Source organism: Photorhabdus luminescens subsp. luminescens (genome assembly GCF_001083805.1).
Lineage (GTDB): Bacteria > Pseudomonadota > Gammaproteobacteria > Enterobacterales > Enterobacteriaceae > Photorhabdus > Photorhabdus luminescens.
On sequence record NZ_JXSK01000003.1, the window covers coordinates 1 to 57,671 of the forward strand.

Sequence of the window (57,671 nt, forward strand, 5' to 3'; positions counted from 1 at the left end):
GAACAATCTACTTACGATAAATTCAAAGTTGATAAAGTTGAATCAGCACGAGAAATTACTGTCAAAACAGATAGTAATACAAAAATAAAGGGTTGACATGATAGGCAAAGATAAAGAAGGAAACATTATCTGTGTTGAATGTAAAAGCTCATCAACTGCTCCATTAACAACAAATCAAAAGAAAGGTTTTCCTGAACTTGAAACCAAGGGGGGCACTGTCGTTGGAAAAGGAAAACCGGGTTTTGAAGAAGGGAGCAAAATACCGCCAACCAAGGTTGACATTATCAGGCCCACTTCTAAAGATTAAGTAAGGAGTTAATATGTCTATAGAAGATGTGAACAAAATAGATATGATAGGTATACCTAATGACAATGAAAACTTAGTTGTTCTGGGATTAACTGATCATTTATCGTGGAGTGGTTCGATAGAAGAACATTTACTAAAACTACAAGAAAAAATAAATAGTTATATTCGTTTTATTGAAAGCGGAGAGATATACGAAAGCTTTCCTGCTTCTTGTGGAAAAAGTGAAATATTAATAGAAGTTTATTTTAAGTATTATATCCCACATGAATGTGCTGATTTTTTGGAAAAGGTTGGGGAAATTCTTGCACCTGTTAATATTCAGTTAAGATATGAAGAAGGTGATATTGCTTAAAATAGATGTATTAACTATGTGATCTCAATGACTAAATTAGCGCAGAAGGCTTGCTCACTGCGCTAATTTCGATCTTTTTTAACTTTCCAGCTGCAAACTCAATCTTCCGTAACAACTTGAATAATCAATTGTCCCGTTCAACTCTCACCTGCACCGCCTGTCCGTGGCAAATCCCGCCTCTTCCAGCCAGTGCCTTGAGGTGCAAACTGGGGGCTGGCTGTAAATAGCGAGTGATGCCATGTGGCGGTCGGCATGACATCGGCTGATATAGCCGACTTTATAGCGGCGCTGGGCTTTCGAACTGTTTGAGTTTGCATTACAATCGCGTTCAGCCATAAATCAACTCCTACATAGTTGGTTATGTGGTCAGCGGCCATCATGAGGTGCGAACTCATGGTAGCCGCGTCATCTCAGCGCTTGGCGCTCTTCATAACAACTTTTTCCATCATTGACTTGGTGACAAAACTGTCAATCACCATAATCAACGCCTTCTGCTCCTCATCGGATAACGAATCAGCCTGTTGCCAGAGTTCATGCAATATGTGGTTACGTATCTTCACATCTTTGCTGGTCTCGCAGCGGCCAACCAGTTCATCGAGAGAAACCTGTAAAACATCAGCCAGCTTAATCAAGGACTCCAGTTGAGGGACGATGTGTCCCCGCTCCCAGCGGTTATACACTCTGGGTAGTACCTCAATCATCTCGGCAAGCCGTGATTGGGTTAATCCCCGAGCTTCTCTGAGCATCTTAAGCCGTTCAGAAAATACGGACATATCAATACCTGTTTGCAAAACACAAATGTCCGCCATTGTACCCCTTCCTTTTTAGCTGGCTGTTGTAAAGTCTCTTTTTGTGATTATTATATATCGCAAACATGTCTATTGACAAGGTTCAAAAGGAAAGACTTATGACCCGCACTCCCGATACCGATTTAGCCCGCTTAAAGCAGTCCGTCTCATTGCTGGGGCTGGCGCGTAAGCAGGGCCGTCCGATGAAAAACACGCGTGAGGATTATGTGCTGCGCTGCCGTTCCACAATGAGAAAACGCCTCAATGTCATCTCACCGGCAAAAACCTCTATCACTGCTTGCTGTGCGCCGCGGGTCGGTGCTGGACTGGTGATACAAACGGAAGGGGGACGCTGAAATTGCTATCCGCCGGCTGCGGAACTGGCGGTTACCGGACATGGACAATGCCGTGGTGGCGCTTCTTCTTTAGCCGCCCAGCCGGAATCACAGGCGCCCCCTGCCGCGCCCGAAACTGGCCGATCTGGACGATGACGGGCAGGCGCTGTTGCGCCAGGTGGATTGATTTATCATCAGAATTTACTGGCGTCACCGGAAGCGAAAGAATGGCTGGACGACGCGGACTCAATCATCCTGAACTGGTCAGTCACTTTAAGCTGGGGTACGCGGGCCATCACGGATCGGCGGTTCAGCGGGGTTATTGCCGTCCAAAGCAGTCAGGAAGGCAGCAACGCGTGACAAGCTATCGGGTCTGGGCGTGTGCGTACGACCACCCGGCAGGATCACTTCCGGGGCTGCGTCGTGGTGCCGGTGATCGGCTGGGCCGAATCGGCCAGTGTAGCCAGCCGCGGCGGGTGCTGCAACTGTATGGCCGCCGAACCCAGCCGATTACAAGGTGCTGAAAGACAGCCCGAAGCATCTGTACCTGCCGTCGCCACTGGCGGGGTCTGGAACGAGGAAGCGATGAAAGCGGCTTCGGAAATCATCCTGTGCGAAGCACTGATCGATGCGATGACCTTCTGGTGCGCCGGTTCCGCAACGTGATCGCCGCCTACGGCGTGAACGGTTTTAACCGCGATCACTCTCGACGCCTTGCAGTATCACGGCGTGAAACGGGTGCTGATTGCCTTTGACCGGGACGAGCCGGAGACCGTGGCGCGGCCAGTGTGGCGGCTGACTTACTGGAATCCGGCATTGAGGCGTGGCGGGTGCAGTTCCCGCCGGGCATGGATGTCAATGACTATGCCGTCAAAAGTGGCAACGCCGAACATGCGCTGGGGCTGGCCCTGCAACAGGCGGTCTGGTTGGGACAGGAACGGCACCAGGTGCAGTGTTCAGTCATGAGCGGCCCGTCTCGTCAGATATGACGGAAAAGCCTCACAATGCAGATGTGGCTAAACCGGCTGCCTTAGCCGCCCCACCAGAGCTGACTGTTGCCCCCGTGCCTTGTGAGCGCACGGCCTGCGGTGAACTGCTGATGAAAAGCGGGCCCCGGTCTGGCGGATACGGGGATGAAAAAATCGCCGGTGCCCGATGTGATGAAAGTCAATGTGCAGGTGCGGGATGAAACGTCCGGCCTGTTCCATGTGGATACACTGGACATGTATCACGCGCGGCATCGTCAGAACTACATCAGCACGGCGGCGCAAGAGCTGGAATGCGAGCTGTCGGTCATCAAACGCGAAGCCGGGCGGGTCTTGCTGATGCTGGAGCAGCAACAGGACGCGCAACAGCAGGCCGACGCCGAAGCCTCAGGGACAACCGCAGTCACGGTCAGCGCAGAAGATGAAGCCGCCGCGCTGGCGTTGCTGACATCGCCAAACCTGACAGAACAGATTATCAACGACATGGCCGCCTGTGGCGTGGTCGGCGAATCGACCAATCTGCTGACCGGGTATCTGGCGGCGGTCTCGCGCAAACTGGATAAACCGCTGGCCGTGTTAATCCAGAGCAGCAGCGCGGCGGGGAAATCCTCCCTGATGGACGCCGTGCTGAACCTGATGCCGGAAGAGGAGCGTATCCAGTACTCGCGATGACCGGACAGAGCCTGTACTATCTGGGGGAAACCAGCCTGCAACACAAGATACTGGCTATCGCCGAAGAGGAAGGCGTGCGGCAGGCGGCCTATGCCCTGAAACTGTTACAGTCCGACGGCGAGCTGAAAATCGCCAGCACCGGCAAAAACGAACAGAGCGGCGAACTGGTGACGCGGGAATACAAGGTGCAGGGACCGGTCATGCTGATGTTAACGACGACGGCCATTGATGTGGATGAAGAGCTGCTGAACCGCTGTCTGGTGCTGACGGTCAACGAATCGCGCGAGCAGACGCAGGCCATCCACGCGATGCAACGGCACCGTCAGACACTGGCAGGGTTGCTGGCTGACTCAGAGAAAGGTTATCTGACGCAGTTACACCAGAACGCCCAGCGCTTGTTAAGGCCGCTGAAAGTGGTCAATCCTTACGCCCATCAACTGACGTTCCTGTCAGACAAAACCCGGATGCGGCGCGACCATATGAAATACCTGACGCTGATACAGGCCATTGCCTTGCTGCGCCAGTATCAACGTGAAGTGAAGAAAACGACCCACCGCGGACAGGTCATCGAATATATCGAAATCACCCAAGACGACATTACCCTCGCCAACCGGCTGGCGCATGAGGTGCTGGGGCGCACGCTGGATGAAATGCCGCCGCAGACGCGTAAGCTGTTACTGCTGATACAAGAGATGGTGAACGCACAAGCGCAAATCCAGCACTGCCAGCCAAACGAAGTGCGCTTTACCCGGCGGGATATCCGCGCCTTTACCCACTGGAGCGACAGCCAGCTCAAGAACCACTGTCAACGGCTGACGGAAATGGAATACCTGTTGTTGCATGGCGGCAGCCGGGGACACCTGCTGCATTATGAACTGCTGTGGGACGGGGAAGACAACGGCGCAGCCCACCTGTGCGGCCTGCTGGATGTCGGAGAACCGGACTCAGAAACCGCCGGCAGTGAACGCAAGTCTGACCCGGAAGGTCGCAAGTCTTCCCCAAGTCCGGGCAAGTCTGGCCTGAGTCTGGGGAAGAAAAACCCGCATCAGCCCGGACAGCACAAGAGTCAGCGGGGGCACAAGTCCGGGCAGATGAAAACGCTATTATTAAGGAAAATAATCACAGAGACGCATTGCCCGTGCCCGACAGGGATAAAACATCGGAAGCCATCCCGACAGGTCATGAGAGCAAGTCTGACTTAAATGAACGCAAGTCTGCCTCAAGTCTGGGTCAAGTTAGGGTCAAGTCTGGGGTGAAAAAATCCCCATCAGGGCAGACAGAACAAGGGTTCAGCGTGCCACAAGTCGGGGTAACGGAAGACACAGTGATAAAAGGAAAAAAGAAAACGCGCCCCTTGTCTGCGCCCGCCACTCAATCTCAACCGGAGGTCAATCATGGCAAACCGTAAACCGCGCAAAGGAAGTCTCCTGACCGTCGATGACGTCTACCGTCAGCCGGTGGGTCCAGCGCATGACCCAAAAAGCCTGTATGCGCTGCTGCTGCGCTTTGTGGCGTGGCGGCAGGAGCGGAACTGGTCGGAGACGACATTGAAAGTGCAGACCCATCATACTTACCGCTTTATCCTGTGGGCCACCGAACGGGGCCTGTACTCTGCCGCTGATATCACGCGGCCAATACTGGAACGTTACCAGCGCTACCTGTACCAGTACCGCAAGACCAACGGGGAGCCGCTGAGTATCCGCACCCAGCGCACGCAGTTGCAGCCGTTGCAGGTGTGGTTCAAATGGCTGACGAAACAGAACCTGATACTGGCGAACCCGGCAGCGGACATTGAATTGCCGCGGGAAGAAAAACGGCTGCCAAAATATATCCTGAGCATTGATGAAATCGAGCATATCCTGTCGCTGCCTGACCCGCATACGTTGCAGGGCGCACGCGACCGGGCATTGATGGAACTGCTCTGGTCAACGGGGATACGGCGCAGTGAAGCGGCCCGGCTCGATATCTACAGCATTGACGGGGCACGCAAAACGGTGACCATCCGGCAGGGCAAGGGCAATAAAGACCGGGTATTGCCCCTCGGCGAACGGGCCTTAAGCTGGCTCCAGTTCTATCAGCAACAGGTTCGCCCGCAACTGCTGGTCACCCCGGACCTTCAATCGCTGTTCGTGGCGATGGACGGTCTGGACGGGTTGCAACCGAACGGTATCACCCATGCCGTGAGCGGCTATATCCGGGCCGCCGGCATTGAGAAAAAAGGCGCCTGCCACCTGTTCCGGCACGCGATGGCAACCCAGATGCTGGAGAACGGGGCGGACCTGCGCTGGATACAGGCGATGTTAGGCCATGCCAGCGTGGAATCCACCCAGGTGTATACGCAGGTCTCTATCCGGGCCTTGCAGGTGGTACATGCCAGCACCCACCCGGCGGAGCAAATGGCCGACGAAAAAGTCAGCGACGCCGATGAGGTGGGTTTACTGGCCGACCTGTACGCCGAAGCTGACACGCCGCCAGACAGCCCGACGCCGACTTGACACCCCGATATCCGCTGACTGTCCGCCCGCCCCCGTTAAGCTGGGCGGGTTCGGTGTGGGGGCAGACCGTGGCCGGACTGCCCGTTGGCATCGGCGCACGCGGGGGTAAATAGTCGTCAGGCGGCTTAACCTCTGGCGTCCCCGTAGAGCCGGTCCAGGCCGCCCAACGCCTATTCAACATAATGCGAGGGAATTATACGCACTGCGCCGATGAGCAAAGGTAACAACCTGAGCATCCATGAGCGGCTTAATGCGTATAATTGGCATTATGTCTGGCGCCCCCGCGGGTTGGCATTGGCGGGTGTGGCGCACAAGGCTGGCGCCTTCTGCTGTCAGCATCTGAGCCGGCCATCGGCAACTCAGCGTGCTTCTTTAGCTGCCGCGTTATCGTCCAGTCAACACCCCTGAAGGCAGGTCGGCCTGCGGCCTCCGCTAATTTACCGCCCCCCGCCCCAACCCTGCTTCACTGGCTGCGCGCGGCTCACACTGCGCTGCGCTCCGTTGCTCGTTCCCGTGCTCGCCATCGCCGCCCCGTGCAGCCCCCCGGGGGGCTTCCCTGAACAAAACCGTGTGGTCATGCAAGGCTATGCGCAACCCGAAGCCACAGTGCCTCAGAGCGTCGCAGGGGCGCCGCTTGCGGGCTCTATGCCGCCCGCGCCCGCAGAACGGTCACCCGCCGCCCAAGCAAGTTGGGCGACGTTCGCCCGTTGCCGAAAAAGGGACTCCCCTGACAAGGGCACGGCGGGAAAAACCGGCCTTCGGAGGCGAAAAGCGCGTCAGGGAGTTTTGGGTTCGGCGGTGAACGGACATGGGAAAAAACGGGTTGTAACTGACTGATGGCATTAGGAAAATCGCTGTTCGTCGGTGAGGTTCGCAATGGAATGCGTTGTTGTGGAGAATAACTTTTTGAGCGCTGACCAAATCGATGATTTTGCGGCCAGAGCCAAAGGGTGCGAGGCGCGTGGCGACTGCAATCAGATCGTGAAAGAAATGGAAGATTTGAGTCTGACGCAACGCAATGAGTTGATTGTGACCTGTGCTTCCGATCCTGCGGCTTGTAAAGAAAAATACGGTGAACTCCCCGCCAACAGTATGTTAGTACGTCAGGCGATTGATAAGGCACTGGGTGAAGATATTCCATGGAGCATGAAGAATGATCTGTCTGTTTTGCTGATGCAGCAAATGGATGAATCAGGGATTGTGACCAGTACGGAGTTTGCGCAGAAACTTGAGAAACAGTTCGGTCTGGATAAGCAGCGTGCGGAAATTTTGGCGGGTGCCGCATTAGGGGCTGTAACCGGTGGAATGAGCAACAGAGGGGGTAAGCCTGGTGCCGTCACCGAAGGAAAGAATGTTGTTATCGTAGACTCAGGTAAGAAGAGGGCTTGGAATAAGACGCTGAATAAACCTGAGCCGAATACGGTCTATCATGTTGATGGAAATAAAACATTCCAGACCGATTCACTTGGTCGCACTAGCCTTGCTGAAGGATCTCTGTCTTTGTCCAAGAATGATCGTAATACTTATCAACAGTGTAAAGCCGGTAAATGTGGTAATCCAGGAGATGAAGGTGGCCACTTAATCGCCAGTATATTTAATGGGCCTGGTGAAAAATTAAACCTTGTGCCAATGGATGGAAACCTGAATAAAGGTGCTTGGAAACAAATGGAAAATACTTGGGCTAGTGCTTTGAAGGAAGGTAAGCAAGTTGATGTTAAAGTTGAACCTGTTTATAAAGGTAATAACGTACGTCCCGAAAGTTTTAGCGTAACGTATTCCATTGATGGAGGTAGGCCAATAGTGAAAGATATTAGCAATATACCTGGAGGCGGGAAGAAATGAAGGAATTAGATACTCTTCATAATAAAATTGGTCAATTGCTTGTTGATGCTGGCCCAGAGGATGCACGGGAAATAATTGTGTGTGCTAGGTTATCTCCAGAAGGTGATACTTGCGAATATGAGTATGATTATACAGATAACAAAGGGCATCAAGACTGGTTTGTCCCTGATAAAAACGCTAGCTATGATCTTAGATTATTATTAGTAGAATTGAGGAAATACTACATAGAAAACCATCTCACTAATGGGCTTCCGGCATGGAATGGTTGTTTAGTTAAAGTGGATCTTGAAAAGATGAAGATCAATATAGAATTTAAATACGAAGACTAACCAGAAAGAGATCCCAGCCGAGGTGCTGGGATTTTTCCTTTAGTCGTCTACTGAATAATGATCTTATCAATACCTATTTCACACGAATGTACGCAGAGTAAACAGAAATACCAATCCCAAGCATGTAAACTGCCCCCCCGAAAGTTGGACACCCAACAAGTAAGGGGGAAGTTCTCCATGAAGAATTACAGAAAATATTCACTTAAGTTTAAGCGTAAAGTCATGCCGCATTACCACTGGCCTGAATATCCCCGCCAGCGCCAACTACGGCAAAAGTCGTGAAAGCGGCAATGGTGTTAGCCATAATGAAACTACGCTGGACGCAGGACAAACCGTCACCATCAATGCCGGCCGAGATGCCACGCTTAAGGGCGCTCAGGTCAGCGGCGAACAGATTACCGCCGACGTCAAACGCCACCTGACGCTCAGTAGCGAGCAGGACAGCAACCGCTACGATATGAAGCAACAAAATGTCAGTGCCGGCGTTAGTGCCACTATCGGTTCAGGTGGTTCATTGAACCTCAGCGCCAGCCGCGACAAAATCCACAGCAACTTTGACTCCGTACAGGAACAAACCGGACTGTTCGCCGGCCAAGGCGGCTATCAAGTGAAAGTGGGGGAACATACTCAGCTTGACGGCACAGTGATTGCCAGTACCGCAGACAAAGACAAAAACACCCTCGATACCGGTACTCTCGGCTTTGGCGATATAAAAAACAAAGCGGATTTTAAAACCGAACACCACAGCGTAAGTGTCAGCACCGGCGGTTCAGCAGGCGGCATGTTCCTCAGTAACATGGCGGCCAATACTCTGGGCGGCGCTAACCGGGAAGGCCATGCTCAAAGCACTACTCATGCCGCGGTCAGTGACGGCGCCCTGATTATCCGGGATAAAGACAACCAACAACAGGATATCACCACCCTGAGCCGGGATACTGACCATGCCAATAATGCTCTCAGTCCTATCTTTGACAAAGAGAAAGAGCAACAACGACTGAAACAGGCCCAACTGATTGGCGAAATCAGTGCGCAGGTGATTGATATCGCCAGCACCGAAGGAGCCATTATCGCCACCAAAGCCGCCCACGCCAAACTGGAGAATATCAGTGAACCGGACAGAAAAGCGGCCATCAAAGTACTGGAGGATAAAGGCGAAACCGACATCACCCCGAAACTCATTCAAGAGCAGATTTACAAAACCGCCTATAATCAGGCATTGAATGAATCTGGCTTTGGCACCGGTGGGAAATACCACACCGCTTTACAGGCTGCCACCGCGGCCATTCAGGGACTCGCAGGCGGCAATATTGGTCAGGCGCTGGCGGGCGGCGCTTCCCCTTACCTGGCTGGCGTGATTAAAGACCTGACCACCGACCCGAAAACTCATCAAGTGGATGTCGTAAGCAATACCCTGGCCCATGCGATTCTGGGGGCAGTGGCCGCGGAAGTCAGTGGTAACAACGCGCTGGCCGGCGCGGCAGGCGCGGCGGGCGGTGAACTGGCCGCCCGGGAACTGATGAAGCACATTCACGGAGAAAATGTTAAAGTCAGTGACTTAAGTGAAGAAGAAAAACAGACCATCAGCACCCTCTCCACTCTGGCAGCAGGTCTGGCAGGCGGTATTGCCGGTGACTCGACCGGCAGCGCCGTTACCGGGGCCCAGGCCGGGAAGAATGCGGTGGAGAATAATTTCTTGGGGGATATCTCACGCGGTGAGCTGGAGAAAAACCGGGAGGCGTTGCGCGAGGGCAAATACACGGAGAAACAGGTTCGTGAGTTGCTGGCGCTTGAAGCCCGTGACCAAATTAACGATGACCTGCTGAACCAGTACCGGAAAGATCCGTCTTCACTCACGCAAGAACAGCAGCATCTGTTCCAGCAAGAACTGCAACAGTATGCTTATGAAAATACACAACTGTACGGAGCAGAAACCGCGAAACAATTGGTCACTCAGTTATTAAAAGAAGGTGACTCTCCGCTTATTCCGGGCAAAGGCTTCCCGTACGCGGGTAGTACAGAGGAGAAGAATGCTTGGGCTGATCGGGAAAGGCAGAAAGCCTATGAGAAGAACGGAGTCATTGGTGCCTTGAACTGGACTCGAACACCAACGGGAGAAGAAAAACTGTTCAAAAAAGCCGATGGCCTAGCCAATACGTATGGCTACCACAAAGATAATGCATCTATCGGTGATTCAGCGATACAAGTGTTGCCAGGCGGTGTCGGCAATGCTATCCGGACTAGTACGGGTATGGCCGGGGCGTATGATATCGGCAAGGGCGTTCGTCAGGTTGAAGACGGCAATGGCTGGGAAGGTGCGGGCAATATCGTTCAGGGTGCCTTAATGGCCACGGGCAGTACGTGGGTTAGCAAGAACGTGAAGCCCCGTCTGGTCAATGCAAGTGGCGAAGTGAACGGGCCATTGCTGCAACAGGAAATAGCCAGTGGGAAGTTCAGCCCTAAAGGACTTGTCGAGGCTATAGATCCTACTGATGAAGCTATAAAGGCTAAAGCAGGTCAAGCATTATTAGACGTGATTAAAGGGTATAAGTCATCCACTCAGGCTGGCAAGCATGCAACTATGGTCGCTGCATATGATCCCGTAACTGGTAAAGTGGCTATAGGAGGAAGTAGTGGTAAAGTAACAGCAGAAATGCTTGACCCTAAGACAGTAGAATTTGTTGAAAAACGACTAGGGGTAAAAATAGGAGAATCCACAACTTTTTGTAACAATCTAGCCGGATCCTGTGCGGAAATTTTTAGTGCAGATCAACTAATACGGCAAGGTGTTGAGCCTTCTGCTATTAAATTTACTGACGCATTAAGGCCAAGGGAAGTTTGGAAAAGAAAAGGTTTAGTAAATGATAAAGTCATAATGGATCCTTGTCCAAACTGTAAAATCGTATTTCCCAAAGGAGAAAAATAATGAATATATTAGATGAAAATTGGACACCTGCATGGGGCACCATATTTACTTGGTTTGCAATGGATAATAAAGGCAAAATTGCGGTCATGGTTAATAATTGCTTAGGTAATTTGCCTAAAACGCTGTTGAAAATTAATGAAGTAGAGTCGTTGCTTGATAGACTTACGGAATATATGTGGGAAGAATCACAAGACTTTACTAATTATCCTAAAAATAAAAATGGCGATTTTTTATTGGATTTGTATTCATCATGGCGTAATCGCCGTAATCTATCTAAGCATGAATTGATAGAAGAAATTAATGATGATTTTGCTGAATCGGCTAATTATAGTGATGCTAATCTGGCAAAAAATAAGGGTTTTTTTGTTTATAATGGAATAGAAGGGTACAACCCAGGTGAAGATTACCCTGTAGGCTATGAAGGTGAAACGAAAATGGGAGACTATTTTCGGTATCTGGTGCCAACGGTGTATGCCTCAATTGATGATTTCCCTGAAGAGTTACGCAGAGGGATTGCAGTATCTGATACGGTTGATTTTACGGTTGATCGTTTACTGGATAATGATCTTATCAATACTTATTTCACCAGAATGTACTCAGAGTAAATAAAAATACAAATCCCAGCCTGATTGAGCTGCCCCCGAAAGTTGGACACCCAATAAGTAAGGGGAAGTTCTCCATAAAGAAGTACAGAAAAAATTCGTTTAAGTTTAAGCGTCAAGTCACTCCACATTACCACTGGCCTTAACCTCTCCGCCAACACCAACCACGGCAAAGGCCGTAAAAGTGGCAACAGCGTCAGCCATAACGAAATTACGCTGGATGCTACCCTAAATAAATCGGGAGAAAGGAATGAAAATAGAAAATATTCGTTATTTATTAGGTTGTTATTTCCATCAAGATTGGAACTGTGAGGCATCTACAGATGAGGGAATTATGAAGCTTTTTGTGGAAAAAGAACAGCCAGAGAAAGTTATGCTTTTAAAAAAGGAATTTGAAGAAATATTGAATAGTGGTGAAGAATTAACGGAGAGTTTTCTTTATGAAAATAATGGATATTATTCTCCATCAGCGGATGAATTAACTGTCTTACAATGGCTTAAAAAATTGAATGACGTTTTATAGTTAATACCTTTAAAATCCCCACAGTAAGGAAGAATCCAGCCTAAAAGCTGGACTCTTCCCCTTTATATCGCTAGCTTTTCTCAACGAGCCGAATAATCAACAACCTATACTCAATGCAGACCTACACTGGCTGCCCGGTAGCAAATCCCTCTTCTTGCAACCAGTTACCCTTCAGGTTCAAGCAGGGGTGTCGGCGTAGCGGCGGTCATACCAGCAGTGTGGTCGGCACGGTGTGCACTGATAAAGGTAAAACTGAATATTATTTATCTGTAAATGGTAAAGCGTGGTCTGGTACTTCACCTACAAATGTAAATATTGGTGGGGTTAATTATAAAGTGATTGTAAGCGATAGCAAAAGCGTCCCTAGTGCACAGAACTCAGATACACAAAGTAATTTCAATCATGCTGAGCAAAAATTGTTTAGCCATATTCAGGATGCTTATAAGGGCCAAAAAGCGAATGTAAATATCGCGGTACAAAATACCTCTCGAAACGAACCAGGCATGTGCACTGGTTGTGGGAATACAAGCCAAACTTTTGCCGAAATGAACAAAGAGTTCAATGTTAATATTTATCAAGGCTCGACAGGTACAAATCAATGATTAATGAAGAACTAATAAACTATCTGCACTCAGTTTACCCTGAGTTAAAAATCGATATCAGTTATATCAGAGGCTACTCTGTAGAAGAAATACAAAAAATGGAACGTCTTTATGACATTGAAATTAAAGATCAATTATATGACTTTCTAACTTGCATGGGACGTTGTAGTGGCGGGCTTTTTGGTGACGTTCCTCTAATTTTTTATCAAGAACAAGACACTGTTCGAGGTGATGTATTGTTTCAATCAGGTCAACGGGAAGAATTGTGTAAAATTCAACTTCATACCCTGTTAAGACAAAAACCGTTTTTTGTTTCAGTAGAAAGCTATACTCAATATTATTTCCTATTAACGGCGTCAGATAATCCTAATTTGATTTATCACTATGATGAAAATGAAGAAACTGTTGAGGTCACAAACTGGACGTTTAATGAGTACTTAAGGCGTGTTGTAGATGTAATCACACGTAACTATAAGGTTAAAACATCCTTTGATCAAAGTGGTGAGTTGATCATTATCTAATCTTTTGACGTAAATTTTATGTAGTAGATCCCGACAAATTGAACTGCCCCCGAAAGTTGAACACCCAACAAGTAGGGGAAAGTTCTGTATGAAGAATTACACTAAGCATTTGCTCACATTTTAATGTGGGCACCGCTTCATCAGACCTGATAGAACACAGCAAACAGACCAGTAAAGGCTTACTCTCCAAATCCTCCGTCGAAACCCATGATGAGGTGCATGAACGCCGGGCGCAGAGCACCACACTCAGCGGCGACCGCGTGACCGTACAAACCGGGAATGACCTGAATATCATCGGCAGTAACGTGGCAGGCACTCAGAATGTTAATCTGGCTGCCGGCAATCAGCTCACCATCACGACCGCGGATGAAGCCCGTCATGAAACTCACTTCAAACAAGAGAAAAAATCCGGTCTGATGGGCACAGGGGGTATCGGCTTCACCGTCGGCAAAGCCAGCCAAAAATCCACCACTGACATCGACAGTAACCTCAACAAAGGCAGCACAGTAGGCAGCAGCCAGGGCAGTGTGACATTCAGCGCCGGAAAACAGCTCAACATTCACGGCAGTGATGCAGTGGCGGGTCGCGATATGCAGCTTTCCGGTCAAAACATTAACATCACCAGCGCGGAAAACAGTCACACCGCCATCACCAAAACCGAACAGAAACAAAGCGGCCTGACCGTGGCTCTGTCCGGCACCGCAGGCGGGGCCCTGAATTCCGCTGTTCAAACGGTTCAAGCCGCCAACAATGAAAGTGACAGCCGTATCAAAGCTTTACAAGGCACTAAAGCCGCTCTTAGCGGGGTACAGGCTGTTCAGGCAGCCCGTCTGGCCAACGCCAAAGGCGGTGACGACAAAGCCAATAACAATCTGATAGGGGTTAACCTCTCCTACGGCAGCCAGTCCTCCCGGTCAGAACTGAAACAGCACCAGACCACTCAACAGGGCAGCAGCCTGATGACCGGGGATAATCTCACCCTCACCGCTGCCGGGACACCAGATCAGAACGGCGATATTCGCATTCAGGGCGGCCAGTTGCAGGCGGGTAAAGACCTGCAACTTAATGCCAGCCGGGATATCCAGCTCGCCTCCAGCCAGAACACCGAACAGACCACCGGTAAAAACAGCAGTCGCGGAGGGTCACTGGGCGTCGGTTTCACTGCCGGACCGGGGGGCACAGGTATCAACCTCTCCGCCAGCGCCAACTACGGTAAAGGCCGTGAAAGCGGTAATGGCGTAAGCCATAACGAAACCACCCTGGACGCAGGACAAACCGTCACCATCAATGCCGGCCGAGATGCCACGCTTAAGGGCGCTCAGGTCAGCGGCGAACAGATTACCGCCGACGTAAAACGCCACCTGACGCTCAGTAGCGAGCAGGACAGCAACCGCTACGATATGAAGCAACAAAATGTCAGTGCCGGCGTTAGTGCCACTATCGGTTCAGGTGGTTCATTGAACCTCAGCGCCAGCCGCGACAAAATCCACAGCAACTTTGACTCCGTACAGGAACAAACCGGACTGTTCGCCGGCCAAGGCGGCTATCAAGTGAAAGTGGGGGAACATACTCAGCTTGACGGCGCAGTGATTGCCAGTACCGCAGACAAAGACAAAAACACCCTCGATACCGGCACGCTCGGCTTTGACAACATTCAGAACAAAGCGGATTTTAAAACCGAACACCACAGCGTAAGTGTCAGCACCGGCGGTTCAGCAGGCGGCATGTTCCTCAGTAACATGGCCGCCAATACCCTGGGCGGCGCTAACCGGGAAGGCCATGCCCAAAGCACCACCCATGCCGCAGTCAGTGACGGCGCCCTGATTATCCGGGATAAAGACAACCAGCAACAGGATATCACCACCCTGAGCCGGGATACCGACCATGCTAACAATGCTCTCAGCCCTATCTTTGACAAAGAGAAAGAGCAGCAACGGCTGAAACAGGCCCAACTGATTGGCGAAATCAGTGCGCAGGTGATTGACATCGCCAGTACTGAAGGGGCCATTATCGCCACCAAAGCCGCCCACGCCAAACTGGAGAACATCAGTGACCCGGATAGAAAAGCGGCCATCAAGGCACTGGAGGATAAAGGTAAAACCGACATCACTCCAGAGCTCATTAAAGACCAGATTTACAAGACCGCCTATAATCAGGCATTGAATGAATCTGGCTTTGGCACCGGTGGGAAATACCACACCGCTTTACAGGCTGCCACCGCGGCCATTCAGGGACTCGCAGGCGGCAATATTGGTCAGGCGCTGGCGGGCGGCGCTTCCCCTTATCTGGCCGGGGTGATTAAAGACCTGACCACCGACCCGAAAACCCATCAAGTGGATGTCGTGAGCCATACCCTGGCTCACGCGATTCTGGGGGCAGTGGCCGCGGAAGTCAGTGGTAACAATGCGCTGGCCGGTGCGGCAGGCGCGGCGGGCGGTGAACTGGCCGCCCGGGAACTGATGAAGCATATCCACGGCGAAAATGTTAAAGTCAGTGACTTAAGTGAAGAGGAAAAACAGACCATCAGCACCCTCTCCACTCTGGCAGCGGGTCTGGCAGGCGGCATTACCGGTGACTCCACTGGCAGCGCCGTTACCGGCGCCCAGGCCGGCAAGAATGCGGTTGAGAATAATGCGCTGGCCTCGCGAAACCTGGGGGATTGCAGTACGCTGTCACCGGCAGCGTGCGGCAAGGCCAAAGAACTGAGTCAGCGGATTCTGGATAAAGGTCTGCCGTCAGTGGAGGACATGCGCGGTAAACTGGCATCGTGTCAGGATGACAGCTACCGTAAAGGGGTCTGGACGGAATACCGGCAGGCCAGTGATGCGACTATCAACACCCTGAAACAGATGGCGTTGAATGGCGAGTTGAGCCGTGAAGAACTGGCCTTTATCAACCATGAACTGGGTAAAGAACTGGCGGTGTCGGGCTATCGTGCCAATGATAAGCTAGGTCGTTCAGAGCAGAGCAGTTGGCTAAATGGTGGCGGTGGACCACTCTCCGGGTTCTTTAATACGGAATTGAGGCAAAAAGAGCTGGAGAGCGCCGGATTATCTAAAGCGGATGCGGCGCAGTATGTGAAGGAAGAGCAACGTAATATGATGTTGCTGGAGACTGCAACCGGGATTATTGGAGGAGCAGCCAGTAATAAGATACAGGCGAAGCCATCATCTGTACCGTCAAAAAATAATGTTGATAAAGGCGTCCTAGCGGAAGCTACACAAGTACAGCCTAACCAAACTGCTAATGTGGGAGCAAAAGGAAATAACTCATCTGCACATCAGCCAAATAATGCGGCAAAAAGTACAAAACAGTCGTCTGAAACTTATTTCCGAGTTGAGGGCGGAGGCAGTGGTACGCAAACGAGTCAAAACAGAATTAGCGTAAATCCTGATGGAAGTGTAACTATTAATTCAGGTTGTAGTGGGCAGTTATGTGTTAGTACTAAAGGAGCAAATCATGCTGCTTATTACCTTACAAATAGAAGACAAGATGGAACTGTAGTTGTTTTTGAAGTGGACGCGGCTCTTCACAAAAAAATAATGGATGCCGCTATTCCTCAAAGGCCAATTCCTGGGGTATCAAGAGACAAAAATGCGCCTAAAATAGTGGACCCGACAAAAGGCCAGCCAAGCGTAGCTCTCGAATTACCGAAGGTATGGGATAGGTTAATAGAGCAAAATTCATCAAAAGGTCGTGTGCTAACAAAAGAGGAATTTTTACGTGAATTTGGAAAATGATTATCAGGATCTACTTGAGGCCATTTTTAATGGTGAAAAGAATATAGCTATTTTTGTTTTAGATGGAAATCATTATTATGTTATTGATAATAAAGATAATTATTGTATTGATGTTAGACCTGAATATAAATCTTACATAGATAAAGGATGGATGAAAGAGACGCTTTATGATGAGTCTGTCAGGTCGTTTAGAAATGGTATTCCCATATTGACTAAGGAGAGTTTTAAAGACTACATAAACAAAAATAATGTTGCTGTTTACTCTGTTGATTGGATGAGATCATTCTTTATATCGGGCAAAGATAGTGTATTGCTTGTTAATTTTTATGATTATATTGAGCGATATTTATCCACCCTAACAGACGTAGTATCGTCTGAATGGGATAGTTGGCGAATGCGGCTACCTAGCTTTTATATTAATTTCGATAAAAAAATATATCGTCATACTGACTGGGATAGAAGCCATGAATCAACAGTACCATTTGATTGGAATGCTCAAGCTAATAGCGACTTTGGTCTGTTAGTACCAGATAAGGAACAGTATTGGCTTATTGATGGTATGAATTTTTGGAAGTTACAAATGTAGTTCAGAAATACCGCTCGTATAGCATCGAGCGGTATTAAACGCTTAGCAGGAATTTTCTTTTTAGTTGTCAGTCGTTCTCAACGAGCCGGATAATCAGCTGCCCCTGCTCAACGGTGATGTTAACCGCCTGCCCAGTGGTAAATCTGACTTCTTTCAGCTAGTTGCCCTTGAGATGCACACTGACAATGGCCCGGCGGGAAAAACTGGCGTTCAGGGGTGAAAAGTGCGTCTGGGGTTTTGGGTCGGGCGGCGAAGAAGCACCGGAAAAATCCGGTTATAACTGACTGAGTATACAGGGAAAATCGGCGTTCAGTGGTCAACTTCGCAATAGAATGCGTTGTTGTCGAGAATAACCTCCTAACCGTCAAAAAGAATGATGCGTTGATTAAAGCCCTTGACGACCAAAAAGCGGGCAAAAACCTGCTGGAAGCATCACAAAATATCGTCAGACTCACCAATGAAGACAAAGCCAGTAATGTAATTTTAGGCAAATATCGTGAAGGTAAATTAGACGAAAAAGGAAAACTGGAGCTGGCTACCTTACTCAACCAATATGGGGCTGAGTTACAGACAGAGTACGGTTTCTCAGGGAAAGAAGCTGCTGCCGCAATTCAGAATTTAATTAAAGGAGGTGCATTTGTCGCAACCGCCGCAAATGCGAAAGCCTATAACGAGGCACTAAGCTATCTGAAAACATACAGTGTACACTCAGGACAAGCTGCTATCGGAACAGATGCATTAATGGCATTACCCGGAATGCCAGGGACGCTTATTCGGGGAAGCCTTGTTGCCGGGGGTTCATATCAGGCGGGTACGGGTATTGGGCAGGTTATCGATGGTGAATATAGCCGTGGGGTAACAAATATGAGTCTGGGTTCACTGGCTATATTTGGAGGTGTTGCCGGTAATAAAGCCATAACCAAGCCGACAGAAGGGATCGTCTCACCAGATAAACTCACAATTCAGGAAAGCAGCAGGGTTTTGGATAAAAAAACTCATACATCCATTCCTAAGGTGACAGCAGAGTTAACTGATAAAGAAACCGGGAAAAAATTTACTGACACCAATCAGGGGAATAGACCTGATTATTATCTTGGGGATAAAAGTAGACCTACACTGATTAATGGTCGGATACAAGCCAAAATAGAGAAATATCCCGGTAAAAATCTTCCTAATAGAAATATGGCATCAGCACATGCAGAAGTTGGAACTATCCAACAAGCTTATGAAGACGGGATAACTATAGGTCGAGAGATGACATTGAGGGTATCAAAAGAACCTGTTTGTGGTTATTGCCGTGGTGACATTGCAGCAATGGCTGACAAAGCAGGACTGAAGTCACTTACAATATATGAAGAAAATACAGGAAAAACATTATATTGGACCCCTGGAATGAAATCGATTAAGGAAAAGAATTAAGAATGAATTTTTCTATCAGCTGGACCTTGAATGGAAAAGGAAATAATTATAAATCTCCCACATGGTCTCATATTAAACAAATCATACTAGATTTAAAGGACCAATCAGGAACTGTAACATTAGATGTCATCGACAATATAACTGGTGCTGAAATGCTACAGGTAAGAACGGAGGATGGGTATTATTTACTCACATTAGGTGAAATATTAGAAGATGAATACAATGTTCGTTCTTACTGGGACCCTGAAGAACTTGATCAACAAATTGACATCTTAGGAGATTATTGGTCAGCTCGCCAACTCACAAAAGATTTCGATTTTGTAGTGAAAGTATTCAAAGAGTTTTTTGATACAGGCAATGTGTCAAAAGAACTTCTAGATTAAGCAATCAACCCCGGCCATTGCAAAACCGGGGTTATTTTTACCATCAGCATTAATCCGGCAGGGTTCAGGCGCTGGCAGGCGGCGCTTCCCCTTACCTGGCCGGGGTGATTAAAGATTTGACCACCGACCCGAAAACTCATCAAGTGGATGTCGTAAGCAATACCCTGGCCCATGCGATTCTGGGGGCAGTGGCCGCGGAAGTCAGTGGTAACAACGCGCTGGCCGGCGCGGCAGGCGCGGCGGGCGGTGAACTGGCCGCCCGGGAACTGATGAAGCACATTCACGGAGAAAATGTTAAAGTCAGTGACTTAAGTGAAGAAGAAAAACAGACCATCAGCACCCTCTCCACTCTGGCAGCAGGTCTGGCAGGCGGTATTGCCGGTGACTCGACCGGCAGCGCCGTTACCGGTGCCCAGGCCGGGAAGAATGCGGTTGAGAATAATTTCCTGACGGCCAAAGATGTTTACGAACTGAAAGAAGAATTGCTGGCAGCAGAGAAGACTGGCACAGATAAGCAGGTAATTTACGACAAGTTTAAAGAGCGCAGCGAGAAAAACCGTCAGGAAGGTGTGGCGGATAGCTGTTCCCATAATCCGGGCTGTGTGGTGTCCGTTTGGGAAATGATGAACTCTGGATCGGACGCCGCCAGTGGCCTGAACCGAACTTCGTTCTTCTCCAGTCTCAGCAGTGAGGAGATGGCACAGTTAAACCGCTTTGTGCAGGCAGAGAATGCGGAAAGTGCTCAGGCGATTTACCAGTCGCTGCCGGATGTAGTAAAGAAAGCTGTTGAGGGAAAAGAGTTCGCCGAGCAGTTTGGTATAATGCCGAAAGTGGGTAGCAGTAGCGGGATAATTGGACTGGGGATTGCCGGGAAGAAGCCGAAGTCACAAGGTACCCCAGAATCTGCTACTAAACCGGGGAATCATTCAGATACGGAAACCGCGCAAACACCGCATAACCAGACTGATAATGCGAGAATAAAAGGAGCCAACTCACCTGTAAGCCAGCAGGCTAATACTAGAAATGGGGAGTCAAAAGTATCTAATGCCCAGCATGCAAAACATACAAATGAGACTTTTGAAATTAAGTCACTTCCTGATATGCACGGTAAAGAGCATATTACTGCCGTAAAAGGTGATGCCAGCATCCCTGTTAGTAAAATCGAGTCATGGCTGCGAGGTAAGGCTGCGGGAGATTGGGAAGGGCTTCACGCTCGCAAGAATTCTTTGATGGATGAGAGAAGGGATAACCAGAGAGCTTTTGCTAAAGATCCAGCTAAAAATGCTGAATTAGATAATATAAAAGATAATATTAAAAGAATGGAACGCTCTCGTGCTATGGCTGCTGATCTGCAAGCGATAGGAGTTCATGACACGAAAGAAAATAATGTACTAATAATGGATAAATTACTCGATTCAGCCAAATCAGTTACAGCCGAAAACCGTAGAAGTTCTATTGTATTAGAAGGTCGTAATGGCAATGGTCACTCTGTCCGTATAAATGCGGTATGGACGATTTTACCTGATGGTTCAAAACGCCTTTCAACTGTAACAACAGGAAAATTCAAGGAGTAATAATGATGGAAAAAAGTATTGCAGTACTGCGTGAACAGCTAGATAACTATATACAAAATGGCTATTTGGACATTAATTCCTTTGATAATCCTGATGATGAAGCTGCTGAGGCTCTTACTGAGTTATCGTGCACAGATAAGGCATTGTGTGAACAATACTGTAGGCTTATTTTAGAGTCATCTGAAATAGGTGATACTTACTTAGATTCGAGATGTCTTGCGCATTTATTTGACTTAAACAAAAAATATAGTCTCGAATATGTCCAAAAAAATGTTCTAAATATGTCAGCTCCAGTATTAGAGGCTACTATGGAAGGATTGGATATGTATAGTAAAACACCATTTAGAACACATTTCTCTACTGAACTAATTGTAAATATCAAGAAGCGTTATGATGAATTAGCTTCAGACGATGCAATTAAAGATATGCTAGATTACAGCTATGAATGGTTTGAAAGAATGTATTTAATCCCCGCAGGATTACCAAAAGATTAATCTTTGTATATATGCGACTATTAACTTAAAAATCCCAGCACAAGTGAACTGCCCCCAAAAGTTGGACATCCAACAAGTAGGGGGAAGTTCTCCACGAAGAAGTACAGGAAAAATTCGCTTAAGTTTAAGAGTAAAGTCATGCCACATCACCGCTGGCCTGAATATCCCCGCCAGCACCAAACGGCAAAGGCCGTGAAAGTGGCAACGGCGTCAGCCATAACGAAACTACGCTGGAAGCAGGACAAACTGTCACCCTCAACGCTGGCCGAGATGCCACACTCAAAGACGCTCAGGTCAGTAACGAACAGGCATAGCAGTGATCTCGCTGAAATTGTTGGCACCATCAGTAGATCACATAACGTTATGCCTGTCTCATTTTTTCTGAATCTTCCTCAGCGCACGGTGGCGGGGAGATTAAGTTTTATTTATTTTATGGAACGTATCAGTTCCTGAGTTTATTGATGCCCATTCGTCTTTAATATACTCAGGTCTACTGGTCATCATCCATAAGGTAGTAATTTTTTCTGGAAAGCTATTTTTGGCCGTTGTTGGCTCTGTTGTTACAATGAAAGGTGAATTTATATCAATTTGACCTACCCATGAAGTTATCGCAGCATATTCATCCCAATTGACAAGAAAGACAATGAGGTTTCCACATATAGTCCCTGTGATACTTCCTCTCGTTGAATCTCCCCCTGCGCTTACAGCGCTAATATATTCACCTGTAAAAAACGAGCTTTTATTTTGCTGTTTAATTTCTATTGTAGAACCAAGTTCGTTAGCCCATTTTCCTGATATGTCTGCATTATTACTATCTATGTTATCTAAGCCGATCATTCTCTTCGTAGCGACAGATTTTCTAATTATTTCTTCAAGTAACATAGGTCCTCTCCATTAAGTATGATTGAACTTTCTTGGTGTCTTAATGACAATGATAAGTATAATTCATATCTTTTATCTTTCGTGTTGTTTTGTTAAAGAAAATTAATTTGTTGATATATATGGATTTATAATCTAATGACACGCTGATAAATATATATTATGTAAGGTGATTTATTATAGAGATAATAGCGAAATGGTTTTGTTTAATAAGAAAATTATTTTCTTTCATGGTAAAAGTGAAACATTGAATTTTTTAGCAATTAGATATGTTTAACTACATTGAAAGTAATAAAACCCCATATGGTAATGGGGTTATGGGAAAAATAGATTATCTGATTAAATTACAGACTCTCTGCTTGGATACTAACGTGATTTCGCGAACGTCATCAATCTCTGGGAGGATTAGCAGGCATGGCACCGTGACTTTAGCATAGCCTCGGTGCCCGCCGCTGTAATCCTTCCGTTCTTTCGGAGAAAACTTTTTAATTTCCACCTAGTTTTCAATGTATATCTTAGCTATTTTCTCAAATAAAGAGCTTTTACTAACTTCCCTTAACTTTAATATATCGTTGGTAAAAGAACGTAGGAAAATAGATGTGATATTTTGTTCCATAGCATTTATCTGTTTACCCTCTTTATCGATAGTCAGAATATTGTAAATTAAGTTCTCTTTTGCAATCGTTTGATTAGGTGAATTACATGGTGATACGAAATACAATAAGTCATCTCCCCTCGGTTGAAGATAAATATGTTCATACTGACTATTCTGTTTAGGCGCTAAGTAATAGGGTAAAACTGTTTCAATCGGATTACATACTCTATTTACTAAACTTTCATCTTCCAAGGCATATTCAATATTATCTATTTTCTGATTACCGATGATTCTGGGAATTCTATTCGAGTTATATCGACTAAGACATATTTCCTCAACATTATCAAATAAATAAAAAGATTCATTATAAAGTTTTGGTATTTTTTTCATAAATTCGCATTTTTCTTCAAGGTCCGATTGACTCTCTACAAGTGAGTGCTTATTAATAAAAATCGTTTTATTATGAATATCAATATCAACTATTGATGCAAGTATTTTCTTACTTTTCTTAAACCCCTCTGGAATCCTAATATATACAAGCGTTATCTTTAAGTCTGGAAGGTCAATATTTTCAATTTTTTTCTCTTTGAAAACTTTCTCTTTTAGCCAAAGTTCACTCTTGATCTTTTGGATTTTTATAAGTATTTTGTCGCTTAATTTTTCCAATCCAGTTTTCTTATCGTTTTCCACAATATTATTATCTAAATCTATACCCTGAATAACCGTTTCATCTTGTGCTTTAAATCTATTAGATTTCAATTTCGTATAGTAATCCGCTTCAACATTATCTATTCCCTTTTCTCTCATAGGTTTAAATGCATCCCATGTCGTGTTTTTAATTTCACCTTCGACTAATATACTGGTTTTAGATCCATCATCCAATGAATTGAGAACCAAATAGTTTTTATTTTTATCCAATGCATTAAAATCTTTAGCAGAGGAATAAGTTAATTCTTTTAGTTCAAATATTTCCTTAATCTCTTTTTCCAAAAACATTTTAGATTTACTATCAGCAGAATGCTTTGGAATTCGAGCATCTATTAATACCATAGGATGTGATAAATTTTTATTAACAGTAATAAAGTCATGAAATATATAATCAGCTTTAAAATATCTTTCATTAAAAGAAATCTCTGCGTGATTTAATAGTTCTTTTATTTTTTGTATAATCAAGTTCTGAACATAATTTTTACTATTTCGATATCCTTTCATGAATCGCATAAATTTTTTCTTAGAGTATTCATTGGTATTAATATTATCTGTGATCTGAAAATTATTTTCTTTAGTTCTAAATAATAATTGAGTTTCTTCTGTATTGAATGAATCCACTTTTTTTTCAATTCTAAAAACCTTTCTATGTAAATTTATGACTAACTCTTTTTGATGAATGAAATGAAAACGCGGATAAAAAGTATCAATTATATTACCACGTTTTTCTGCTGATAAATAAATTCGTGAATTATAAAATACAGGTTCTATTTCATAATTCTCTTCAAGCTCTCTAAGAAAAATTCTTTTAATATGCAATCCCACAATCACAGAAAAAACATTACATAAAAAATTGCTATTTTCTTCAAATTTATCAATAAACCCTTTTATGTCATATTCCTGGTCGGAAAGATAAAAAAAGTGAACTGCTTTATTATGCCAAAAACTATCGTAAAACACTTTTTTTGATAGATTTAAATTTAGTTTTTTCCTTATGATTTTTTGTATTTCTTGATCTACTTTAGCATAGAAATCTTTGTCGCTCTCCCCCTCTTCTTTAACAAAGCTCTTTTGGCCGTGAGTAATATATAATCCACTACCATCATCTACTTCAAATAGCTTTTCTATATTACCCAAAATACTCCCTCTAATGTCTAAAATATTAGTTTTAGCTACAGGAGAAACGCTAGAACAATCCTTAGCAATATCAACTAATTTTATCATCATCAACCACCTTGCAATAAATTTAATATCTGTTTATTAATACGAACTTCTTTAACTAACTCACTTCCTGAACCTATACGAAAATCCTGATCATAATCTTGCTTTTTGTTTCCATACCCAAAGTATTCTTTAAATAAGTTAAGATAATAAATTTTACTATCTGGAGATACTTCTTGTTCAAGATTTAATGGGTTATTTTCCATACGAGTATTTAAATATACGAATTTAACCGATTCATATTTATTATCAATATAACTTAAAATAGTTCCAACTTTTCTTTGAGCATTATCATGTGTTTTTAAAGATTGGTATCTTTTATCTAAAGTAGATGACCAATTTTTTGTGTCAACACAAATTAAATGCTTATCCACTTCAATATAAAAGTCAAACAACTCATAGGCTTTTTTTCCTATTTTTTCACTCAATAATTCAGGTTCTATTGGTTGACAATTAGGTAATCTAGCCAGAAGTAGGGTAAATAAATACTCACCAATATTCCCTTTGAGCAATGGAATAAAAAAGGGATGTGGAAGGCAATCTTTAAACACATTCTTGTTTAGCATTGCAATTTCTTTTAAAAGATGTGTGACATACTCATCTTTTCTACCACTAACTCGATTACCAATACCTGAAAATATCCATTCTTTAGGATGATATATTGAATAACCATGCTCAATATCAGTTAACGTTACTATCCCATCTTCAAGATTTTTAATACTTAATTTCAACTGTGGAGTGGTAGATATATCAATATATAATGCATCAACCGCATCCATCATTGCCTGGTATTTTTGAACATGAGGGTTTGATTTCAGTTTTCTTACATAGTTTGATGGCGATATCAAACTTTCAATAGATCTAAGCTGTTCATTGAATATAATCGCTTCAACATTATCTTTCCTTGCAACTGAGAGCACCTCTGGAACAAAATCTTCAAAAAACTCTCTAAGTAAAGCCGAATTTCGAGCTATTTTTTTCTCAAATGATTCCCTCTCTTCACACGATTTAAAACTACACATCCTTCTTTCTTTTTCGCATAGCTGCATAAAATGATGATTTAGTAAAGACATACTCTCTAATATTGGACGATTTTTTTTAATCCGAGTAAATTGATTAAACAGAACTATTCCATCCTCTACAGCATTATCCGGGATGAATATCTCTGTGTTCATCTTCGTATCTTTACGCTCAACACGACCAATAGCTTGCATTAAATCTTTTAGTCTAGCAATCATATGCTCACGCATTAAGAACTGGTAATCTTCGCCACTTGATAAATTGACATCAAAATCCTTTAGAAATTTTTCTTCATCTGAATCAGAACATTGTTTCATTAACAGCAGATAGTTTTGCAACGAGTGAAGTGTCCTATCATTGGTTTTTTCATCCTTAATGATTGAACTCCAAAATGGCGCACTTGTTAATACTAAACGCTCAAAATCTTCCTCAAATAAATCCCCCTCTTCTCCCGGATAAGTAAGAAAATAATTTAACCCTGTACCGGCACTTTTATAAGAGGAGAGTAATACAACTTTCGTATTTTCATCCTTTATGTGGGTGAAGTCTCTAATATTACACTCTTTACGTAATTCCGCATCAAATAAAATTACGCGGATTTTAGATTTATTTGAAAAAGGAAAATACTCAAATATTTTCCATGAATCATGAATCTTTTTGATATTCTTAATCTTTATTTCTGAGCTGGAAAAATATCTTCTCAATTTACGCTGAAAACGATTACTCAATGCCAAACTCATCGTATGCTTACCTTGATAAGCCGCAAGGAGCATAGAACAAAGCTGACGTTCGAACTCTATTTTTTGGTAGTTATTTAAGCTATTTTTAAATTTTTTATCTAAACCGTAAAGCTCGTTCCTAAGAAAATCAAATTTTATTTTGAAACTCTCATCAAAATCTTTGCAAAAATCAAATAAAGGAAGATCTGAATTAAATACACCAAAGTCAATAGTTCTCAGTTCCGCTCGTTTATCCCGCAGAGAAGTCAATAAGGCAATATCAGTACCACTTCGCTCAATGATTTGGATATCTAAGTTATTTGGTTTACCAGAGCAAAATCGCCGTAAGAAATTACGATTATATTGCCCTGAATAGGTTTCAGCAAAACCTGTTGTCGCACTGAGACAAATTACGCTATTCCTTGTATTATAGAGACTACGGAGTAAAGCCACTTCGGGCTGCTCTTTAATAAGATCAAGAGTAAAATTTATATACGTGAGATTACTTAATGTCTCGTCTTGAAACTCTAACTCTTTCATCCGCTCTATGGTAAATACTGTTTTAGATTGAAAATATGTATAGAAGTAAGAAATCAACATTTCTTCCGACGCAGGATGATCAAACATTTGTTTCAGTTCATTCCTGATTTTTCCTGCCTTCTGGATAAACTTATACATCAAAAAGTTTTGGCTACTATCCCCCGCCTGCTTAAGTGATTTAGCAAATTGTGAGCGACTGGAAATCTTTGCAGCAGCAGCCAATACGACCATCGCAAGTTGATAAGTATCATGCAGAGAAGGGTTTTTATCTCGACTATCCGTAGAGTAATATAACTGACAACCACTCCCTCTATGTACAAATTCAATTTTCACCTTCTTGAGTGATTCTTCATTAAAAAAACGTTTGGGAGAAAAACTAAATACATTTCTTGTAATATTAATGACTTGTTCAATATCATCACTCTTAATTTGAACAAAATCGATATTGCCGGAAAAAAGTTTAAGTAAAGACTCCAAGTTTTGTTCAATAGTGCCTTCTAAAGATAGTTCACAATTCTTTTCCAAATACTCCTTGATATCATGAATAAATTCATTTTTCTCAGAGAGAAAAGGTAAATATGGCATCTTAGCAACATCAATATCTTTTACTTGTTGTAATAGACGGTAAGTTACCGCAAAAACATGAACAAGTTGTACTTTGTTATCAATTAAATTCACACTACGCGACATTGAAAAAACTTGATAAGCCTCATGTTCTTCATCAATCACTAATGTAAAACTGATATTGTGTTTTCTAAAATAGTTTTCGTCGTCGATCTTAAAAAACGCGGTCTTTAAATATTCAATTTGTTCTGCAATCGGGGATTCTAAAAAAGCACTTAATACACTGTCTGTGAGTTTCTTTTTCCCACCAATTAAGTAATCAAAAGGCATCGATTTTAAAATATATTTTCCTGCCTTATTTATCCGTGGCATTTTAATCGGTCTATCAAATTTGCTCGTTGTTGCCAGCAGAATACAAGGCGAAACCATCGCGGCTGCCATAGGTATACAATGAAAGATAATTTCTTTACGCAACTGCTCAATCTTGTTATCTGCTCGCATAATAGCAGGTAGATTAACTGCCAACTCTTGTCGGTTTAAAGCAGCCTCAGATAACTCATCAAGCGCCCTCGTTAAATTAGATTTATACTTTTTAAGCTGCTCTTCGTAATCCTGAATAAAATCAAATTCATCAACCTGCCGTTTTTGTCTTAAAATTTGACTTTCAATATTATCTATCATTCTAACAATAACAGCTAAATTATTGGCTTGCGATGCCAGAGGTGATTTTTTCGCTCTTTTTTCCCATGTTAAATAACGTTTTCTATTCTCAATAATTTCTCCGTTGCAATCTTCGACCCAGTTTGCAAAGTTCAAGTCTCTCAGATCTTCCTGACCATAAAGGCCAAGAAATTCAATACCTTTTTTCTTCGCCTTTTCAATCAGCTTCTTGTCAAAATCAATCTGTGCTTTCTGGGGAGTAATAAATAGAAAATTGGTAAAATCACTGTTTTTCACATTAATAGCAACTGATTCAATGTAACGGCTAAGTACGCCATAACTCTTACCAAAACCCGTTCCGTCATTTGAAAATACCAGTTTCGGACTATTATTTTGATATACGCTATAGAGTTCAGATAATCTAGCTCTCAATGTGTTAATTTCATCTTTAACCGGCTGTGGGGCCATCTTAGTCGCTAAATAATTAGCAAGGCCAAGTTGTTCTGACTTACGGCTTACGCTATATGGCTGATATTTTCCATCCAAAAGAATAATCAATTTTTGGCGATACAATTCTTGTATAATGTTTCTTTTCGATCGATTTAATTGCAAGGAAAAGTGAGCAACAACATCATTTACCAACCACCCCGCCTCAAAAAGCTGATTAACTTTTAAAAATACCTCCCTCTCTTCCTTTTTCAGCGCTTTATAAGATACACGCAATGTGAAATCATCTTTAGATGCTGTTTTGTCTCTCATCGGCAAAGCGACTTTGCGTGCCTTATCTCTACTCCTTTGATATAGAAATCCCATCTTTGCAAGCTCAAACATAATCGCAGTAGTTGTCGCTTTATCATGTTTAAGATCTTGTCTAATATCTTCCAAAATTCGAGCATGTTCATCAATAGCATTATCTAACTCTTTAAATAACTCCAATTTCTTATAAGCGATATCAAAAAGTTTTTCTTTTAAGGTTTCAGACCACCTCATTCATAAAATCTCTTTTGTTTTATTTTTGCACGATCAAACTCTACACAAAATGCATATGATTTGCCAGAGCAAAAACAGAGGACAGAAGAGAGAAGACAGAGAGCAGAAGAAAACAGGAGGATGTTATTTTAAAATCATAACAGAGTCTAAAAGTAAATAAGATGAAAATAGCCGTCATCTCGTTCATGGGATATTTTATAAACCGGAATACTTATTAGATTAATAACTAAGTTATCAATGTATAAATTGTCGATAAAAATCATAGTGCCTGTAATTTAAATGATTTTATTTACCTCACGCTTTAATAAATCAGGAAATCTAAACGTCTATACTTCTTCACATCTAAAATAAAACTAATATATTCCTTTTGGCTATATATGGTTGCTATTCATTCTTTCAAACAAATACATATACAGAGTTATCCTCCATAACTGTCTGAATACAACGGATTATCTGGATATGATATGACCACATCACGCTCTGTTCTCGATATGATTGGCAATACCCCGTTGCTGGAGTTAACGCATCTGAATACCGGTCCATGCCAATTATTTATTAAGCTGGAGAATCAAAATCCCGGCGGCTCTATTAAAGATCGCGTCGCTCTTTCTATGATTGAGCAGGCGGAAGAACAGGGATTACTTCAACCTGGCGGCACAATTATCGAAGCCACGGCTGGTAATACCGGCATCGGATTAGCTCTGGTCGCCGCCTTGAAAGGTTATAAATTGATTCTGGTCGTCCCAGATAAGATGAGCCGGGAGAAGGTGTTTCATCTACGTGCATTGGGTACCGATGTGCGTCTTACACGCTCGGATGTCAGTAAAGGTCATCCAGAGTATTATCAAGACTATGCCCTACGTCTGGCGCAGGAGATCCCCGGTGCTTTTTACATCGATCAGTTCAACAATCCGGCTAACTCCGCAGCGCACACGACCACTACCGGGCCGGAAATCTGGCAGCAAATGGACCACAATGTCGATGCAGTAGTGATTGGTGTTGGGTCCGGCGGTACGCTTGGCGGCTTGAGCCACTATTTCGCTCAAGTTTCGCCGGAAACTGAGTTTGTTCTGGCAGACCCAAATGGTTCTATCTTGGTGGACTATATCGAACGCGGCAAATATGGCGAAGCCGGGAGTTGGCAGGTGGAAGGCATCGGCGAAGATTTTGTCCCACCTCTGGGCGATTTTAGTCGGGTACACCACGCATACCGTGTCAGTGATGCAGAAGCTTTTTCCAGTGCCCGTGATCTGTTGCTAAAGGAAGGTGTGCTGGCAGGCTCTTCCAGCGGAACTTTGCTCGCCGCCGCATTGCGCTACTGCCGTGCGCAAACTACCCCCAAACGTGTGGTTACGCTAGCCTGTGACAGTGGAAATAAGTATCTGTCAAAAATGTTTAACGATTATTGGATGCTGGAACAGGGATTCCAATCGCGTGTGCCACAGCACGATCTCAGCGATTATATTACTTACCGTTATCAGGATGGCGCTACGGTTTTTATATCGCCGGAAGATACGTTAAAAACCGCACATACCCGCATGCGCTTGTATGAAATTTCGCAATTACCGGTGCTGAAAGGGGAGCAAGTGGTCGGCATTATTGATGAGTGGGATTTGATGCACACCGTGCAGGCTGATCCACGCAATTTTAGCCTACCCGCTAGTCACGCCATGACTCATCAGGTGAAAACGCTGGATAGAAACGCTTCTTTGCAACAATTGATGGCAACTTTCGATGCCGGACATGTGGCGCTGATCGTCGATAATGGCCGTTTTCTTGGGCTGGTAACTCGCACAGATGTGCTGAACGCATGGCGTCAGCAACTTAATTGATTTTTTAGGAATGACTTTATGATCAAGTTTGATACTAAAACTGTTCACGCTGGCTATACACCGGATCACACTGGCGCAATAATGCCGGCAATTTATGCAACATCGACTTACGCCCAATCAGCCCCCGGCCAGCATACTGGTTATGAATATTCCCGCAGCGGCAATCCGACACGTGATGCTCTGGAAAGCGCGATAGCCGAATTGGAAAACGGTAGCCGAGGTTACGCTTTTAGTTCAGGGCTGGCTGCCAGTTCTACGGTGCTGGAACTCTTAGATAAGGATAGCCATTTGGTGGCCGTTGATGATCTGTACGGCGGCACCTATCGGCTACTCGAAAGAGTACGTAGCCGCACCGCCGGTTTGCGTGTCACTTATGTGGAAGCCAATGACATTGCCGGCCTTGAAGCAGCCATTCGTCCCGACACAAAAATGATTTGGGTGGAGACGCCCACCAATCCTTTGCTGAAACTGGCCGATCTGGCGGCTATCGCACAAATAGCGCAACGGCACGGTATTATTAGTGTGGCAGATAACACTTTCGCTTCACCGTATCTCCAGCGCCCACTTGATCTGGGATTTGATATTGTTGTGCACTCCGCCACTAAGTATCTCAATGGTCATTCTGATGTGATCGCAGGGCTGGCAGTGGTCGGAAAAAATGCAGAACTGGCCGAAAAACTGGGTTTTCTGCAAAACTCTGTGGGTGGCGTGCTCGATCCCTTTAGTAGTTTTCTGGTGCTGCGTGGAATGCGGACACTTGCTCTGCGTATGCAGCGCCACATCGATAATGCAGAAAAAATCGCGCACTGGCTGGAACAACAGCCTCAGATCGAAACCGTCTTCTATCCCGGCCTCGCTTCCCATCCACAGCATGAACTGGCGAAACGTCAAATGAAGGGCTTTGGCGGTATGATTTCTGTTCACTTAAAAGGTGATGATGATTATGCCCGCCGGTTAATTCAAGAGCTAAAGCTATTTACACTGGCAGAAAGTCTGGGCGGGGTGGAGAGTCTGATCGGGCAACCATTTAGTATGACTCACGCTTCTATTCCATTAGAAAAACGTCTTGCTTCTGGGATCACACCACAGTTGGTACGTATTTCTGTGGGTATAGAGGATGCAGAGGATCTCATCGCTGATTTAGCTCAGGCGTTGGAAAAAGCCACTCAATAAAAGAGCAGTGCCAGCCAATTTTTTCAACCGGCTGGCATTTAAATAAAAAGCGGCTCTTTTTATACAATCAAAAACAAATGTAGAACCAGAGTTATTTATCGCCCAACAGAACAGATTCTAGGGCGATTTCAATCATTTCATTGAAAGTCGTCCGGCGTTCTTCTGCGATAACTTGTTCACCAGTACGAATATGATCAGAAACGGTACAGATAGTCAGCGCTTTCACGCCATATTCAGCAGCAACACTATAGATACCAGCCGCTTCCATTTCTACACCCAGAATACCGTATTTTTCCATCACATCGTACATTTGTTGATCAGGCGTATAAAATAGTTCAATAGAGAAGAGGTTGCCTACATGCGCATTAATGTTTTTTGCTTTAGCGGCATCAACAGCGTTACGGACCAGATCAAAATCAGCAATCGCCGCAAAATCGTGATCTTTAAAACGTATACGGTTAACTTTGGAATCAGTACATGCCCCCATGCCAATAACCACATCACGTAATTTAACATCGTGACGTATTGAACCACAGGAACCTACACGGATAAGGACTTTAACGCCGAAATCGGTGATCAGCTCTTTCGCATAGATAGAACAGGATGGGATACCCATACCATGCCCCATCACAGAAATCGGGCGGCCTTTATAAGTACCGGTAAACCCTAACATACCGCGTACATCGTTTACCTGCCGCACATTTTCCAGAAAAGTTTCAGCAATATATTTCGCACGTAATGGATCGCCAGGCATCAGAACAACGTCGGCAAAATCACCCATCTCAGCATTAATATGAGGCGTGGCCATAATTAAATTCCTTATTTTTTTATTTAATGGTTATTTTTGTAATATATGGCTGCCCAAAAGCAGCCAATAAGTAGGCTCAGAGCATTGATTCGCCATATTCCATTGGCGACAGTGCAAAATATTTAGCAACTGTCTGCCCAATATCAGCAAAAGTTTCACGATGCCCCAATGAACCAGGTTGTACTTTTGGTCCATAAATCAGCACCGGAATGTGCTCACGAGTATGGTCAGTACCAGACCACGTTGGATCACAACCGTGGTCGGCAGTCAGGATTAAAATGTCATCATCTTTCACCAGTTTCAACATTTCAGGCAGACGGCGGTCAAACAGTTCTAATGCCGCCGCATAACCCGGAACATCACGACGATGACCATAAGAAGAGTCAAAATCGACAAAGTTAGTGAATACGATGGTGTCGTCACCCGCTTTTTCCATTTCCACCAGCGTTGCATCAAACAGTGCATCAATGCCGGTCGCTTTTACTTTTTGCGTAATGCCGACATTCGCATAGATATCGGCAATTTTACCGATAGAAACGACTTCGCCATTTTTTTCATCGACCAATTTTTTCAGCATGGTAGGAGCAGGCGGTTCTACAGCTAAGTCATGGCGATTACCAGTACGCTGGAAATTACTCGCCTTGTCTCCAATAAATGGGCGCGCAATAACCCGACCAATGTTATAACCGCCATCAGTCAATTCTTCACGGGCGATTTCGCACAGCTCGTACAGACGATCTAAACCGAACGTCTCTTCGTGACAAGCAATCTGGAATACCGAGTCAGCAGAGGTGTAGAAAATTGGTTTACCCGTTTTCATATGCTCTTCACCCAATTTATCCAGAATAACTGTCCCCGAAGAGTGGCAGTTACCGAGATAACCTGGCAGATTTGCGCGTTCTACCAGTTTATCCAACAATGCCTGCGGAAAGCTGTTTTCTTCGTCTTTGAAGTAACCCCAATCAAACAGCACCGGGACACCGGCAATTTCCCAGTGACCTGACGGTGTATCTTTGCCGGAAGAGAGTTCACTGGCGTAAGCGTAAGCGCCAATAATGTCCGCGTCTTTATCCAAACCGACAGGGAAAGTTCCACAAGACTCCTCAGTCGCTTTACCCAAACCTAAGCGGCTTAAGTTCGGCAAATACAGAGGCCCTTTGCGACCGACATCAGCATCACCACGGGCACAGGCTTCCGCAATGTGCCCCAAGGTGTTAGATCCTTTATCACCAAATTTTTCGGCATCTTCACTGGCTCCAATGCCAAAAGAATCCAATACCATGATGAATGTACGTTTCATAATTTTCTCCTGCGTCAAATCACGCTAACAATGCGAAAATGCCACTATTATCTAATAATAAGTATGGTTATTATTCGCTAATTTGGCGATAAACCATCGGTGCGGCTGGTTTGGCTTCTGTACCCAGAACGATAGCTTTACGTACTGCCTTTGCCGCTTCCTGCCATTCATGCTCATTGTTAGCATGAATAATAGCTAAGGGTGTACCTACATTAACTTCTGAACCCAGAGCAACGATATTGCTCAGCCCCACACTATAATCAATGCGATCTGTTGCCTTACGGCGCCCTCCACCAAGGGAAACTACAGACATTCCTAGAGCACGGGTATCCATATGCGTAATAAATCCATGCTGTTCAGCCAATACGGGTTTGCTGAAAACAGCGGTTGGTAAGTAATTGTCATAACGCTCAACAAAATCCGTCGGACCTTGTTGTGCAGCAACCATGCGACCAAAGATTTCGGCTGCTTTACCGTTATCTAAGACAGACTGGAGTTTATTGCGTGCGTCTTTACAGTCGGTTGCCAAATGACCGGATACCAACATTTCAACACACAGTGCCATTGTCACTTCGAGTAAACGTGGATTACGATTTTCCCCCGTCAGAAATCGAACAGCTTCACGAACTTCAAGCGCATTACCCGCACTGGATGCCAGAACCTGATTCATATCCGTCAACAATGCGGTAGTTTTACAACCTGCCCCATTAGCCACGCTAACAATTGATTCCGCCAGTTGTTGTGACGCTTCATACGTTGACATAAACGCACCAGAGCCAACTTTGACATCCATTACCAATGCATCCAAGCCCTCAGCCAGTTTTTTGCCAAGGATAGAGGCGGTGATCAAAGGGATAGAATCCACCGTCGCGGTAATATCGCGGGTTGCATAGAAGCGTTTGTCTGCCGGCGCCAGCGAATGAGTCTGACCGATAATCGCCACGCCAACATCCTGAATAATGTCACGGAAACGTTGCTCATCAGGAAAAATATCAAATCCCGGAATCGCTTCCAGTTTGTCCAGCGTCCCCCCGGTATGGCCTAAACCACGGCCGGAAATCATCGGAACATAACCACCACAAGCCGCCACCATCGGGCCAAGCATCAGGGAAGTCACATCACCTACCCCGCCGGTTGAGTGTTTATCCACAATCGGGCCGTTCAGATTCAGGCTTTGCCAGTTCAATACTGTCCCGGAGTCGCGCATAGCCAACGTCAGGGCGACACGTTCTTCCATCACCATATCCTGGAAGTGGATAACCATCGCCAGTGCAGCAATTTGTCCTTCGGAAACGGTATTATCACGCACGCCATTGATGAAGAAGCGGATCTCTTCTTCACTCAATGGGTACCCATCACGTTTTTTACGGATAATTTCCTGTGCCAGAAACAAAGCATTCTCCTAATTGTGATTAAAATCGGGAAAAATTCAGCCGTTACGCACTGGCTAATGCAGCGCTCGATTCTCTAGTAATTGCTGCTTTGTTCTTGATTCTGATGGCCCAGAGTAGTTAGCAAACTGCCCAACAAGCTGGAAGCCCCAAAACGAAAATGACGGGCATCAGCCCAGTTGTCACCCATGATATGATCAGCTAGCGCCAGATATTGTGCGGCCTCTTCAGCGGTACGCACGCCGCCAGCGGGTTTGAAACCAACCGTTTCACCCGCTCCCATCTCATGAATCACCTTCATCATGATTTCAGCGCTTGTCAATGTCGCGTTAACCGGCACTTTACCCGTAGATGTTTTGATAAAATCAGCACCCGCGTTGATTGAAATTTCAGACGCCTTACGGATCAGAGATTCTTCTTTCAGCTCGCCGGTTTCGATAATGACTTTTAGCAACACTCCCGCTTCTGCGCAGGCGGCTTTACACGCTTTCACCATGTCAAAACCAACTTGTTCATTACCGGCCATCAATGCACGGTAGGGGAAAACCACATCGACCTCATCAGCGCCATAAGCGATAGCAGCACGAGTTTCAGCTAAAGCGATGTCAATATCGTCATTACCGTGTGGGAAGTTTGTCACTGTTGCAATGCGGATTTCAGGTGTGCCCTGTTCACGTAATACCTTACGCGCCAGAGGAATAAAACGAGGGTAGATGCAGATAGCCGCGGTATTACCCGCCAGGCTTTTCGCCTGATGACAAAGCGCCGTCACTTTTTCATCTGTATCATTATCATTGAGTGTCGTTAAATCCATCAAACTCAGCGCACGCTGCGCTGCTGCGGTTAAATCGGTCATAAAACTCTCCAACGTTATTATCGCGGCTCGCTTCTGCTAGAGCCACACTGCTGTTAAACGATTGTTTGTTGGCGAGCGGACTTGGTTCCCTGAAGATGTCGCAATAGTATGCCTACAGCGACGATTGAATTCCTTTTCACCGCACTATGCTCTCTCCGGCTTATGGTCCTTAATGCGAGCCTCGCCTTGATCCTTGAAATTCGGCATATCTTATATTTGAACATTTCAACGTTCAAAAAATTGTGCCAAAAATCACACTAATTACATGTAATTTGCAAGATAATAATTTCAAATGTGATTCTTATCACATAAAACTATATTTATCGTGGGATTTACCGGCAAATCCAACTTGCTTATCATCAAATAATACACGACAAAAAATATAACTCACGAATTAAGGATCAACCGGTAGGAAAACAGATTGCAGGCGGGATTATCCCACCTGCCTATTTCAACAACGTTACAGAGCCAGGAAGAAACCGGCGATAGTTGCACTCATTAAGTTAGATAGTGTGCCCGCCATAACGGCTTTCATCCCCAAACGAGCAACATCCCCACGACGGTTAGGCGCCATACCGCCCAGACCACCTAGCAGGATAGCGACGGAAGAAAGGTTAGCAAAACCGCACAATGCGAAGGAGATAATCGCTTTGGTGTGACCTGACAACACCTGCAAGCCCGCAGCCGCAACCTCATCATCCGGTTTCAAATACTCACCGAAATTCATAAAGGCAACAAATTCATTCACAACCAGTTTTTGACCGATGAAAGAACCCGCAACTGTTGCTTCATTCCACGGAACGCCAATCAGGTAAGCAATCGGCGCACAAACCCAGCCCAACATCAGTTCAAGAGAAAGTTGTGGATATTTGAACCAACCACCGATACCACCGAGAATACCATTTAACAATGCAATCAGGGCCACAAACGCCAATAACATTGCACCGACGTTCAACGCTAATTGCATACCAGAAGCGGCGCCAGACGCGGCTGCATCAATGATGTTAGCAGGACGATCCTCTGCCGCAACCAGTGACATTGCATCAACAGTATCAGACGTTTTTTCAGTTTCAGGCACCATCAATTTAGCGAACAACAGGCCGCCTGGCGCCGCCATAAAGGAAGCCGCGATCAGATATTCCAAAGGAACACCCATTGATGCATAGCCAGCCAGTACCGAACCCGCAACAGATGCCAAGCCGCCACACATGACCGCAAACAGTTCAGATTGGGTCATGGTAGCAATATAAGGGCGAACAACCAGCGGCGCCTCAGTTTGACCCACGAAAATATTCGCTGTCGCAGACAAAGATTCTGTACGTGAAGTGCCGAGAATTTTTTGCAGACCGCCACCCAATATTTTGATCACTAGCTGCATAACACCGATGTAGTACAACACAGCAATCAATGAAGAGAAGAAAACAATAATAGGCAGTACACGCAGGGCGAAAACAAATCCCCCGCCGCCAAACAGTTCAAACATTTTGGGGGAAACTAATCCACCAAAAATGAAATCCATTCCTTGTTGACCATACTGGATAACACTGGAAACTCCCTCAGACATACCCATTAATATTTTCTTACCTGCGGGAACATAAAGTACGAAAGCACCGATAGCGACCTGAATCAAAAAGGCCCCAAGGACAGTACGAAGTTTAATAGCACGATAATTACTGGAAAAGAGTACTGCGATCAAGATCAGCACTGCCATCCCGACCAGGCTCATAAGGAGTTGCATTGGAAGAATCCCTGTTCACTTAATAATAAATTAAATATGTCAGTTGAACGTAAATCGTTCACTGACGATGAGTCGGCGCTGATTATACTCAGTCATTGGAATGAACAAGCTATTGACATCACAAATATCTACAGAAAAAAGCAATAAAAAAATGATAAATGTGATGTAAATCACATAAAATTACAAAGATAATCTGCAATAGATAATCTAATCTTGGAATGGCAAAATAATCAACAATTAAGAAATAATTATCAGGTAAGCGCAATTAAAGTGTGGTGGTTATGATCCGCAGACAACCAATCTGCTATATATATTCACATCTATAGATAAGCAGCGAAGTAATGTTTCAAAGATAAATCTAAGTAAATAAGCTCATGTCTAAATTACGAGTCATTCCTCTATGGAGATAGCAATTTATTTTCAAATAACCATTAAACAATCGTGCAAGAATAATTAACTTAATAACATCCAACCTACAACGGTTAATAAATTCCCGTTAACGCCTTAGATACTAATATTTAGTTATTTTTCTACTGCATTTCAACTATACTAACAGATAACAGAAGACATATTACACCTTCAAGTAGGTGAAAATAATGAAAGCTAATATTTTAGAAGAACGTCTGAAAGAGTTTTTAAAACATCGACTCGTAAACTCTAATGATAACGCTCATGATATTGGGCATCTGATCCGTGTTGCAAATAACGCGAAAAGAATCATGGAGAAAGAAGGAGGTGATCCTTTAGTTATCATTGCCTCAAGTTATTTACATGACATCGTGTCATTACCAAAGAATCATCCAGAGAAAAAACAGTCCTCAAAACTTGCAGCACAGGAAGCCATCAGGATTCTGTCTACAGAATTTCCAGCATTCCCAAAAGAACTTTATAGTTCGGTAGAACACGCAATTCTAACCCATAGCTACAGTGCAAACTTAACTCCAGAAACCATAGAAGCCAAAATACTCCAGGATGCAGACCGATTGGATGCATTAGGCGCTATTGGACTCGCCAGAGTATTTTATATCGCGGGTATGCTCGGCCAAGGGCTTTTTCATCATGATGATCCCTTTGCACTTAATCGCCCTTTGGATGACAAATCCTATACAATCGATCACTTTCAGACAAAGCTACTTAAGCTCCCTGGAAAAATGAACACCACAGAGGGCAAGAAGCTCGCACAATCGAACGCCCAATATTTGATTGACTTTTTAAGCAAACTATCGAGCGAAATTAAAGGCGATGTGGATTAAATTTTTGATCAATATTTCTATCGCTCTTGTGGGAATAAGTTATCTACCATGAAATCGACAAAAACTTTAACTTTAGGTAGGACCCAGCGGTTAGACGGCCATAGAACACGGAAAGTACTCGACGTATCAGACCATTTATCCAATACGGTCAATAACGTACCGTCAGCTAATGCTTGCTTAACAGTAAAATCAGGCAAACAGGCGATGCCGTGGCCTTGAAGCGCCATGTAAAGTAGTGTTTCGATATGATTGCAGGTCATCTTTGCTTGAAGATGTATATCTACTCCAGATTCTCCTAAGCATAGCGGCCATTTCTCCAAAAGATTTGTCGTTGGAAACCGGTGCATTAAGCATGCATGATGGAGTAAGTCTTTCGGTTGTGATGGCTTACCATGTTGTGCAAAGTAACTGGGAGCGCCAACGTATAAAAAACGGCTAGATCCGATACGTTTGTTCATCAAGCGTGAATCATTGAGTTCTCCCGTTCGCACCACAGCATCAAACCCTTCATCAATGACATCAACGAGTCGATCACTAAAGTCCAAATCCAATTCTATTTGTGGATAACGCACAGTAAAGGCTGACAATACGGGTAGCATCAGGCTGCTGACTAGTGGCAGACTCACCCGCAAACGGCCTTGAGGCGCAGAGATAGAACTCAATAATTCGTTTTCTGCCGAGGTGATTTCGTCCAAGATACGTTTGCAACGTTCAAGGAATAGAGTGCCTTCCGACGTTAAACTGACGCTACGAGTGCTGCGTTGGAGCAGACGTACCCCCAATTTCTCTTCTAACCGGGAGATGCTTTTACTGATGGACGAAGGGGATAGCCCAAGTTGATTGGCTACGGCTGTGAAGCTACGAGCTTCGGCTACACGAATGAAAATCATGAATCTACTCAAACTATTCATCTGGGTTTCCTGGGCTTTTTTAGATCACAATTAATGACAAAATAGTCACTTCAGAAATGATTATAGGCCTATTTATCTGCCATTAGTGAATCTGTAGTATGAAATAAAATACATCTTGCTCTAGCTGCTATACAGCGACAAGCCACACGTACTCAGGGCAGAAAATCGAAATGGTGATGAAATCTCAAATAAATATAGGATCAAGCGCAAATAAAGCACCGCTGGTCTTGACTGCCTGTCTTACCGCCGCTGTTATTCCTTTGAGCATTGCAGGACCTGCGGTCGTGGTGCCTTCAATCAACAAAGCGCTTGGTGGAAGCGCAGTAGAACTCAGTTGGATAATTAATGCTTATATTCTTACTTACGGCAGTGCAACAATGGCTGCGGGTAGCTTAGCCGACACTCACGGACGCAAGAAACTCTGGCTATTCGGTTTATTTCTCTTTGCTGTTGTTACTGCGGCGATACCTTATATGCCGTCCGTTTTTTGGGTTGATATTTTACGGCTTATACAGGGATTGGGAGCAGCGGCGGCCTTTGCCGGTTCAATGGCAGCATTGACTCAAGAATTTGATGGTCATCAACGTACACGCATTTTCAGCCTGATTGGCACAACATTTGGGGCCGGAGCAGCTTTTGGTCCCTTTTTGGCAGGACTGCTAATTGACTCGTTAGGATGGCCTTGGGTTTTTTGGCTACCTGCTTTGGTGGCATTAGTTGCCAGTATATTGGTGAGTATTTATGCACGAGAAACGCGTGATCCCGACGCAGAAGGGCTAGATTGGCCCGGCGCAATAACATTTACCTCATCTTTAGCCGCTTTTACTTATGGAATCATTCTGGCGCCTGAAAAAGGATGGGGAGACAGTACGGTACTGGCGACACTGATATGTTCCATTATTATTTTCATCATATTTATTATTATTGAACGACAGCGTTCAAGACCTATGTTAGATCTCTCGTTATTTGCCAATGCGCGCTTTGTCGGTGTGCAACTTCTTGCTATCGCGCCAGCGTATGCTTACGTTGTCTTGCTCGTTATATTGCCGGCACGTTTTATTGGTGTCGAAGGGTACAGCGCATTTGAAGCAGGCCAAATGATGATCACCTTGTCCGCACCTTTACTAATAGTCCCCTTTATTGCCGGTCAATTAGCTCGCTGGATTAATGTCGGCGTTATTTCAGGTATGGGGCTTATCATCGCCGCTGGCGGCTTATTCTGGCTAGGTTATGGGATTTCCGGCGCGACAACGGCGGAAAGATTATGGCCAATGTTGGTTATCGGAATTGGGATTGGCCTGCCTTGGGGATTGATGGACGGTTTGGCGGTGAGTGTCGTTCCTAAAGAGCGAGCGGGTATGGCGACTGGAATTTTCAATGCTGTCCGTTTAGCAGGAGATGGGATCGCATTGGCGGTGGTAGGCGCTATTCTCTCTGCGCGTATATCTTCAGGTTTAAGTACATTAAGCGCTATTCCGGCTGATATTTTATCTGAAATATCCACACGGCTTGCAATGAGCGATCTAAGTAATGCGGTTGCCATTTTCCCTTCATTAGATCAATCATTGCTGCATAAAGTATACGAAGAAGCATTTCGATATCAATTCGTTGCACTTGCAGTAGCGGCAGCGATTACCGCAATGTTAGTGTTTATTTTATTGGGTAAAGTAAAATCTCACAGTGAAAGTAAATAGAAAAATAATTGATTTACAGTATACCCAATGGATTTCAAAATGCATCGCGACGGCAAAGGAACGAATTCCCGGGAGCATAGCTAACGATGTGACCGAAGTGAGTGCAGCCAACAAAGAGGCAACTTAAAAGAGGACGGATATAAATGGTTTTTCTATTCTCTGAGTATATTAATAAATGATCGCTTTTTTACAGAAGCGAATAATAATGAAACTAAAATAATTTATAATAATAACATTACTGAATATTCATTATTCTGTAATTTAAGAAATTTCTTTTATCATCAGGAGAAATGCCGACACTCTCTATTACCTTTGTAAACAGGGTGAAATTCCCCCGCACATTTCCTCACATTGGAAAAATAATAAAAAAACACTTTCAGGAGGATATTATCACACACCATTTTAATATTATTAAATAAAAAATTTAAAGTTTGGGTGTTTATCGACACAAGAAAAACCGAAGATATGACAACAACTTATTGTCATTCATTTAAAAATTACTATTTGAAGAAATTATCTTGTATTTCACAGGGGATTTTTAATATGAGCAAAAATATCGTTAGCGTACCCAAAGAGGCAGTTAGTATCGCATCTGGAAATTTTGAGACGTCTGAAATAATCGCTAAAAGAGCATCTATAAGATTAAACAGTCCAGGCAAAGAGTATAATTCTAAGCGTGAAGATTTAAATGGGCCAATAATTTGGTTTGACACTGCAAAATTGTCAGCCCAGAGGCCAGACGATAGTATTTTCATCAGGGTCATAAATTCTCTTTATAGTGGTATAGTTTTATATCCAGATAATATCTCAACTTTCATTAATGCAATACCCAAAAGAATGCAAATAGTTCTGAAAGTGAGAACCCATGAAGAACTTAATAAATTTAAAGAGAGCGAACATTTCGCTTTATTTAAACCTTCTAATACAAACTCAAATAAATGTATTTGTTCCAATGACATAGCCACTTTGAAGAAACTTAAAGCAGAGTCTATTGCGACTTGTTATGAAAGTTATGTTGATGATCAAGATAGTCTTCTTAAAACAATCAATGAAGGAATGGAATTCAATTTTCTTTGGATTCTTTTTCGTGATCCAACCAATATTCCTCTTGAGCTGGTCATTGCATCATTACAGTCTACCGGAACTATTTTATTAAAAGAAATTAGCGATCCTGATGATGTCGATGATGCAATCGTCTCTTATGGCGTTATGGAATATGGCGCGGAAGGCGTTATTTTCTCACCCAATAAACATGATGTCATGAGCGACTTTATCGATCGTTTATCATATAACAGAAAAGAATCACTGCAACTACAAGTCGGAATCATTACAGAAAGTCGTCCTGTCGGTATGGGATATCGGGCTTGTATTGATACATCCACGTTATTCAGCGAGAACGAAGGCATGCTGGTAGGTAGTACTTCTCAAGGCGCCCTGTTGTGCTGCCCGGAAGTATTCTTTTTGCCCTATATGGAACTGAGACCATTCCGTATTAATGCTGGCGCAATACACGCCTATGTATATAACTTTAATAACCGAACAGATTATATGAGTGAATTAAAAGCCGGCTCATCAGTCATGGCGGTCAACTCAAAGGGTGAAGTACGGCATATAACGGTTGGTCGCGTAAAAATAGAACAACGCCCTCTTCGGTTAATTGAAGCAGAATTTCCAGGGAATAAACGGGTGAATGTTTTGATGCAAGATGATTGGCATGTGAGAATTTTTTCTAGCGAAGCAAAACCTTTAAACATCTCTGAACTTAAACCTGGAGACAAGGTGCTTGGTTATATTACAGAGCCTGGTCGTCATGTTGGCATTAAAATTAATGAATCTATTATTGAAAAGTAGGTGATGATTATGGGATACATCGGAAGAAAATTAAGAGAAAGCAGATTGTTATTTCCCAAATCAAGCCGAGGATTAATAGTGCCGATTGATCACGGGTTAACTATGGGGCCAATCTCTGGTTTACAAAGTGTTTATGCAGTTGAATCGTGGATCAATAGCAACTATGTGAGCGCTGTTCTGGCCCATAAGGGGATATTGGAAAAACTCATTCTGCGTGGAATGTTGCGCCCATCGACAGGTATTATTCTTCATATGAGCGGCATGCCAACGATATCAGAATCACCGGATACTAAAATATTAGTGGCGAGCATAGAAGCTGCTCTTCAACTTGGTGTGGATGCTGTTTCTATACAGGTAAATTTCACTGAAACAAATTTCGAACATAATTTATCTATATTGGGATCTGTCACAGACATCGCGCATGAAGCGGGGCTTCCTGTACTCACAATGCTATATGACAAAGTTGTTTCCAAATCGTCAGAAATAAAGATGGAAAGGCTGCACCATCTTATAAGGATTGTCACTGAACTGGGATCTGATGCAATAAAAATAGGTTTCCCTGACTCTGAATCCGCTATTTCAGAAATCGTAGATCTTCATGGTTCTGATATTAAGATTTTCTTCGCCGGGGGAGAAAAAACGTCTGACGAAATACTGATTAATAATACCAAAGCCGCTATTTCGTCTGGAGCTTGCGGATTATGTGTTGGCAGAAATATTTTTCAAAATCTCAACCCACAATCCCTGCTTCACCATTTATATGAATGTATAAATTCAGAGTCAATATCTTTGGCTTAATAAAAGCCTGTATATCATAGATTTCACGCAGTTGAATATGACTAAAAGGGTTTATCATGGAACTCGTTATCAATACTCAAAACGAACCTAAAAAAGCAACAGGTTATTCTTTATCACCATTATGGGAAGACATTTTTTCTAAAGATGTATTGGAAGAAATTAATACCAATGTATTTTTGGCGGCTTGCCGTTCTGGAAAAGCCAACCAGAATTTACTAAGAAAATTCATGATCCAGCACCAGTACTATTCACAATATTTCACCAGATATCTGTGTTCGTTGATGGGAAACTTAGTTGATCAAAATGATTTTACGCTTCTTTCTCATAATTTGCTGGAAGAGCTAACAGGAACTGATGCTGCAAAGATATCTCACGTAGAATTATATAAAAAGGCGATGGCGGCAATTAATGCGGTTCCTAAAAGTCACCCGATTCTTAGCAGCACTCAGCAATTGATTAACACTATGTTTGACCATTGCCGGAGTAATAATTCTTTAAAGGGACTCGCTGCGCTGTGCCTGGGTGCTGAGGCGATCGTGCCTTTAATTTATGGCCCAATTTTAGATGCATTGCGAGCAATGAAAGCGCCTGATGACGCATTGCATTTCTTCAAAATCCATGTTGAGGAGGATGAAGAGCATGCCATAGTGATGAGGAAAATTATTGATCGCATGATTGAAGGAAATCCTCGCGGAAAAGCAGAAGTTATGGCTTTTGGTGAAGAAGTAATACGTGTTCGGATGGCGATGCTAAATGAGATATATCAAAGTAGTATCGGGATAGCTCCAAACGTAACGACTCTTTTATCTGAACGTGATTTAGTCTGTTTGCGTAATGATAACATGTTAGGTAGCGGTAATTTTCTCGACCGCTGTTTATCGCTAAGTCGTACCCCGACTGTGGATTTTATTTTTACAGATACACCTATAACTATTGCCAGTCAACGTAATATCCAACAATTCAGCTTAGCTACCTTGGCAAATATTAGACGTGAGCTTGCGGGCTGGTATTTAGCTAATGGGATTAAAACCGGGGATGTGGTTGCTGTTTGTGTGCAAGATGGAATTAGTCCATTTCTGCATTACATTGCCATCACGAGTATTGGCGCAACAATTGCGTTAATTAATCCGGCGATGCCGTCGGATACCGGCATCGCTTACATCAAAGAGAACGGTTTTAATACACTCGTCACCGATGAATCTTCTTTTAATAATAATTCACTGATAAAGAGTTTACGGAATGCCGGTGATATATGTGAAATTCTCAATGTTTCAAATTTCAATACCGAGGTGGAATATAACTTGCCTTCCTGGTGGCCGTATATTCCGGTGGATACAACATTACTTATGTTGAGCCATACTTCTGGTACGACGGGCATACCCAAGGCAGTAAAATTTGAACATCGTCAATTCTTTATGGGAAAACGCGCCAGACTTGGGCGTTTTGTCGAATCACCAGATGAGCGTTTGCTGACCGTTTTGCCGCAGTCTCACTCCTCTGCTATTAGTCATCTTGAAACAGCGATATTGCACGGTCTCCCAACTTATGTACTCAGTAGCCAGGAGGGCGAACCGGTAAGGAAAGCGATAAAAGATTTTTCTCCTACAACGGTTGTTGCGTTTCCCAAAAGCTACGTTTCTTTACTGGAGCGCGAGGTATCGTATGCTGAATTCCCGTCAATACGGCGATGGTTTAGCATGGGTGATGCAGCCCATCAGAGTCACATTAGCCGTTTACTGGCGGGTTCGCCGGGCGCACGTTTTATCGATGCATTTGGAAGTTCAGAGCTTGGTATGGCTCTGTTTCAAAGTGTATCCACGGCAGATCGAATTGCACCATCTCGTTCAATTGGGCGTCCCGTTGATATCGTTACAGCCAAAATATTGGACATGACTTCTGGTGATGAAGTGTCGCCAGGACTTGTTGGAGCGCTCGCTGTCTGTTCACCAACAATTACTTCTGGCTATTGGAAGCAGAACCAAAAAACCGCCGATGCATGGCGAAATGGGTATTTCTTGACCGGAGATGTCGGATATTGCAAAGACAATGTTTTTTATCAAATTGATCGTGTGGTTGATGTTGTTCATACCCCTGACGGCTCGTTGTATACCCTGCAACTGGAAGAGACGATACAGACAATCGAAAGTGTCTATGATGCAACAATTATAGGATTGAATTTACCCTGTGCTGAAAATGAAAAAATAACATTAGTCGCATTGGTTCTATTGAGTAAGAAATTAACGGAGGATGTCGATCTTGTTACAGACAAAACGCTTCATCTCATGCAGGAAAATAATGAAATAGGGAATGCTATTGGAGAATATATTGTTATTGTTGTTAATAGTTTCGATCAGATTCCCATTGGCGTAACCGGTAAGGTTTTGAAACGCAGATTAAGGGATCTTCTGCCTAAAATTCTTGAGGAATATGAAAGAAATAAAGAAATTCCAAATGGAATTTTAAAAATCATTCGCCATATACCCACTAATTAACATTAATAATAGTTAACATTAATAATAGAGAAGGTAAATTACAGTGAATGAAGATCTTTATGAAAAACCGGTTATCGACGCTATAAAACAAAAATTGATTCTCGCTGAATCCTCCGATATTTCTGAGTTTGAATGTATGGGCAGGTTATTTAACATTCATAAAAATGTGTTCCCTCCCACTCATTTCCAATCCACCGGTATTTTTACCCGGAATATTCCTTATGCACGAAATAGCTCTTTTTTGGAGTTAGGCTGTGGTGCGGGAGTGACAGCTATTACAGCGGCGCTAGCAGGATGTTATCCCGTTGTTGCTTCTGATATTAGCGAAGAGGCAGTGAAAAACACCTTATTTAATGTGACCCGGCATCGGGTAAATAATTTAATTTCTGTCAGGCATGGAGATTTATTTGACATATTAAAAGATGGTGAAAGTTTTGATATTATTTTCTGGAACTCTAATTTCTTATTTGTTCCTGAAAATTACACTTTTAAAGAGGAAATTTATCACGCATTTTACGACCCAGGATATATAACCCATAAACGTTTCCTGCAAGAAGCAAGAAAATATCTTAATCCTCAAGGGAAGATACTCATCGGGTTTAGCAGCCAGGGAAATGAAGCCGCATTTAGTGAGTTACTCACAGAACACGGCTACAACTATTTTGTTTTATATGAGGAACAAGGAACAGGTAAAAATGCACAGATATATAAAATCTTTCAACTGACATCTTTAATCTAAGTCGTTAATTGCCACGGGTCATGATTAAGGAGGGTTAATTTTGACTATAGAAAATGAATCTCCAGTAGCCATCGTCGGCGGCGGACCCGTTGGCTTAATGCTGGCTTTATTTCTGGATTTATACGGTATTCGTTCGGTTATTTTTAATTTGGACGAGGAAACCCGATGGCACCCCAAGGGTAATACCCATAATGCTCGCACGATGGAACATTATCGTCGTTTAGGGATATCTCAAGCTATTCGGGCATTAGGATTGCCAAAAGAGTTTCCGCTGGATGTGTCATATTTTACCCGGCTTAATGGATGGGAACTCGCTCGTATCAATATGCCGTCAGGAATACAGAAAATATCCAGGCTCCAACATACTATTTCGACCGATCCCGTTCCAGAACCCTTGATGCGGGTCAACCAAATGTATGTTGAAAAGTTTTTACTACAACATGCCCGTAGTCGTCCAAATATCACCATGAAATATGGCTGGCGCGTTAAAGATTTTATCCAGCTTAAAGATGACGTAAAACTTTATGCAGAGTGTATTCAGGGAAAACATCCCGATGAAGTCTGGCACACAAGCTATATGATTGGCTGCGATGGTGGACAAAGTTTTGTTCGTTCCAAGCTTGGTATCGCATATGAAGGAACGGTTGAAGCTAAAATAGGTTTTCTGACTGGCGGCATGATATCCAGTTATATCCGTATCCCTGGGCTTCACCAAGGGATATTAAAAGACAAAGAATCTTGGATGTACAATATCATCTGCCCGATGTTGAGAATGTTATTTATCAGCCTGGATGGCAAAGATGATTTTTTACTTATGACTCAAAGTGAACATGGAAAGGTTATCAATGAGTCAGAATTAATTCGTATGGCTCAGGCAGGAATAGGCTCAGATCTCGAAGTATCCGTTCTGAGTAATTCGGTATGGAAAGGTGGCGTGGCGCTTGTCGCTGAAAGATTCTCTGACGGAAAAATATATTTAGCAGGCGACTCCGCTCATTTATTTTCGCCTACCGGCGGCTTTGGCATGAATACTGGCATTGATGATACGAGTAATTTAGCCTGGAAACTTGCTGCGTCTATCAAGGGTTGGGCAGGTAATGCGTTAATGGATTCTTATGAAAGCGAACGCCGCCCAATTGCATTGAGAAATACCGCTGCCGCCCGTTTTTTAACGCAGCGGGTCTCATCATTATCCATACCGACAAATCTAGAAGATGCAGATTCCGCAGGGAATTTGGCCCGCAAAAAAATGGGGATTGAGCTAAGTACTTTCCGCAGTCAATTTTCTTCTATCGGTGTTGAACTTGGCGCCAGATATGACCATTCTCCCCACATTATTAATAGTGCGCCAATACCGGATGATGACTTTATTCATTATCAGCCAAGTCATGTGCCAGGAGGCCGATTGCCGCATCTGTGGCTCACACCGGTTCCTGGAGCAAAAATATCGCTATTCGATATTTTAGGCACTGGCTTTAGCTTACTTCGGGTAGGGGCTTATTTCCCAGAGGTATCTGAACTATTAGATCAGGCATATCAACGTAAAATTCCGATCAAGATTATTGATCTTTCCGGTAGTGATGCCTGGCAATTGTATCAAGCAAGGCTCCTTTTAGTACGTCCCGACCAATATATTGCCTGGAAAGGCGATAAGGTTCCTAACAATATAGGTTCAATACTGGATAAGATTATAGGTAAATAAGAGATGATTTTCCGGGGATATGGGTATTAACATGAATTAAATACGGAACACAATATTATGATTGAGACAGATGTTCTTATCGTAGGTAGTGGCCCTTCTGGCTCCGCAGCAGCTTTGTTTCTGAGTAGTTATGGGATTAATACAATGGTCATCACTAAACATCGGTGGTTGGCTAATACACCTCGTGCACATATAACAAATCAGAGGACAATAGAAATATTATCGGAGTTTGGTGTTGGTGATGAATTAATGGCAAGCTCAGTACTAAATGAGATAATGGGCAATAGTATATTCTGCGAGACGTTGGCAGGAAACGAGATTGCGAGAATAAAATCATGGGGAGCGCATCCAGAACGTTTAAGTGATTATAAAATAGCGAGTCCATTTAGTATCTGTGATATACCACAAACTTACCTTGAACCGATATTGATTGGCCGTGCTATTAAAAATGGAGCACATGTTAAATTTTCGTCAGAATATATACAGGCCACACAAGATAAACAGGGTATTACGGTAACGGCTTTTGATCGCTTAGAAAAGCGGGAGTACCAAATACGGACTAAATATCTTATTGGGGCTGATGGCGCCAGAAGTAAAGTTTGTTCCGATGCACAACTGCCGATGAAAGGCGAATTGAATCTTGCTGGCTGTATAAATATTTTCTTTGATGCTGATCTATCTGCTTTAGTTTCTCATCGGCCCGGCGCGTTATTTCTCATTTTTAATAATGAAGCTATTTCTGGTGGAATTGGCCTGGGTGCATTAAGAATGGTGCGTCCGTGGAAAGAATGGCTGGGAGTATGGAATTACGACATCACCCAACCGCCGCCCATAATTACCGAGAATGATGCGGTCAATATTCTTAAAAAGCTTATCGGCGATTATGATGTGGATATAGATATTAAGTCAATATCGACCTGGACGGTAAATAATATGTATGCGGAGGAGTATTCTAATCAACGAATATTTTGTGTTGGCGATGCGGTTCATCGGCATCCACCCAATAATGGGTTGGGATCTAATACCTCGATTCAAGATTCTTATAATTTATGTTGGAAACTTGCCTATGTTCTCAAACATTATGCAGGACAGGAATTGTTAAAAACTTATAATCAAGAGAGAGTTCCAGTAGGAAAAGCGGTTGTTGCCCGAGCAATGCAAAGTATAAGTGAAAGCCAAGAACTGAGTCTTTCATTAGGGTTGGATAAACCTACAGTCTCTACCGCAGAATTTCTTTCCTCTGATGAGGATATTGGCATAACGAGAAGGAGTAGATTTTATAAGGCATTAAGATTAAAGAACTATGAGCTTAATGGGCATGGAGCTGAGCTAAACCAATGTTATAGATCGGCGGCTATTTTGAGCGAAAGAGTTTCTAACGAAGAAGAAAAAAGTGACGATCTATTTTTCATGTATCACTCTACATTTACACCTGGCGCGCGAATTCCACATGTTTGGTTAAGCCAAAAGGGAAAAATTATATCTTCAATTAATTTAGTTGGTCATGGGAAATTTTCATTGTTCACCGGAATAGCGGGAAAGAAATGGATTTCGGCAGTAGAAAAATATAACCAAGAACATGCTTGCAAAATAAATGCATATATTATTGGTCCTGGCGAAGAAATTAACGACATTTATGGTGATTTTTATGGTCGCTGTCATTTTGATGAAAACGCCTGTGTTCTTGTCAGACCTGATGGACATATCGCATGGTATTGCCGGGATAATAGAGAGCATGATAAACGCCTGGCAGAAGATATGGCTAAGTTACTTTTAAAATAAAGTGTTTTTAACGTTATCTCAAAATAGTAAAAAAATGCAAATTTTGGAATAAGAGACGATATTAGAGGTAATTATGGTGAAAATGAATCATTTCTCCTCTGGAGATTTTAATAAAATTCCTGATGAATTAATTGAAGATAAACCAAAGCAATTAATTCATGAAAATGTATTAAATTCTGAAATTAGCCAAGATTTGAATTTCTCAAATGAAAGACGTCATAAAGTGGCTATGGTTAATTTACCCAGTAAAGTTTTGAGTATGACATTAGGAGGATTACAACCTGGAGAATCCACGCGTAAACACAGACATAGCTATGAAACGATCATCTATATCGTGAATGGAGAGGGATATTCATTAATTGGCGAGCAACATGTTTCATGGAAAGCCGGTGATGCGATATATGTGCCTGTATGGGCATGGCATCAACATATAAATAGCAGTGTCACTGATGAGGCTCTCTATATTGCATGTGAGAATGCACCCATGTTGCAAAACTTGGGGCTTGCAGTTCGTGAAGAACTTTGAATTTAGCAGGATATACATCAATTAAAAGCCTATCCTAGTAGGCATTTTTTAAGAGGAATGAAACAATCATGTTTAGACTATCGGGGAAATATACCTTAATTACCGGAGGAACAACCGGTATTGGTTTCGAAACGGCAAAAAAATTCCATGCTGAAGGAGCTAATGTTGCAATTACTGGAAACAATCCAGAGACATTAGATTTTGCCCAGAGATTCTTTGGCAAGGATGTTTGGGTTATACCCAGTGACGCAGGGTCTTTGGCATCACAAGTAATCTTAAGGGATACAATTAAAGAGCGCTGGCCGCAGATTGATGCGCTTTTTCTTAATGCCGGAATTGTGACGAGTCATAAATTAGAAGAAGAAAGTGAAGAGGGTTTTGATCGCCTCATGTCGATTAATTTAAAAGGGCCGTTTTTCCTCTTACAATCCATGCTCCCTCTTCTTGCGAGACCATCTTCCATCATTCTGTCCGGCTCAGTCAGTGGTCATATCGGTAAAAGTGGAACAAGTGCGACTTATTCAGCAAGCAAAGGAGCTTTATTAGCTATGGGACGTGCTTTAGCTGCGGAGTTCGTAGATCGTCAGATTCGAGTTAATAGTATTAGCCCCGGCCCAATAATGACTCCGGCATTCGACAAATTAGGGATAAACAATACTCAACGTGTATATCAGGAAGTGAGCGCTATGATTCCAGCCGGACATCTAGGAACCCCGGCGGATGTCGCAGATGTGGCCGTTTTCCTCGCTTCAGATGAGTCTAAGTTTTTGTTGGGAACTGACATTATTATCGATGGCGGTATGGTTAATATTTAAGTAAAAGCAGATTTTACGAATAACTGTACCGTTGGTTTATGCAATCCACGAATAAAATTTCTCAAGATTATTTGGAAAATGGACGGCGCCTCAAACGTTGAGCAACTAAACTCACGGTTGGGGTACCGTTTTTTTAATTGCATATACCCGTTATCTTTCAAGTCGCCTCTTTGTTGGCTGAACTCGCTCACCCCGGTCACATGCTCCAGGGGATTCACTCCCTTGCCGTCGCGATGCATCTTGAAATCCATAGGGTATATATCATAGCTTCGACGCCTTGAGTGTTAATCCGCCATCATTTTATCCAATTTCAGTTAACCACACCTTTGCTAACGATGGTTAAAATCACTCTATAAATCATATAACCAATCGAAACAATTCAACACTGTTATGATAAAGTTGATTAGCAATTTCATCAGGAGATTCGCGACGAAGTTCACATAACGAAGCAAAAACTCCAGCAATTTTTTCCGGCCGATTAGGCTCTCCCTGAAAGCCGAAAAGTGGCATATCCGGGGCATCGGTTTCCAATACCAGAGACGTTAATGGAAGTTCAGCCATTACTCGACGTGTTTTCTGCGCTCTTTCATAAGTAATGGTTCCCCCTACCCCAATGTAATATCCCAAACTAATAAAAGCCTCTGCCTGCGATAAGCTACCCGCAAATCCATGTATTACACCGGTACAGGGAAGGTTGATTTTTCTTAGAATCGCGGCCAATTGATCATGGCTTTTTCGGGAATGAAGGATAACCGGTAATTCATACTGTTTTGCTAACCGCAATTGAGCACATAACAATGCTTTCTGCTTTTCAAACTGTGGTTCAGCCATATAGAGATCAAGCCCAATCTCCCCAACCGCCACCAACTTCTCATGTTTCTGTTTCAGAAATTGTTCCAGATCCGCAAGATGCGCTTCCCGATGTTGATCGATATAAAGAGGATGCAAGCCCAACGCAGCATAAATTGCTGGATAAGAATGGGCCAATTCAGATACCCGCTGCAAATTTGCCCTACTGATAGCAGGAACAATAATTTTATCCACACCAACCTGTGCCGCCAGTTGCAGGCTCTGCTGTTCATCACCACGAAACGGCGGGAAATCAAAATGGCAATGGGTATCAATAAACATGAATCTATCCGTTATTAATCTTGTTCCGACGATGCGGCTAAAGCGGTCAGTAACGCATTTTCTTCGTTCTGGCACAAGGTGTTACCGCTTAAACGGTCGTTGTTATCCTTAGCAAGACTAAACTTATTACCACTAAATAAGTGGCCCACTGTCTCCAGAAAATAGCGCCCACAGCGACGCCCAAGGTAATAGTCCCTATTCAGTGCCGGCAAACGGCTACCTAATGCACTGCTAGTTAAAGGAGCAGGCGGGTAGATCTCAAAAATCTGTACATCATCGGGTGGATTTTCAATAAATTTCTGGATGCGGTAGTAGCTTTTCGCATGTTGTTGTAGCATCCGCACCATCTTTTGCAGGCCGCTATCCCCCAACCAACGTTCCATTCGTTGCACCCAATCAGGCGTGTAATAGAGCTGTGAAGGGACTGTACGGATCACCACGATGGTATCAGCTCCACGCCGATACGCCTCTTCTACTGGAATAGCATCACTGATGCCGCCATCATAATAAACAACATCATTGATCGTCACACCATTGCGATAAAACCCAGGAATGGCGCTTGATGCCTTAATCACTTCCAGCCAGTTGTTCTCATCAGGCTGGAAATAGGTAGGCTCAAAATTATCTGAACGACATGCACACGTATAAAATTCACATCCTGCTGCAAATTTACGTAAAGCTGTCGGGATATCCAATGGCAGGTCCTGAAAAGCGGTCTGCACAAACCAATCTAAATCAACTAAATGACCACCACGTACAAAACGCAAAGGGTTAAAGAAGGCTGGATTAGTTGTATAGCGACTGATAGCACGCCGGGCATATCCACGCTGCCCACAAATATAAGCTGAAAGGTTCTGAGCGCCTGCCGAAGTGCCAAGCAGTAGATCAAACGGGTTGAATTCAACACGCATAAATTCATCCAACACGCCCGCAGTAAAAATGCCGCGTTGACCTCCACCTTCACAAACAAGCGCAACCTTTCCAGATTTAATAGACGACTTATATTTATAGGATAATAGATCAATATTCCCCAACGTTATCGGTATACGTTTTCCCACACAGCCCCCAAGAAAATAAATGACGGATAGAGAGCATAACTTGGAAAGTTATTATCCGTCATTATATTATGGTGCTACATAGTCAATATTTTGATAAAAGTACCCCTGGTGAGGGCGCATATCTGGTTAGTGCTATTCGATTAGTACAACACAAAATTATTTGAATGGAAAACAACCACTCAATTAACAAAATATATTATTTTTTTATGGTCAGACCATTTTGAATCGACTTGACCCCTTTCACTGTAGAGATAATCTCTATAATTTCTCTGGATTGTTTCTCGCTTTTCACAAAACCAGAAATATAAACGACTCTCCCCTCTGTTTTTACTGAGATATCACTACTGTTGATCCCTTTTGCCGCCAACAACTCACTTTTAATCTTCGCCGTGGTAGCACTGTCACCCATATAACCATCGATGTTTTTCATTGAATCATCGATTTTCTGACCAGCACTGTCGAGTGCTTGTGTCGCTTTATTTTTAAAAGACTCCTCCGCCAGTACACTATTGCTAACTAAAGTGGTACCCAAGGCAATAGCCGCTAACAAGTGAGCCAATTTAACATTCTTCATTCTATACCTTCCTTATTGCCGGTTAGATTTCTGAATCTATAAAGCCATTCAAGCTGTCTTTACACATCTCTTTGCACAACATAACCTAAGTCATCTAAACAGAATCACAACCCTCGTTAGGATTAGAAAATAGGTTATCCCTTCCAATAAAATCGGAAAATAAAAACAGCAACACAGTAAAGACCGAGGAAATAATAACAGGAAAATAAAGCAAAGCGCTATAAAAGTAAGTCGGATCTTGCCGACTAAATTATAAATTATTCTTGTGTTACATATATTTTTGTAAAGAAAAAGGCTAACTCATTGTTAGCCTTAAAAATATTAATGTTCCCGCGTTTTACGGAAATTGACGTCAGGATAACGTTCACCCGTCAGATTTAGGTTAACCATCGTTGGAGCAATATAGGTCAGGTTGTCACCACCATCGAGCGCCAGATTTTGCTCATTCTTACGTTTAAACTCTTCCAGCTTCTTAGCGTCATGACACTCAACCCAACGCGCCGTTGAGACGTTTACCGGTTCATATAACGCTTCAACGTTGTATTCGCTTTTTAAACGAGCAACAACCACATCAAACTGGAGAATACCCACGGCTCCCACAATCAAATCGTTATTTGCCAGTGGACGGAATACCTGTACAGCGCCTTCCTCAGATAATTGAACCAATCCTTTCAGCAGTTGTTTTTGTTTCAGAGGATCACGCAAGCGAATACGACGGAACAATTCCGGGGCAAAGTTAGGAATACCGGTAAATTTCAGATCTTCCCCTTGAGTAAAGGTATCGCCAATCTGAATTGTCCCGTGATTATGCAAACCGATAATATCTCCCGGATAGGCATGATCCACATGAGAGCGATCACCCGCCATAAATGTCAGCGCATCAGAAATCACCACATCTTTCTTAATTCTGACCTGATGCAGCTTCATGCCTTTTTCATATTTACCTGACACAACACGTAAGAAAGCCACGCGGTCGCGGTGTTTAGGGTCCATATTGGCCTGGATCTTAAAGATAAAACCGGTAAATTTATCTTCCTGAGCGGAGACTTGGCGAACATCTGTCTGACGCGGCATCGGCGCAGGCGCCCATTCCACCAAACCATCTAACATGTGATTAACGCCGAAGTTACCCAACGCAGTACCGAAAAATACCGGTGTCAGTTCACCTTGCAAAAACGCCTGATGATCAAATTCATGGGAAGCCCCCTGCACCAGTTCCAGTTCCTGACGCAACTGTTCAGCCAAATCTTCACCAATCGCGGCATCCAGTTCAGGATTATTCAGCCCCTTAATGGCGCGGACTTCCTGAATCGTGTGCCCTTTTCCGGTCTGATACAGGTAAATTTCATCAAGATAGAGGTGATAAACCCCTTTAAAAGACTTACCGCAGCCAATCGGCCAGGTGATCGGACAACAAGCGATATTCAACTCATTTTCCACTTCATCCATCAGTTCCATTGGATCACGGATATCGCGGTCAAGCTTGTTCATGAACGTTAAAATCGGGGTATCGCGCAGACGGGTTACTTCCATCAATTTACGTGTCCGATCCTCAACCCCTTTAGCGGCATCAATGACCATCAAGCAACAGTCAACCGCCGTCAATGTGCGATAAGTATCTTCGGAGAAATCTTCATGCCCCGGCGTATCCAACAGGTTAACCAGACAATCTTGATAAGGAAACTGCATCACAGAAGTGGTAATGGAAATACCACGCTGTTTCTCCATTTCCATCCAGTCAGATTTCGCGTGCTGGTTTGAACCACGACCTTTCACCGTACCGGCTTTCTGAATCGCCTGTCCAAACAGCAACACTTTTTCAGTAATCGTCGTTTTCCCTGCGTCAGGGTGAGAAATGATAGCAAAAGTTCGCCGTTT

General features: G+C 43.7%; 42 protein-coding genes and 6 pseudogenes (1 of these 48 running past the window's edge). 32 read left to right on the forward strand and 16 right to left on the reverse strand.

The features are described 5' to 3' along the window. Positions 1-97: 97 nt before the first annotated feature. Together TI10_RS08170 and TI10_RS08175 are read left to right on the forward strand one after the other, a co-directional pair. Positions 98-307, forward strand: a complete 210-nt coding sequence (locus tag TI10_RS08170; RefSeq protein WP_049582839.1) for a hypothetical protein — start codon at positions 98-100, stop codon at positions 305-307. A gap of 13 nt (positions 308-320) precedes the next feature. After that, a complete protein-coding gene (locus TI10_RS08175; protein WP_049582794.1) occupies positions 321-659 on the forward strand; it encodes a DUF6572 domain-containing protein in 339 nt (112 codons plus the stop codon). Between the two features lie 137 nt (positions 660-796). Here the strand turns inward: TI10_RS08175 and TI10_RS08180 are convergent, their stop codons facing one another. Both TI10_RS08180 and TI10_RS08185 read right to left on the reverse strand, forming a co-directional pair. Continuing rightward, a complete protein-coding gene (locus TI10_RS08180; RefSeq protein WP_155416468.1) occupies positions 797-1,054 on the reverse strand; it encodes a hypothetical protein in 258 nt (85 codons plus the stop codon). A 15-nt stretch (positions 1,055-1,069) separates the two neighbouring features. Then, positions 1,070-1,468: a helix-turn-helix domain-containing protein gene (locus tag TI10_RS08185; RefSeq protein ID WP_049582796.1), complete on the reverse strand. Its 399-nt coding sequence runs from the start codon at positions 1,466-1,468 to the stop codon at positions 1,070-1,072. A 98-nt stretch (positions 1,469-1,566) separates the two neighbouring features. Between TI10_RS08185 and TI10_RS08190 the strand changes: the two are divergent. From TI10_RS08190 to TI10_RS08235, 8 genes and pseudogenes are all read left to right on the forward strand, one after another. Continuing rightward, positions 1,567-4,848: pseudogene (locus tag TI10_RS08190) on the forward strand (toprim domain-containing protein). Next, complete coding sequence (gene xerC, locus TI10_RS08195) at positions 4,835-5,935, forward strand: site-specific tyrosine recombinase XerC (protein WP_049581113.1); 1,101 nt, start codon at positions 4,835-4,837, stop codon at positions 5,933-5,935. The pseudogene TI10_RS08190 and the gene xerC overlap by 14 nt, the downstream one beginning before the upstream one ends. Positions 5,936-6,145: 210 nt before the next feature. Next, positions 6,146-6,343, forward strand: a complete 198-nt coding sequence (locus TI10_RS08200) for a hypothetical protein (RefSeq protein WP_049581114.1) — start codon at positions 6,146-6,148, stop codon at positions 6,341-6,343. 483 nt (positions 6,344-6,826) lie between these two features. Then, positions 6,827-7,777 (forward strand): annotated as a pseudogene (locus TI10_RS08210) (DNA/RNA non-specific endonuclease); the annotation flags it as partial. Further along, complete coding sequence (locus TI10_RS08215) at positions 7,774-8,106, forward strand: hypothetical protein (protein WP_036843887.1); 333 nt, start codon at positions 7,774-7,776, stop codon at positions 8,104-8,106. The pseudogene TI10_RS08210 and the gene TI10_RS08215, both read left to right, overlap by 4 nt. Before the next feature lie 238 nt (positions 8,107-8,344). Then, positions 8,345-9,811, forward strand: a pseudogene (locus tag TI10_RS23585) (VENN motif pre-toxin domain-containing protein); the annotation flags it as partial. 1,217 nt (positions 9,812-11,028) lie between these two features. Then, positions 11,029-11,634 carry a hypothetical protein gene (locus TI10_RS08230; RefSeq protein ID WP_049582842.1) on the forward strand — a complete coding sequence of 202 codons (606 nt, stop codon included), beginning with the start codon at positions 11,029-11,031 and terminating at the stop codon, positions 11,632-11,634. Positions 11,635-11,881: 247 nt separating this feature from the next. Then, positions 11,882-12,154 carry a contact-dependent growth inhibition system immunity protein gene (locus TI10_RS08235; RefSeq protein WP_049582843.1) on the forward strand — a complete coding sequence of 91 codons (273 nt, stop codon included), beginning with the start codon at positions 11,882-11,884 and terminating at the stop codon, positions 12,152-12,154. A gap of 121 nt (positions 12,155-12,275) precedes the next feature. Here TI10_RS08235 and TI10_RS26600 read toward each other — a convergent pair. Next, a pseudogene (locus TI10_RS26600) lies at positions 12,276-12,341 on the reverse strand (SymE family type I addiction module toxin); the annotation flags it as partial. A 43-nt stretch (positions 12,342-12,384) separates the two neighbouring features. On the opposite strand from TI10_RS26600, the gene TI10_RS08240 reads away from it, so the two are divergent. From TI10_RS08240 to TI10_RS26605, 10 genes and pseudogenes are all read left to right on the forward strand, one after another. Continuing rightward, positions 12,385-12,756, forward strand: a complete 372-nt coding sequence (locus TI10_RS08240) for a hypothetical protein (RefSeq protein ID WP_139180553.1) — start codon at positions 12,385-12,387, stop codon at positions 12,754-12,756. Next, positions 12,753-13,277 carry a hypothetical protein gene (locus TI10_RS08245; RefSeq protein WP_244161549.1) on the forward strand — a complete coding sequence of 175 codons (525 nt, stop codon included), beginning with the start codon at positions 12,753-12,755 and terminating at the stop codon, positions 13,275-13,277. The genes TI10_RS08240 and TI10_RS08245 overlap by 4 nt, the downstream gene beginning before the upstream one ends. A gap of 128 nt (positions 13,278-13,405) precedes the next feature. After that, a pseudogene (locus tag TI10_RS08250) lies at positions 13,406-15,919 on the forward strand (hemagglutinin repeat-containing protein); the annotation flags it as partial. Between the two features lie 1,081 nt (positions 15,920-17,000). Further along, positions 17,001-17,603 (forward strand): hypothetical protein, encoded by a 603-nt coding sequence (locus TI10_RS08255; protein ID WP_049582845.1) that lies wholly within the window; start codon positions 17,001-17,003, stop codon positions 17,601-17,603. A 64-nt stretch (positions 17,604-17,667) separates the two neighbouring features. Continuing rightward, positions 17,668-17,823 carry a hypothetical protein gene (locus TI10_RS24920; protein WP_155416469.1) on the forward strand — a complete coding sequence of 52 codons (156 nt, stop codon included), beginning with the start codon at positions 17,668-17,670 and terminating at the stop codon, positions 17,821-17,823. 92 nt (positions 17,824-17,915) lie between these two features. Then, positions 17,916-19,022, forward strand: coding sequence for a cytidine deaminase-like fold-containing protein (locus TI10_RS23150; RefSeq protein ID WP_053093430.1), 1,107 nt, complete (start codon positions 17,916-17,918; stop codon positions 19,020-19,022). A gap of 2 nt (positions 19,023-19,024) precedes the next feature. Then, a complete protein-coding gene (locus TI10_RS08265) occupies positions 19,025-19,405 on the forward strand; it encodes a DUF6911 family protein (RefSeq protein WP_049582846.1) in 381 nt (126 codons plus the stop codon). Between the two features lie 65 nt (positions 19,406-19,470). Further along, positions 19,471-19,855, forward strand: a pseudogene (locus TI10_RS26790) (VENN motif pre-toxin domain-containing protein); the annotation flags it as partial. 1,126 nt (positions 19,856-20,981) lie between these two features. Continuing rightward, complete coding sequence (locus tag TI10_RS08275; protein ID WP_049582848.1) at positions 20,982-21,473, forward strand: hypothetical protein; 492 nt, start codon at positions 20,982-20,984, stop codon at positions 21,471-21,473. A 230-nt stretch (positions 21,474-21,703) separates the two neighbouring features. Continuing rightward, on the forward strand, positions 21,704-21,787 hold the full coding sequence (locus TI10_RS26605) for a hypothetical protein (protein ID WP_367889023.1): 84 nt from the start codon (positions 21,704-21,706) through the stop codon (positions 21,785-21,787). Between the two features lie 100 nt (positions 21,788-21,887). Here the strand turns inward: TI10_RS26605 and TI10_RS08280 are convergent, their stop codons facing one another. The 3 genes from TI10_RS08280 to TI10_RS08290 form a co-directional block, all read right to left on the reverse strand. After that, positions 21,888-22,355 carry an avidin/streptavidin family protein gene (locus tag TI10_RS08280; protein WP_049582849.1) on the reverse strand — a complete coding sequence of 156 codons (468 nt, stop codon included), beginning with the start codon at positions 22,353-22,355 and terminating at the stop codon, positions 21,888-21,890. A gap of 493 nt (positions 22,356-22,848) precedes the next feature. After that, complete coding sequence (locus TI10_RS08285) at positions 22,849-24,882, reverse strand: hypothetical protein (protein WP_155416470.1); 2,034 nt, start codon at positions 24,880-24,882, stop codon at positions 22,849-22,851. Further along, positions 24,882-29,369 (reverse strand): hypothetical protein, encoded by a 4,488-nt coding sequence (locus TI10_RS08290; RefSeq protein ID WP_049582851.1) that lies wholly within the window; start codon positions 29,367-29,369, stop codon positions 24,882-24,884. Before TI10_RS08290 ends, TI10_RS08285 begins: the two co-directional genes overlap by 1 nt. Before the next feature lie 464 nt (positions 29,370-29,833). Between TI10_RS08290 and TI10_RS08295 the strand changes: the two genes are divergently transcribed. After that, positions 29,834-31,201 (forward strand): pyridoxal-phosphate dependent enzyme, encoded by a 1,368-nt coding sequence (locus TI10_RS08295; RefSeq protein ID WP_049582852.1) that lies wholly within the window; start codon positions 29,834-29,836, stop codon positions 31,199-31,201. An 18-nt stretch (positions 31,202-31,219) separates the two neighbouring features. Beyond that, a complete protein-coding gene (locus TI10_RS08300) occupies positions 31,220-32,374 on the forward strand; it encodes a trans-sulfuration enzyme family protein (protein WP_049582853.1) in 1,155 nt (384 codons plus the stop codon). Positions 32,375-32,465: 91 nt separating this feature from the next. Here the strand turns inward: TI10_RS08300 and deoD are convergent, their stop codons facing one another. The 5 genes from deoD to TI10_RS08325 form a co-directional block, all read right to left on the reverse strand. Further along, entirely contained in the window at positions 32,466-33,182 is a 717-nt protein-coding gene (gene deoD, locus TI10_RS08305) for a purine-nucleoside phosphorylase (RefSeq protein ID WP_049582854.1), read from the reverse strand. 76 nt (positions 33,183-33,258) lie between these two features. Continuing rightward, positions 33,259-34,482, reverse strand: coding sequence for a phosphopentomutase (deoB, locus tag TI10_RS08310; protein ID WP_049582855.1), 1,224 nt, complete (start codon positions 34,480-34,482; stop codon positions 33,259-33,261). A 70-nt stretch (positions 34,483-34,552) separates the two neighbouring features. Beyond that, positions 34,553-35,875 carry a thymidine phosphorylase gene (deoA, locus tag TI10_RS08315; RefSeq protein WP_049582856.1) on the reverse strand — a complete coding sequence of 441 codons (1,323 nt, stop codon included), beginning with the start codon at positions 35,873-35,875 and terminating at the stop codon, positions 34,553-34,555. Between the two features lie 74 nt (positions 35,876-35,949). Next, positions 35,950-36,729 (reverse strand): deoxyribose-phosphate aldolase, encoded by a 780-nt coding sequence (gene deoC, locus TI10_RS08320; RefSeq protein WP_049582857.1) that lies wholly within the window; start codon positions 36,727-36,729, stop codon positions 35,950-35,952. Between the two features lie 460 nt (positions 36,730-37,189). Next, positions 37,190-38,455, reverse strand: a complete 1,266-nt coding sequence (locus tag TI10_RS08325; protein WP_175445364.1) for a NupC/NupG family nucleoside CNT transporter — start codon at positions 38,453-38,455, stop codon at positions 37,190-37,192. 608 nt (positions 38,456-39,063) lie between these two features. On the opposite strand from TI10_RS08325, the gene TI10_RS08330 reads away from it, so the two are divergent. Continuing rightward, entirely contained in the window at positions 39,064-39,720 is a 657-nt protein-coding gene (locus TI10_RS08330) for a phosphohydrolase (protein ID WP_049582859.1), read from the forward strand. A 17-nt stretch (positions 39,721-39,737) separates the two neighbouring features. On the opposite strand, the gene TI10_RS08335 is transcribed toward TI10_RS08330, so the two are convergent. After that, positions 39,738-40,631 carry a LysR family transcriptional regulator gene (locus TI10_RS08335; RefSeq protein WP_049582860.1) on the reverse strand — a complete coding sequence of 298 codons (894 nt, stop codon included), beginning with the start codon at positions 40,629-40,631 and terminating at the stop codon, positions 39,738-39,740. A gap of 170 nt (positions 40,632-40,801) precedes the next feature. Here TI10_RS08335 and TI10_RS08340 point away from each other — a divergent pair, with 170 nt between their 5' ends. The 9 genes from TI10_RS08340 (at position 40,802) to TI10_RS08380 (ending at position 53,030) form a co-directional block, all read left to right on the forward strand. Then, positions 40,802-42,325, forward strand: a complete 1,524-nt coding sequence (locus tag TI10_RS08340) for an MFS transporter (RefSeq protein WP_080985011.1) — start codon at positions 40,802-40,804, stop codon at positions 42,323-42,325. A gap of 543 nt (positions 42,326-42,868) precedes the next feature. Beyond that, entirely contained in the window at positions 42,869-44,176 is a 1,308-nt protein-coding gene (locus TI10_RS08345; RefSeq protein ID WP_074525065.1) for a 3-dehydroquinate synthase II, read from the forward strand. Positions 44,177-44,254: 78 nt separating this feature from the next. After that, on the forward strand, positions 44,255-44,974 hold the full coding sequence (locus TI10_RS08350; RefSeq protein ID WP_162202246.1) for a class I fructose-bisphosphate aldolase: 720 nt from the start codon (positions 44,255-44,257) through the stop codon (positions 44,972-44,974). Positions 44,975-45,030: 56 nt separating this feature from the next. Then, a complete protein-coding gene (locus tag TI10_RS08355; RefSeq protein ID WP_049582862.1) occupies positions 45,031-47,466 on the forward strand; it encodes an AMP-binding protein in 2,436 nt (811 codons plus the stop codon). A 43-nt stretch (positions 47,467-47,509) separates the two neighbouring features. Next, the gene (locus tag TI10_RS08360) at positions 47,510-48,205 is read left to right on the forward strand and encodes a methyltransferase domain-containing protein (protein WP_049582863.1); all 696 of its coding nucleotides are present in this window, start codon (positions 47,510-47,512) and stop codon (positions 48,203-48,205) included. Between the two features lie 40 nt (positions 48,206-48,245). Then, complete coding sequence (locus TI10_RS08365; protein WP_049582864.1) at positions 48,246-49,907, forward strand: FAD-dependent oxidoreductase; 1,662 nt, start codon at positions 48,246-48,248, stop codon at positions 49,905-49,907. 57 nt (positions 49,908-49,964) lie between these two features. Beyond that, on the forward strand, positions 49,965-51,689 hold the full coding sequence (locus tag TI10_RS08370) for an FAD-dependent oxidoreductase (RefSeq protein ID WP_049582865.1): 1,725 nt from the start codon (positions 49,965-49,967) through the stop codon (positions 51,687-51,689). Between the two features lie 73 nt (positions 51,690-51,762). Beyond that, positions 51,763-52,215 carry a cupin domain-containing protein gene (locus TI10_RS08375; RefSeq protein ID WP_049582866.1) on the forward strand — a complete coding sequence of 151 codons (453 nt, stop codon included), beginning with the start codon at positions 51,763-51,765 and terminating at the stop codon, positions 52,213-52,215. A 68-nt stretch (positions 52,216-52,283) separates the two neighbouring features. Next, entirely contained in the window at positions 52,284-53,030 is a 747-nt protein-coding gene (locus TI10_RS08380; RefSeq protein ID WP_049582867.1) for an SDR family oxidoreductase, read from the forward strand. A gap of 357 nt (positions 53,031-53,387) precedes the next feature. Here the strand turns inward: TI10_RS08380 and TI10_RS08390 are convergent, their stop codons facing one another. The 4 genes from TI10_RS08390 to prfC form a co-directional block, all read right to left on the reverse strand. After that, the gene (locus tag TI10_RS08390; protein ID WP_049582869.1) at positions 53,388-54,161 is read right to left on the reverse strand and encodes a TatD family hydrolase; all 774 of its coding nucleotides are present in this window, start codon (positions 54,159-54,161) and stop codon (positions 53,388-53,390) included. A gap of 14 nt (positions 54,162-54,175) precedes the next feature. Next, the gene (locus TI10_RS08395; RefSeq protein ID WP_049582870.1) at positions 54,176-55,219 is read right to left on the reverse strand and encodes a patatin-like phospholipase family protein; all 1,044 of its coding nucleotides are present in this window, start codon (positions 55,217-55,219) and stop codon (positions 54,176-54,178) included. 196 nt (positions 55,220-55,415) lie between these two features. After that, positions 55,416-55,793, reverse strand: coding sequence for a BON domain-containing protein (locus TI10_RS08400; RefSeq protein ID WP_049582871.1), 378 nt, complete (start codon positions 55,791-55,793; stop codon positions 55,416-55,418). Between the two features lie 321 nt (positions 55,794-56,114). Then, a protein-coding gene (gene prfC / locus TI10_RS08405) for a peptide chain release factor 3 (protein WP_049582872.1) crosses the window boundary here: on the reverse strand, positions 56,115-57,671 show its 3' portion. The gene runs 33 nt beyond the window's last position; the window shows 1,557 of its 1,590 coding nt (coding positions 34-1,590); its start codon lies off the right edge, out of view; its stop codon occupies positions 56,115-56,117.

What these genes read in the sequence shown, in the direction of transcription:
- TI10_RS08170 (WP_049582839.1), top strand. Translation starts at nt 98, where the DNA reads ATGATAGGCAAAGATAAAGAAGGAAACATTATCTGTGTTGAATGTAAA.
- TI10_RS08355 (WP_049582862.1), top strand. Translation starts at nt 45,031, where the DNA reads ATGGAACTCGTTATCAATACTCAAAACGAACCTAAAAAAGCAACAGGT.
- TI10_RS08390 (WP_049582869.1), bottom strand. Translation starts at nt 54,161, where the DNA reads ATGTTTATTGATACCCATTGCCATTTTGATTTCCCGCCGTTTCGTGGT.
- TI10_RS08230 (WP_049582842.1), top strand. Translation starts at nt 11,029, where the DNA reads ATGAATATATTAGATGAAAATTGGACACCTGCATGGGGCACCATATTT.
- deoB (WP_049582855.1), bottom strand. Translation starts at nt 34,482, where the DNA reads ATGAAACGTACATTCATCATGGTATTGGATTCTTTTGGCATTGGAGCC.
- TI10_RS08335 (WP_049582860.1), bottom strand. Translation starts at nt 40,631, where the DNA reads ATGAATAGTTTGAGTAGATTCATGATTTTCATTCGTGTAGCCGAAGCT.
- TI10_RS08295 (WP_049582852.1), top strand. Translation starts at nt 29,834, where the DNA reads ATGACCACATCACGCTCTGTTCTCGATATGATTGGCAATACCCCGTTG.
- TI10_RS08175 (WP_049582794.1), top strand. Translation starts at nt 321, where the DNA reads ATGTCTATAGAAGATGTGAACAAAATAGATATGATAGGTATACCTAAT.
- TI10_RS08325 (WP_175445364.1), bottom strand. Translation starts at nt 38,455, where the DNA reads ATGAGCCTGGTCGGGATGGCAGTGCTGATCTTGATCGCAGTACTCTTT.
- TI10_RS08275 (WP_049582848.1), top strand. Translation starts at nt 20,982, where the DNA reads ATGATGGAAAAAAGTATTGCAGTACTGCGTGAACAGCTAGATAACTAT.
- TI10_RS08370 (WP_049582865.1), top strand. Translation starts at nt 49,965, where the DNA reads ATGATTGAGACAGATGTTCTTATCGTAGGTAGTGGCCCTTCTGGCTCC.
- TI10_RS08285 (WP_155416470.1), bottom strand. Translation starts at nt 24,882, where the DNA reads ATGATGATAAAATTAGTTGATATTGCTAAGGATTGTTCTAGCGTTTCT.
- TI10_RS08235 (WP_049582843.1), top strand. Translation starts at nt 11,882, where the DNA reads ATGAAAATAGAAAATATTCGTTATTTATTAGGTTGTTATTTCCATCAA.
- TI10_RS08375 (WP_049582866.1), top strand. Translation starts at nt 51,763, where the DNA reads ATGGTGAAAATGAATCATTTCTCCTCTGGAGATTTTAATAAAATTCCT.
- TI10_RS08300 (WP_049582853.1), top strand. Translation starts at nt 31,220, where the DNA reads ATGATCAAGTTTGATACTAAAACTGTTCACGCTGGCTATACACCGGAT.
- TI10_RS08345 (WP_074525065.1), top strand. Translation starts at nt 42,869, where the DNA reads ATGAGCAAAAATATCGTTAGCGTACCCAAAGAGGCAGTTAGTATCGCA.
- deoD (WP_049582854.1), bottom strand. Translation starts at nt 33,182, where the DNA reads ATGGCCACGCCTCATATTAATGCTGAGATGGGTGATTTTGCCGACGTT.
- TI10_RS08400 (WP_049582871.1), bottom strand. Translation starts at nt 55,793, where the DNA reads ATGAAGAATGTTAAATTGGCTCACTTGTTAGCGGCTATTGCCTTGGGT.
- TI10_RS08290 (WP_049582851.1), bottom strand. Translation starts at nt 29,369, where the DNA reads ATGAGGTGGTCTGAAACCTTAAAAGAAAAACTTTTTGATATCGCTTAT.
- TI10_RS08245 (WP_244161549.1), top strand. Translation starts at nt 12,753, where the DNA reads ATGATTAATGAAGAACTAATAAACTATCTGCACTCAGTTTACCCTGAG.
- TI10_RS08340 (WP_080985011.1), top strand. Translation starts at nt 40,802, where the DNA reads ATGGTGATGAAATCTCAAATAAATATAGGATCAAGCGCAAATAAAGCA.
- TI10_RS08265 (WP_049582846.1), top strand. Translation starts at nt 19,025, where the DNA reads ATGAATTTTTCTATCAGCTGGACCTTGAATGGAAAAGGAAATAATTAT.
- TI10_RS08200 (WP_049581114.1), top strand. Translation starts at nt 6,146, where the DNA reads ATGAGCAAAGGTAACAACCTGAGCATCCATGAGCGGCTTAATGCGTAT.
- deoC (WP_049582857.1), bottom strand. Translation starts at nt 36,729, where the DNA reads ATGACCGATTTAACCGCAGCAGCGCAGCGTGCGCTGAGTTTGATGGAT.
- TI10_RS08185 (WP_049582796.1), bottom strand. Translation starts at nt 1,468, where the DNA reads ATGGCGGACATTTGTGTTTTGCAAACAGGTATTGATATGTCCGTATTT.
- xerC (WP_049581113.1), top strand. Translation starts at nt 4,835, where the DNA reads ATGGCAAACCGTAAACCGCGCAAAGGAAGTCTCCTGACCGTCGATGAC.
- TI10_RS08180 (WP_155416468.1), bottom strand. Translation starts at nt 1,054, where the DNA reads ATGAGTTCGCACCTCATGATGGCCGCTGACCACATAACCAACTATGTA.
- TI10_RS08330 (WP_049582859.1), top strand. Translation starts at nt 39,064, where the DNA reads ATGAAAGCTAATATTTTAGAAGAACGTCTGAAAGAGTTTTTAAAACAT.
- TI10_RS08380 (WP_049582867.1), top strand. Translation starts at nt 52,284, where the DNA reads ATGTTTAGACTATCGGGGAAATATACCTTAATTACCGGAGGAACAACC.
- TI10_RS08215 (WP_036843887.1), top strand. Translation starts at nt 7,774, where the DNA reads ATGAAGGAATTAGATACTCTTCATAATAAAATTGGTCAATTGCTTGTT.
- TI10_RS08280 (WP_049582849.1), bottom strand. Translation starts at nt 22,355, where the DNA reads ATGTTACTTGAAGAAATAATTAGAAAATCTGTCGCTACGAAGAGAATG.